This is a genomic window from Flavobacterium shii (assembly GCF_025847235.1).
Taxonomy (GTDB): Bacteria; Bacteroidota; Bacteroidia; order Flavobacteriales; family Flavobacteriaceae; genus Flavobacterium; species Flavobacterium shii.
Genome location: NZ_JAOZEW010000030.1, coordinates 1 through 57,671 on the forward strand (window position 1 = coordinate 1; position 57,671 = coordinate 57,671).

The following is a 57,671-nucleotide window of genomic DNA, read 5'->3' on the forward strand; positions in this document are numbered from 1 at the left end:
CACAATAAAACTAATTAAAATCACCTTAAGTACTTAAAAACAAACTGACTAACTCCTTAACTTAATGACATTGGGGTCGGGCTTTCGGCTATATCTTTTATTCCGCTATCGCTTCATAAAAGGATAACGCCTCTATCCCTCACGCGAACTTGGTTATATTGGGATTATAATTAATAAGTTGTTAAAAAAAATCAAGGATGCTTTGTATCTTTGCTCTGTAAAAAAAAAACAAATATCCAAAGGTTGTAAAATATTGTAAAAAGAGAAAAATATTTAAGAATTACATAACAATCTTTAAAAGTACAAATACTAAATTAGCTTAATAATATATGGACGAAAATAAAGATGTAGCCGAAGGGGATTTAGTTCTTAATGCGGAAATTCATAATAAAAGTGCAGATGCGTACGGTAATCTTGTTAGAGGGCTTACTTCTGAAGAATTAGCTCAGACAGGCACACAAAAATTAATTTTAAATGATCTTTCAAAAGCTGAAGCTAAAATTAAAGAATTGGAGCCATTTCGTGAAAAATATCAAAACGTATTAAATGAAAAATGTATTTTAGATGAGAAACTATCAAAAACTAAAAGAGCCGAAATTTTATATTCTTTCTGTATTACTTCTGGTGGTATAATAGTTGGTCTTGCAAAAATATTTCTTGAAAAGGATAACACTTTGGCGATAATTATGCTAATTATTGGGGTAGTACTTATAATAGGTGGTGTTTTGTTTAAAATTACTTATAAAAAATGAAATTAGATATAAAAAGTGTAAAGGATAGAGGAACTAATAGTGAAAGGTTAGTTATCCAAGTGTTGGAAGATTGTGATATTGGTGATTATATTTCATTTGTTACTAAAAGGATTGATGATAAAATTTCGATAGTGATTGAAAATCCATTTTGGTTTCCAGATAAAAAAGTAGAAAAAGGGGACTTAATTGTTCTTTATACAAAAAGTGGGAATACCAGTTTTAAAGTGAATAAAGACGAAAGTAAAACTCATTTTTTTTATCGAAATATGGATAACCCAGTTTTTATTGAAGATAAATATGCTCTTTTACTTGAAGCAAAGAACTGGCAAATTGAAAGTAATTCTTAGATAAAAGTTAATATATATCCCGATAGCGCGGATTTGTAATCCGTGCCCGTAACAATAATCAAATCCATAAAAAAAACCGAAGCAATCAAACTTCGGTTTTTCTATAAATATATTTTCGTGAAAATTATTTTTCGCTTAGTAATTTTTCTAAAAGAGCAGGTTTTCTTTTTCAGCTTGAATTAATAGTCGTACGTTTGTATCGACTAAATATTTAAAGAACTTTCAATAAAACTTATTAAAAGTTAACATAAGCGAACCCTCGCCAAGGTGATGGAGCAGGAAACTGCCCTAAATCTATCTTTGGATATTTAGTCACACCTACAGCGGGGGTTTCGTGCGTTTAATATTTTCGATATGACTAAAGAAAATCACAAACTATCTCATCATAATGATGATGTTATGCCATCCGTGGCAAAATTCCTTTCGGCACTTTGGATGGAAGGAGAATTTAAGAATCAACCTGAATATTTATCTGAAATTTTCGAGAATATTCTGGAAACGGAAATGGGTAATAATCTCGACCTGAGAACCAAAATGATTAGTTGCATAAAAACTAGTAAAATGCTAGCAAAAGCACTAGAACCATTTTCAGATGTACAAATCGAAAAAGCTTGCATTAAAATCATGAACGCTTAATATATTTGACAGGTGAATCAATTTTGTTTAATTGATTCACCTGTTTTATTTTTACGGATGTATGTATTAATAAATCCAATTAGATTAAAATCAATCATATAATTATGACAATAGAAAAAGCAAATATAACCGACCACGAAATCTTAACAGAAATAACCAAAAAGTCAAAAGCATATTGGGGATATTCTGCAGAACAGATTTTGCAATGGGATAAAAATCTAACAATTACCCAAGAGTATATTAAAGATAATTATGTGTTTAAGTTACTAAGCGAAGATTTAACCATTGGTTATTATTCCTATTTTATTGAAGAAAAACAGAATGTAATACTGGACAACTTATTTGTAAGGCCAGAATATATTGGAAAAGGATTCGGGAAATACTTAATGGACGATTTTTTAAACAGGATTAGAGAAAGTAAATTCGAAAAAATAACACTTGATTCAGAACCAAATGCAGAAGCATTTTATTCGAAAGTCGGATTTGTAAAAGTTGGCGAATTCGAAACTTCAATAAAAAACAGATTCATGCCAATTATGGAAATGAAACTAAAAGAAAACACGAAATAAATAGGATTAACCTGTTTTAATGTAATTAATTTTAACACATAGAAGCATAGGTTTTTGTATTTTCAAAAAAGGCGCTTCGCTTGTTTAAAATACACAAAGCTTGCTATGTGAAAGAAATGTATTTCTTTTTTGTGCTCTTTTTTACACATATAAATCTATGTTTCTATGTGTTAAATGAAATTTTATGACCTGAGCAAAGCAAATAGGTAAAGTTATCACACTCAAGGGGCGTGTTAAATTATTAATACATACATTAGAATATATAAAATAAGGCAGTAAGAAATGAATAAGTCAGGTTTTGAATTAATTACTATTAAAGAAGTTAAAATAGAATATCCTTTTTTGATAGAGCGAGAAGGTTTTGATTATTTTGAAGAATGGGAAGATCAGGATTTCTTTCTTGTTGCACGGCAAGAGGTAAATTATGATGGTAATTTCTATTTAGACCTTTATGAGGATAAAGAGAAAAAATGGCTTAGTAATCTATTAAACTTGTCATTAAAAGAAATTGATGCCATAAGAATCGAAGGCATTTTAATAAACGGGGATTTTTCTACAAGTGGGACAATCATAAATGCCGAAGGAGATTATGGTCCTTATGTTTATATAAACGGTAATGTTACTTGTCAGAGTTTATTATTAGGAGGTTCTTATACCGAAATAATAGGAAATGTTAAGGCAACAGAAGTTGTAATGACCTCTTATAATCACGGTAATTTTAAATGTACAGGACTTATAGAAGCGCCCGTTTTTATAGTCGAAGACCATTATACAACATTTGCGGAGCGTAAAAATGATTTGTTTTATTATAATGATAGAGCAGACGATTTTGATGCCGAAAACGAATGTCAATACGATGAAGTTTCTGGCGAAGATATTATCTCAACCGAATTACAAAAACATCTTGATAATCCGTTAATAGAAACTTTCGAAGAATTAAAAAGAGAACTAGAATTTAGAGAATTGATTTTAAAACAAAATAATCCTCCTGCAAAAACGTATGAATATTGGCGCGGTCGTGTTTTATCAAATTATAGAGATCTTAAATTGGTCCCGAAAGAATTTAAAACCGAGGAACTTTGTAATCAGGCATTAAATATTTCCTATCATGCTTTGTCATTTATCGATGAGAACTTAATAACGTATGAATTCTGCGATACATTAGTTGGCAAAGATGGTTTTGCAATTCAAGTTATTCCGGATGAATTTATGACAAAAGAACTTTGTTTTAAAGCCGCTGAAAAAGGAACAATGTTAAGATTAATTCCAGAAGAATATTATTCTGAAGAATTGATTCTGTTAGTTTTCAAGAAAGGAAAACATCAACCAGATATTAATGATGTTCCTTCGGAGTTTATTACCGAAAGTTTGCTCAAAGAATATGTAAAAATAAGCAAAGGATTATGGTTTGATAAGGCTTGTAAAGAAAATGGAATTGATAAATTATCTATTCTAAAACAAGTAATAGATTCAGGAATAGAATATTTAGATACTGTTTTCGGGAATCATTTTAGTAAAGAAATAGTCGATTATGCTTTTTCTGTTTATGGCGGTAAAAACAAAGAGGAATGGAATAAATATGTTCAAAAATACAAGGTTAAATTTGAGCGTTTAGAGTTGAATAATTATTTAAAAGAATGACAAATGGGGAAATTAAATGAACTGAAAACGCTTATTGAAAATTATGAAGAAAGGAAGATTGGTTTGTCTGAAATAATTTCCTTAATCAAAGATTTGACACAGAAAGACGTGACGCAATACGATTTAGATAATTATAGTGCTTCACAAGATTTAGAAAGTTTTTGTAAAGTTTTATTAATTGAGTCAATTAAAGATTGGGAAAATATTGATGATAAGATGGCATTGATTCTCATAAATGAAATTGTGAATAATGAAATTGATGATTCTGTTATTTTAAGAAATTCGAAGGCTTTGGAAAAAAGATATGGAAAGCCGCAAGGAACAATTTATAGTATGATTTTTTATGATGGACTAGATGATGATGAAATTCTTATTGAATTAAAAAAAGATACTATAATTAGACTTTAGCCTGATCGTGAGAATTTGCAATCTGTTCTTTCAAAAATAGAATTATGGAATAAAAAATAGAAAAGTAGAGAGACAAGATTTCGAACTCAAATAATTTAATAAATTGCAGTAAATAATAATTCAAATAAAATAGATTGAAAAAACATTTAAAATATCTGATTTATCTCTTTCTGGCTTTTGTCGTGATTGCAGGTGACGGTGCTTTAGATTTTCAATCAAAATCAGTCGATTATTATCAATCTTCACTAATTAATGTAAGCAGAGAATTAAATTTTAAAGACTCTGGTTTATATGTTTTCAATCAAGTAAAATCTCAAGGGAAGACTTTCTTTCCAATTCCTTTAAGATATGTAGAATTTACAGTTGTTTTTAGCTTTCAAATTAAGATTGTTCTGAAGGTGCAAAAGTTTCTTTATCAGAGACTAAGTTTATTTGTGGCTCAGTCTGTTTTTGTAAATGAAATAATTACTTCCAATACTCCTTATTAAAAGTTTATACAACGCTTAGGAAATCTTTTCTAGGTATTTATGCTATTCAAGCATAATGATGATAAAACAATGTCTAATCATTTATCATTTGCAAAATGTATAAACGTAATAATAAAATACGCTTAGAGCAATCTAGGCGACCAATACTTTGGCTAAAAAGAAAAGCTATCCTAATTATAACCGCATTCATGCTCGGAATGGCAAACGGAATGAATGTACACGATGAAGTTCTTAAAGGGAATCAAAATTATACAGAACAACATAAAAAAGATTGATTAAGTAATTAAAGCGTGAGAAAGAAAAATCATTTTAATCCATTCAATCTGTGGCAAAAATTAACAGTTGCAAAGTCTTTGCGAGGAACGAAGCAATCCCATTTTGCGCATTACTTTGCTTCCTTTTGTTAGTGTGGTTGCTTCGTTCCTCGCAATGACAGGATTGGAATTAATAAAAAAAACCGAAGCTTAAAAGACTTCGGTTTTTAAATAATTTAATTAACCCATTTGTAATATCTCGCCCCGATTAAATTAGGGATTTCTTTTTCGATTCTATCTAAAACCCATTCATTTTTAGGAGTTCGGATGCTTTGTTTTTGTTCTTTTTTATGAAGTTTTTCATAAGTTTCAAAATCAATTTCGGTGCTTTTTTCTAAAGTCTCAAAAAGTTTGGTTTCAGTAAGAGCCGATTTCCATTCTGGTTGAATTGTTCCTTCAAAAACTTTCGATTTTGAACCACTTCCGTAAGCTAGAAAACCGAATTTAGTTTCGGCAACTTCTTGTTTTGTATTATAAAAATGAGCCAAAGTTGATAATAATCCCATAAAAATAGATCCTGTATAAAGGTTTCCTATTAAGGAAGAAGCTAACTCAGCAGGTTGTAATTTATCGGTAACAAAGGTTCTGTATTCTTCGGATTTGCTTATTTCCTTTAATTTATTTTGGTATTCAGCTTCAGATTCATCTCCCGAAATAATTTTAGAATCGCTGTCCAGAGCATAAATTTCAGATAACATTCTTCGCCCTTGAAAGGAATATGGTAAATGCATGATAATGCATTTCCAGGAATTGTAAACAGTCTCTGAAGTGTTTTTTAATTTCTTAAACGAAAAATAAGCACTACGGGTACGATCCATATAACATTGGTTCGAGTATTGTCCGTCGAAAACTGGTTGATCTTTATGGATTTCTATTTCGGCTTCGAGATTGTCAAACCAAGATTCATTGGTTGCATTTCCTGTTATAGATTCTTTAGAAATTGTTCGGTATGGTTTAAAAAAGTCAAAAACACCTTTAGTACTTGTTGCCCAATTGTTTTCGAAAGCAATAATTCTAGGGTTTGAGGTTACAAGCATTGCAAGAGCTCCAGCGCCTTGAGTATATTCTCCGGTTGAATTTAAGTCATATTTTGCAAAATCGGTAGTAACAACAATCGCTTTTTTGGTTGGATTCAGTTTTACAAAATCAATACAATTCTGTAAAGCATCAACTCCACCAATACAAGCAAATGTAAAATCGACAACATCACACTCGTTCAAAGTGTCTTCGCCAAATTTTTGTTCCATTAAAGCAATCAAGAATGAGCTGATAGGTTTAGAGCTATCAATAGCACTTTCGGTTCCTACATAAATCCGACCAATTTCGCTTAAATCAATGGTGTTTTCTTCTATTAATTTGGTTAAAGCATTTGCTCCAAAAACTACGGTATCTTGATAAGTGTCTGGAAGCGTCATTTTGATTAAACCCAAGCCTTTTTCTAGTTTTTCGGGTTCTATGTTTCTGGCAGTTGCCAATGTTTTTATAGGTAAGTGTATTTTGGCTACATCAAATGTAATAGCATCAATTCCTGTTTTCATTCTGGTTTTTTTGAGCCGATAAAGGTAAAATTAAGCTGTCAAACTTCACTTATTTTAAAAGGATAAAATTCGGTTTTGGGATACTTTTGAGGATAATAAATTAAAATGTTGAAAAAAATAGCAATTTGGTAATTATATAAAAAGTAGGATTTTGTTAAAACAACCTTAGGAAAAAATCTATTTTATTGTTTTTAAATAATTTGCAATAAAATCATTTAAAACTCTTTAAAATCATTATAAATAACAACGAAATGGTTGTAGTTCATGTCTATTTGAGTTATTTTTGTCTAATTTTCTAAAACAAACTACTTAAACACTTATGGCACAATCTGCACTATTGAATGCTTCCATCTTAAAGAAAGTGGCTATGGCTCTTTCGGGAATATTCTTAATCACGTTTTTAGCGCTGCATGTTTCCTTAAATTTCATTTCTATTATTAGTGAAGATGTTTTTAACGAAGCTTCTCACTTTATGGGATACAATCCGCTGATTCAATATGTAATGCAACCAGTTTTGGCAATCGGAGTAATTTTCCATTTTGTAATGGGATTTGTATTGACATTGCAAAACAGCGCTGCAAGACCAATTGCTTATGCAAAATACAACGGAGCTGCAAATGCTTCTTGGAGTTCTAGAAATATGATTATTTCTGGATTGGTTATTTTAGCATTCTTAGGATTGCATTTTTATGATTTTTGGTTTCCTGAAGTTGCCTACAAATACATTGCAGGTACAGCACCAGATGCTACGAGATATTATGGAGAGTTAGTTCATAAATTTCATGACCCAATTCGTACAGGGTTATATTGCATTTCTTTTGTGTTATTAGGATTTCACTTATGGCACGGATTCAGTTCTTCTCTTCAATCTATGGGAATGAACAATAAGTACTCAAGATCTTTAAGTAGATTCGGTTATGGATTTGCGGTAGTAGTACCAGCACTTTTCGTTATAATCGCATTATTTCATCATTTCAATAATTAATATAAATTATAATGGCATTAGATTCAAAAATTCCACACGGCCCAATATCGGACAAATGGACAGATTATAAAGATCATATTAATTTAGTAAACCCTGCTAACAAACGTAATTTAGATATTATCATTGTTGGTACAGGTTTGGCTGGAGGTTCAGCTGCGGCTACTTTAGCTGAGCAGGGATATAACGTAAAAGCTTTTTGTTTTCAGGATTCACCAAGACGTGCGCACTCTATTGCGGCACAAGGTGGTATCAATGCAGCAAAAAACTATAAAGGTGATGGTGACTCAGTTTACAGATTGTTTTATGATACTGTAAAAGGTGGTGACTACCGTGCGCGTGAAGCAAACGTTCACCGTTTGGCTGAAGTTTCGGCTAATATTATTGACCAATGTGTGGCTCAAGGGGTTCCATTGGCAAGAGAGTACGGTGGTCTTTTAGATAACCGTTCTTTTGGAGGAACTTTGGTTTCTCGTACTTTTTATGCACAAGGACAAACAGGACAACAATTATTGTTAGGAGCTTATTCTGCAATGAACCGTCAGATTGGTCGTGGAAAAATAAAAATGTACAACCGTCACGAAATGCTAGATATAGTTATCGTAAACGGAAAAGCGAGAGGAATTATCGCTCGTAACTTAGTTACTGGAGAAATAGAAAGACATTCTGCTCACGCAGTAGTAGTAGGTTCTGGAGGATACGGAAACGTGTTTTTCTTGTCGACTAACGCTATGGGAAGTAACGCAACAGCAGCTTGGAAAATACATAAAAAAGGAGCGTTTTTTGCAAATCCTTGTTATACACAAATTCACCCAACTTGTATTCCGGTTTCAGGAGATCACCAGTCTAAATTGACTTTGATGTCTGAGTCGTTACGTAATGATGGTCGTATTTGGGTTCCTGCAAAACAAGAAGATGCTAAAGCAATCCGTGAAGGAAAGAAAAAAGCAACTGATTTATCTGAGGCTGAAAGAGATTATTTCTTAGAAAGAAGATATCCTGCTTTTGGTAATTTAGTACCTCGTGACGTAGCGTCTCGTGCTGCAAAAGAAAGATGTGATGCTGGTTTTGGTGTTAACAAAACTGGAGAAGCTGTTTACTTAGATTTCGCAGCAGCAATTAAACGTTACGGAACTGAAGAAGCTTTTGTAAAAGGTTTAGATGCTAATGATGCTACATTGGTAACTAAATTAGGAGCTGAAATCGTGAAAAGTAAATACGGAAACTTATTCCAAATGTATTACAAAATCGTCGATGAAGATCCTTATACTACACCAATGATGATTTACCCAGCGGTTCACTACACAATGGGTGGAACTTGGGTTGATTATAACTTAATGACTACAATTCCTGGATGTTTCTCAATCGGGGAGTCTAACTTCTCTGATCACGGTGCAAACAGACTTGGAGCTTCTGCTTTAATGCAAGGTTTAGCTGATGGATATTTCGTATTACCTTATACTATTGGAGATTATCTTGCTCCGGATATTAAAATGGGAGAAATTTCTACAGATTTACCAGAATTCGTAGCAGCAGAAAAAGAAGTAAAAGATCAAATCGATAGATTTATCAATAATAAAGGAACTCATTCTGTAGATTATTTCCATAAGAAATTAGGAAAAATCATGTGGGATAAAGTTGGTATGGCTCGTAATGCTAAAGGTTTATCTGAGGCTATTGTTGAGATTGCTGCTTTACGTGAGGAGTTTTATAAAGATGTAAAAGTGCCAGGAAGCGCTAACGAATTTAATCAGGAATTAGAGAAAGCGACACGTGTTGCCGATTTCTTAGAATTAGGAGAATTGTTTGCGAAAGATGCTTTACACCGTAACGAATCTTGTGGTGGTCACTTCCGTGAGGAGTACCAAACAGAAGAAGGAGAAGCACTTCGTGACGATGAGAATTTTGCATACGTTGCAGCTTGGGAATACAAAGGAAAACCAAGTGATGCCGTATTGCACAAAGAACCTCTAGTTTATGAAAACATTAAATTAGTACAGCGTAGTTACAAATAGCAATTAGTCTAAAGATAAAAGTCTTAAAGCCAAATGACTAAATGTTAGCTGACTTTCGACTTTCGACTTTATGACCTTCAAACTAAAACAGTATGAAACTTACATTAAAAATATGGCGTCAGAAAAACGCCCAAGATAAAGGGGGAATTGTTGATTACCCAATCGACGGAATCGAACCAGATATGTCTTTCCTTGAAATGCTTGATGTTCTTAACGAACAATTAATCAACAAAGGAGAAGAGCCAGTAGCATTTGATCACGATTGTCGTGAAGGAATCTGTGGTATGTGTTCATTATTCATCAATGGAGAAGCACACGGACCAGATAGAGGAGTAACTACTTGTCAGTTACACATGCGTATGTTTAAAGATGGTGATACGATTTTTATCGAGCCATTTAGAGCAAAAGCTTTCCCAGTAATTAAAGATTTAGTTGTTGATAGAAGTTCTTTTGATAGAATTCAACATGCAGGAGGATTTGTTTCTGTAAATACTTCAGGTAATACAATTGATGCAAATACAATTCCGATTAACAAACACGATGCAGATAAGTCTTTTGATGCTGCTGCTTGTATTGGTTGTGGAGCTTGTGTTGCAACTTGTAAAAACTCATCGGCAATGTTATTCGTTGCTGCAAAAGTATCTCAATATGCTTTATTACCTCAAGGTAAGATAGAAGCTGTTGATCGTGTTTTAAACATGGTACACCAGATGGATCACGAAGGTTTTGGTAACTGTACTAACACTGGAGCTTGTGAAGTAGAATGTCCTAAAGGAATTTCTCTTGAAAATATAGCACGTATGAACCGTGAGTATTTATCTGCAAGTTTAAAAGGATAAAAATAAAATACAATTTAGTTTTTATAAAAAACGCATTCGCCGCGGCGAATGCGTTTTTTTTTGTTTCTTGGTGTCTTGTTATTATGTTTTATTGAGGTCTGATTATGAATTGCCTCCTGCTTTAGCTGGAGGTTGAAGTATTGATAATGAAAGATGGCTTTAGCCAAAATGTTATATTATTTCGGCTAAAGCCATCCTTTTTTTCTTTTTATTCCTCCAGCTAAAGCACAATGTCATTAAGTTAAGCCTTTTTGAGCTAATTATGGTTAATTGTTTTCTCGCAAAGGCGCAAAAGCGCAAAGATTTTAGACGTAAACTTGGCGACTTTGCGTGAGATTTATTCGGTACAGTATTGTAGTTTTTTTTTCTTAACTTAATGACATTGAGCTAAAGCAGGAGGCAATTGAAAATAAGAGTAGAGGAATTAGACTTTTAGAAATCTTTATAATTTGTTACTTCAAAGATTTGAGATAATAAGCGTAATTCATGTTTAATACTATCATTTTTTGCTTTGTTAATTTTTGAGGCAGTTTTATTCGTAATATAATTGAGAGGCGCTTATTTCTTGCTTTTCTTTACCTTCTTGTCGGATAAAGCATTGAAGTGTTGAACTTCCTGCGGCATCAAAATAACTGATGTTTATCTTGTGAAATCCTTTTTCGAGTTTTGCTGCTCCGAAGGCTTCATTAATCCAATGTCTTTCATCGTTATCAACAATAAGCTGATTATCTATAAATAATTTGGCCCCATCATCTACAATAGTAGAAAGCTCGTATTGTGCGGTTTCGGGAATATAGATATAGCCTTCAAATTTTAAACCCATATATAGGTTCTCTTTTGATTTGTATCTTTTCATTTCGATTACGCCTTCGTGAATTCCAGATTTTGTAAATTTTATAGTATCGAGTTCCAGTGTTTGTTGAACGAGTTTATTGGTGTAGGAATATTTCAAGCCATTTTTAGTAGGCTTAATAGCCAAAGCTGGTTGAGTTTCAGAATTTTTAACGGAAATTGTAGTAATAGAACTTCTTCTTCCGCTAGGGCTTATTTGGACTACTTTTATATTTCTAAATTCTCCTTTCGGAATATAAACCGTAACAGGTTTTGTGTATTTGCTGGCTGTTTCATCTGGATTATAACCGTCGATAGTATAAAAAATTTGTCCGTTTTTAATTGTTGGTTGCATCTCTAATATATATTTAGAAGCTACAATTGCGGTATCCTGAATCCCAAATGGAGTAGGAACTTTATAAAGTCTTTTTTGTGATTCTAATTTTTCTATATGATGCGGAAATCTTTTCAGCATTAAATTCGGATAATTTTTATTCTTCGTTTCTGTCCAAGCTATTTCTGCAAATGGAAACAATCTAGGGTAAAGCATATAATTTAGCTTTGCTGGACTAGTTACATATTCTGACCAAATATTTGCCTGAACTCCGTGAATGTATTTTTGTTGTTCTATTGTTAAGCTATCTACAGGAGTAGGGTTGTAGTTATATACTTCGTGAACGGTGGTTAATCGACCGACAGATAATGGTTCTTGCAAAGAATAGCCTTGATTATGATCAAAATACACATAATCTTCAGGAGTCATTACCACTTTGTGTTTATCTCTGGCAGCAGCAATTCCGCCAGATTCTCCACGCCATGACATAACCGCAGCATTAGGAGCAAGACCACCTTCTAGAATTTCGTCCCATCCAAAAATCTGCCTTCCGTTTGCATTTAGAAACTTTTCCATGCGTTTGATAAAATAACTTTGTAGTTCATGTTCGTTTTTTAAGCCAAGGTCTTTTATTCTTTTTTGACAATTTGGACATTTCTCCCATCGTGATTTTGGACATTCGTCTCCGCCAATATGTATGTATTCACTAGGAAAAAGTGTCATTACTTCTTTTAAAACATCTTCTAAGAAAATAAAAGTTTCTTCTTTGCCTGCGCAAAAAACATCTTCGAAAACGCCCCAAGATTCAATTACTTTTAAGTCTGTAGACGGAAAGCAAGCTAAGTTTGGGTAAGCGGCTACAGCGGCAGATGCGTGTCCTGGCATTTCGATTTCGGGAATAACGTTTACAAAATGCTCTTCGGCAAACTTTACGACATCTTTTATCTCTTCTTGTGTATAGTATCCTCCGTACGGAATGTTATCAAAAAATCTAGGGAATCTTTCGAATTTGTTACCTACAAGTGTTTGTGCTCTTTTGGATCCGATTTCGGTAAGCTTAGGGTATTTTTTTATTTCGATTCTCCAGCCTTGATCATCGGTTAAATGCCAATGAAAATTATTTAGTTTGTAATAAGACATTTGTGCAATGAAATCTTTAATTACATCTGCCGAGAAAAAGTGTCGACACACATCGAGATGTAATCCTCTATATGGGTATCTAGGCTGGTCGATAATTTCGACGCATGGTAATTTAATCTGTGAACTTACAGTTAGGTTATTTGGTAAAAGCTGTAGTAAACTTTGTACTGCGTAAAATAGCCCTTGTTCTTGACCAGTAACAAAAATACCTTTTTTGGTGATATTTATTTTGTAAGCTTCTTTATCTTCTTTTGCGGAAGCGGGTTCTGTTGTAAATTGAACCAAAATGCCTGCTTTCTTTTTAGGAGTGTTTTTGTTTATAACAGATTCAAAAAGCTGAGCTGTTTTGAGTTCTTTGAGAGTGTATTTGTTATTCTTGAAAACAATTTTTATTTGTCCTTTTATGGCGATACTATCACCTGTTGCTTTGTGAAAATTTGGTGCGGGAATTATAGTTGTATTGTTTAAATATTCTTGGGCATTCCCTAATGAATAGCACAATATTAAAATAAATAGGAGGATTTTTTTCATGTTAGTTTTTTTGGTTGGTTAAAAGCAAATTTAAAGTTTATAGTGATCTAAATTTGTTGTTTTGCAAAAAAATTGCACTGTGTATTTTTGTGTTTAATGTGTTGTAAATGATAATATTGTGTTATTTGTGCGCGAGTTTTTTATTCCGGCTAGCAATATTATTGCATTAATTGTTTACATTTGTTATAATAAAAAGAAGCCGCATGAATGATAATGAATTGGTAAATTACACTAAGGAAGAAAGAAAAGCTCATATTTTAAAAGAGATTAATTTACATACCCGAGTGAGTTTTGACACACTTTCAAACCAGTTATTTGTTTCAGAAGATACCATAAGAAGAGATATAAATGAGTTGGAATCTGAATCATTATTGATAAAAGTTAAGGGAGGTGCAATGACAAAAGCCTACCACCATTCTTCGGTAACACAGACCTATGCAGGTGAATCTAAACAAATAATTGCTAAAAAAACTGTTGGATTACTTCATGATGGAATGGTTTTATTACTTGGTGGTGGAACTACAATTAGAGAATTTATCCGATTAATTCCCAATGATTTAAATCTTACCGTTTTTACTGTTACCGTTTTGTCTGCTGTAGAACTTTTGGACAAACCCAATGTTAAAGTTATAATGATTGGAGGTAGTATTTCGCCTTACAGTCAAATGTGTGTGAGTGGAGATGTTTATCATCAGTTAGCAAATATTAAAGTTGATTTATTAATTCTAGGAACAAATGCATTAGATATTGCAGGAGGTTTTTCAGATTCTGACTGGGACACCGTCCAGGTAAAAAAGGCTATGATACAAGCTTCTCAAAAAACGGCAATCCTTACAATATCTGAAAAATTAGATACTGTTTTAAAGATGAAAATCGCCAACTTATCCGAAGTAGATTTTGTTATAACTGAGGTTAATCCTAATCATGAAAAATTACAATCGTATAAGCAGGCGGTTCCGAGTTTAACTTTCGTTTAATCCCAATTCTTCATTAAGAAGTTTATCCAGTTTTGATGAAAGATGTTTTTTAAATCATCTTCGGAGTATCCGTGAGTTCTAAAAATGAAAACTAATTTTTGCAAATCGGCTATGGTATTTAAATCATATGGTGTTTGTTCTGTTCCAAAAGCGCCATCGAGATCCGAACCTATGCCTACATGATTTGCATTTCCTGCTAGTTGACAAATGTGATCCATGTGTTTGAAAACCGTTTCCAGATTACATTGTGTATCAAATGGGGTAGAAACGCCTCTTTGCCAATTGGAAACTAACATCCAGGCATCTAAGGCGCCTCCTATTATCGCACCCCTATTGATAAGTTCTTTAATTTGTTCATCGCTATATTGTCGGTTATGATTTACCAGACTTCGGCAATTGTTATGGCTTGCCCAAATAGGACCATTATAATGGTCTAATGCTTGCCAAAAAGCATCATCGCATAAATGTGTTGCATCCAGAATTATATTTAAGCGTTCCATTTCTTTAAGGAGTTCAATTCCGTTTACTCCCATTTTTCCGGTAGAATCGGTTCCGTTGGCATAACGACCAGGTCCATAATGTGCAGGTCCAATAGCTCTTAATCCATAGTTGTATGCTTTTTCGACATAGGATATATCAATTATTGAGTCGGCACCTTCGAGACTTAAAATATAACCAATAGGTTTCTTATCGTTTGGAGTGCCATCATTCCATAATTCAATTTGTTTTTGAAGCGATTTTTTGTCTGTAATTGCAAACATTTCTCCTTCTTCTTCCATGCATTTGTACCAAGAGAGCTGTGCTTGTGTTTGTGACCAGGCTTGTTGTGGTGAGTTCCACCCGGGAATTATACTGTCGGGTTTAACAAATCTTGCTATTTGAGTTGCTACAACAATGCCTATGTTTCCTTTTCTTAAATCGGGAAATGAAACAGTTGCTTTTTCTCTGTCGGGTTTGTCATTCATTCCTTTTTCTAAATGGCGCAGGGTTCTTACGTCATTCCTTAAATCTCTATTCCATTCCATAGCATTCATGCTTAGGTCCAGATGTGCATCGAATATGAACATAGTGTTGCAGTGTTTATTTTTAAATACTTATTTTTTTATTACGAGCCAGAACAGTCCATTCATCATAAATATCTCGCTGGGAGTTTACGATTTGAACGGTTTCGTATAAAGCGCAGGTTGGGCAAATATGATAAGGGATCGCATAAATAGTTTCTCCTAATTTGTATTTTCTGTTTCCTTTGTTTTCAAGAACCAAATGTTCTTCGGAATGTGATATTGGTATTAATTTATCATCATTTAAAATGGTTAAACGTTTGTCTAATGGATTTTCTGAAGCTACAGATTTGTATCCAATATCGATACATAAGGTGTTTTCTGTAGGTTTGGAAATAATTGTTCCCACTAATACTGCTGCGGGTTTAAAATTCTGCTCAGGTAAATTAGTTTGATAATTAATGTCCCAGAATACAAATGTACCTGGGCTAGATTCTACATTTTCTTGAGTGGCATAAAACGGAAATGTATTGGAGCCACCAGCAATAATTTTTAGTTCATGACCTAACTTTTGCTTAAGCGTAGAAAGTTTATTGGTTATATGATTAAATGTATCCGATGCTTCTTGGGTTCTTTGCTCAATAGTGCCTTTTAAATGACCATCGTAAATGTGTAATCCTAAAAAGTTAATGTTAGGTAACTGGGTTATGCTAATAACAAGATCTTCCCAATTGCTTTTAAAATCTACACCCGTTCTATCCATTCCGGCATTTATGTCAAGATAGATATTTAGAGTTAGGTTGTAGTTTTTGCCTAGCTCAGATAATTCATTTGCCGTATCGATGTTGTCGACAATAGTTGAGAAATTAGGGCTAGAATATTTATGTAGTAACGTAATCCAGCGTTTTTGTTTTAATCCTGTGGGTTGGTAGGCTAGTAGTATATCTGAAACATTATGAATGGCACACAATTCGACCTCGGCAATAGTGGCGCATTTTACTTTGTTTATCTTATATGTTTTATATAAATCCAGAATCTCTCCTAACTTATGTGTTTTTATATGTGGCCTTAATCTTTGAGTATTACCGTTTACAGATTCAATTAAGTGTTCGATATTGTATCGAATACGATCGACATAAAGCGCCAAAAAAGGTGTGTCTGTAAGTGTCTTAGGGTTTATTTTCCACCAATTATTTTCCATGACTTTATTTTCTTGATTTTTCGACTACAGCAATTAAATTTTTAAATGCTTGAAATGATGTTTCATAATCTAACTGAGATAAGATTTCTTGTGAAAAAAAATGAGATCCAATCCCCACGCAAACGACTCCTACTTTAAACCATGATTTTAAATTACTCTCTTCTAATGTTACGCCTCCTGTTGGCATTAATTTTAAATTAGGAAATGGAGCTTTTATGGATTTTACATAACCTGGTCCGCCTATTTTATCGGCGGGGAAAAGTTTTACTATTTCGGCTCCTAGATTATTTGCATGAAGAACTTCGTTTAATGTAGCGGCTCCTGGAATCCAGTATAGGCTGTTTTTAAAGCAATAATTCCCTATCTCGGGATCGGTATGTGGGCATATAATGCAATCTGCGCCTAGTTTATGATAAGCTTCGGCATCATTTACGGTTAAAACCGATCCAACGGCCAGTTTTAGGTTCAGATTATTTGTGTTTCTATAGCTAACCATTTGCCTAAAAACTTCTTTTGCATCATTAGAACGTGCTGCAAATTCAATAATCTTAATTCCTGAATCTGAGGCAGATTTTAGTATGATTTCAGCAGTTTTAATCCCAATCTGTGTAACTAAAGGAAGCACTCCTTGCGTTTTTAAAATATTATACATGTTGTTAGCTCTGTTTTATCTGTTAATTCTGTTGCTTGAGCCATTTTTAATAAAGTGACTTATTTCTTCTGAAGTACTGATGGCAAAATCACCGGGAATACTTTGTTTTATTATTCCGCAGGCGGTTGCCCAATCGATGGTTTCTTGTCCAGATAAATTGTTTGTCAGGCTGTAAAGCAATCCTGCAGTAAATGCATCTCCAGACCCTATTTGGTCGGTTACTAAGTGTATTAGGTATTCTTTGGATTCGTAAAAATTGCCTTCATGCAATAACATGCCTGAGTACAAATGGGTTTGTCCTTCTGATTTTCTGAAACTCATAGCCAGTGTTTTTAAAAATGGCATTTTCTCTTTTAGCAATTCGTACGTTTTTAGAAACCGATCGGAATCGGAATCATTTTTATCAGATTTAATACCAAAATATATTTCGACAGAATCTAAGTCGGCAACAGTAAGTGTACTATAATAAAGCAATTCGGGCATGATCTCAGAAGGTTTTTTGCCGTATTGCCATAATTTAGTACGAAAGTTAAAGTCGGATGATATTGTTATGCCTTTACGATGGGCAGATAGTATTGCTTTTTTGCATACTAAACCGGCTTCGTTTGAAACTCCTGGGCTAATGCCTGACCAATGAAAATGGGTTGCGTCTTCCAGTACTTCATCCCAATTAATTTCATTTTCATCAATTGTTGCAAATGCCGAATTACTACGATCATAAATTACTTGCGATTGTCTGATTTGGTTACCAGATTCGATAAAATATAAACCTATTCTATCTCCTCCATAAATACAATCTGTGGTATCTACTTTGTATTTATGGAGCTCGTTTAATGCAAGTTGAGATAAATCATTTTTAGGTAAACGTGTTATGTAATTGGTATTTATGCCTAATTGCGAAAGTAATACACAAACATTTGCTTCGGCGCCTCCTATATGAACCTGCATTTCTTTGGCTTGTGTAAATCGGCTGCCATTAGGTACACCCATCCGTAATAAAAGTTCGCCAAATGTTGCAATTTTTGTTTGTGGAATTTTCGATTTCATTTTTTCTAAAAAGTATTTAAAATTTGATTGTCAAGAAGCCATTTTTCATCTCATCGGAAGAAAAATATTTTTTTGATATGTATCTATTGTTTTAATATAATTCAAAAATAGCTTCTACCTCAACAGGTATACTATCAGGTAATGAACCCATTCCTACTGCGCTTCTTACTCCGATCCCGCTTTCTTGTCCCCATACTTCGGCAAATAATTCACTACATCCATTAATTATGTATGGGTGTCTTAAAAAATCCGAACTGCAATTGACCATGCCAAGTACTTTTATGACTCTTTTTACGGCGTTCAGACTATCAAAATTAGTGACAATAGTCGATAACATAGTTAGTCCTACTTGTCTTGCTGCCAGTTTTCCTTCTTCAATATCCATGTCTTCCCCAATTCGTCCTATGATTAGTGATTTATCGTCTCTTACAGGGCCATGTCCAGATAAATATAGGTATTTTCCATCTATTAAAAATGGTTTGTATATTCCAAGAGGCATTGGCGCTGGGGGTAATGTTAAGCCGAGCGCTTCGAATTTTTCTTGTGGCAATAAGTTCATAATATTTAGTGTATAAAAGTGTTTAATATAAAAATAAAAATAATTCCAAGGACAGATACCAATGATTCCATTACTGTCCATGATTTAATTGTGTCTTTCATGCTGGTGCCAAAATATTCTTTGAACATCCAGAAGCCTGGGTCGTTTACATGAGAACACATTAGGCTACCGGCTCCTATAGATAATACTAGTAGGTTGGCATCAAGTCCGTCTAGTTGTAACAAAGGCAACAGAACGCTGGCGGTCATTAAGCCGGCAGCAGTTGCAGAGCCAATACAAATACGTATTAATGCGGCTATTAACCAAGCAAGCAAGTAGGGATGGATGTCTATTTTTATTAAACAATCAACGATAGTATGGCTAACGCCGCTCACCATCATTACTTCTTTTAGACTTCCGGCTCCACCGATTATAAGTATTATCAAGACAACGTCTTTAATCGCAACTCCATACTCGTCCATGATGGTTTTCATGTTTTTACCTATTTTAATGCCCAATGTATAGGTGCAAATTATTAATGAGATTAGCATTATAATACTTGGCTCTCCTAGCGTTTGACATATCACAGCTACTTGCTCATTTTTCCAGATTAATGGTAGTAAAGAAGTAATCGTTAAACCAAAAACAGGAAATAGAGAGGATGTTATGCTAGTAAAAAAACTAGGTTTTGATGCTAGATTTATAGGTTCTTCTGTTGGAACAATGGTATTTTTATCATCGGATTTAATATTTTTAAGTGTGTTCGAAAAGAGTAAACCTGCAATAAGAATAGTGGGAATAGAAACAATGATTCCGTAGGTTAAAACCAATCCAATATCAGCATTTAGTATATTGCTCAACGCCATAGGTGATGGGTGTGGAGGCAAGAAACCATGTGCAACCGAAAGTGATGCGAGCATCGGGATGGCTATATAAACCTTAGGGAGTTTAAACTGGTTGGCGACAGAAAATATTAAGGGTATCAGGAGTATAAAGCCAACGCTGTAAAACAACGGAATCCCAACAATAAACCCTGTAATCATTAAGCCCAGACGCACGTATTTTTCTCCCGTCCAGCTCATGACAGTTTTTGCAATCACAGATGCAGCTCCGGATGAAACTGTTAATTTGCCAATGCATGTACCAAAAATGATGATTAGTGTTATCGATCCAAGCATGTCGCCTAAACCTTTTTGAACAGTTCCTGTTAATGTTGTTATAGGCAGGCCCAATGCGAAGCCTGCCAATAAAGATGTTATGATAAAGGCAATAAATGGGTTAATCTTAAACCATGTTATTTGTAGCACTAAAAAAATAATGCATGCCGAGAGAATTAAAATACTCATTTATTTACTGTATTGTTATTGTTTATCCCACCACATTCTTGTTGTAAAAGTGTCGCTGCCCTGACGTTTTATGGCTTCAGCTAAATTAGCAGAATTAACTGAATATTCGGCAGTTGGGTACTTAAAGCGTCTTGGTATTGTGCCGTTTGTCACGTTTCCGGGAAAGTTCACGGGAGTTAATATTGGGTAGCCGGTTCTTCTCCAGTTTGCATAAACTTCTTGCTCATCTACATATAAAGCAATCCAGAATTGGGTATGTATCTGATTCATTTTTTGATCAAATGTGCCGCCTGCTAAATATGGATTTGCGGTTAAATATGGGGTTGCATCTGTTATAGCATAAGAAACGCCGTAAATTCCTGCGTTTAGGAAAGAGGCTTTTACAGCTTTTTCATATAAACTCTGATCGCTTTCTCCTGTGTACCATCCTCTGATTGCTGCTTCGGTCAGATATAAATTAGTCTCGGCATTGCTAATTATAATAAGAGGGGAATCAACTTTAAGAACAGTATTTTGGTTCGGTTCAGAGTAAGTCGCTTGCTCAATTGGAGTTGGTGCTATTTTTGTTCCGTTCGGGAAGCCTTTTTGTACAGCTGGACTTGTGTTCTGAACCGTGCCTTGCCAAACACCGGCATATATACTAATCCTAGGATCATTAGTTGCTTTTAATACATCGATAAAGGTTTTGCTAAGTTTTCCGCCTTCACTATTTTTTTGACCATAAGATGATTTTCCGTAATCAAGACTTATTGGATCCAAAGCCGAAGGATTACGATTTATATCGTTTGGACCATCGGTATATTTCATTATGGCGTTATCGCCAGTATTAAGGATTACTCCACCGGCAATTGCTTTGTTTACCCAAGTTTTAGAAAGTGCTGGGTCAACTTTGGATAATCTCATTCCTAAACGAAGCATTAATGAATAGGAAAATTTCTTCCATTTATTAATATCTCCGTTGTATATTAAATCGGCTCCTCCAAAACTAGGTTTATTTGCATCCAATGCTACTGCGGATTCATCCAGTTCTTTTAGTAAATCTTTATATATAAATTCCTGACTATCGTATTTAGGTAAAAAAAGCAGTTCCGAATTCCCTTTTGCGGCTTCAGAGTATGGAACGTCTCCATATAAATCTGTAATGCGGTGAAAGAGATAAGCTCTCCAGATTCTGGCAATATTTAATCTGTTGCTATCATTCGGATTATTCTTTAATGTATTTATTACAATAGTTACTTCGTTTATTGAATTTGGATATATTCGTGCAAAAAAGGCTGAGTAATATACTTCATTATCAAGGTATTTATCTCCGGCTCCCGATGCTTCTTTGTAAGTTGAATAATGCTGCATCATTTGACCACATTCCAGGATTGAAGTGAAAAAATAATTATTGTTTAAGCCGTCAAGCTGAGATCTGCTGAATATAAAATTTGGAGTAGGTTTATCTACTGCATTTGGATTTGTATTGGTTTCCTCAAAATCTTTGGTGCAGCCAGACATACTTAATAAAAGGATACCTGCTATATATAGGGTTGTTATCTTTTTCATGTTTTTTAATTTTATATTTTAACATTTAAACTTAAACCAAAGCTTCTGGTTCTTGGCACACCAAATTGTTCTATACCTTGAGCATTACCAGCGCTAAAAACTGATTCAGGATCTACGTTTGGAGTCTTCTTGTAAAGAATGAATAAGTTTCGCGAAACAAATGAAATAGATGCTCCTTGGATTTTGGATAATCCTTTTATTCTGTTAATAGGCAATTGGTATCCTATGATTACTTGTCTCAATTTTACAAAACTTGCATCATAAACAAAATCCGATGTTATGTTTTTTAATCCATCATAATAGGTTCTTAAGTTTTCAGGTGCAATAACCATGTCTACAGTTCCTCCGTTTTTATCGACTCCTTTTATTGGTAAACCGTTTTCACGTCCTTCCAGAGTAAGTTTGGTTAATCCCATGCGTGTACCATATAAGTCGGTACCAGAGTATAAGCTGCCTCCAAACTTGGCATCTATTAAGAAGCTGAATGTTATTGCTTTGCATCTAAATTCATTACTTAGTCCCACTCCCCATGGATGTACTCCCTGGCCTAATTCTTCAAGAGGTCCTCTTTCTATGGTTGCCGAGCCTCCACTTACATTATAAACAGTATTTCCATTTGCGTCTTTAAGAGGTTTGTATCCTTTTATTATGCTATAAGGTCTGCCAACATCGCTTGTAATAGTTGCGTAATTATTGACCGATGATGCCATTGTTATCGAAGATAATTCATCGGTTAGTGTTTCAACAGTGTTTTTGTTATAAGATCCGTTGAAGGTTGCGTCCCATGAGAAATTTTCTGTACTCATAATTTTTCCATTAATTAATAGTTCAACACCCTCATTTCTCATTTTTCCAATATTTAACAGCGAAGTACTTGCTCCGGAAGCATTAGAGATAGTCGTTTCTACAATGTCATTGGTGGTGGCGCGATTGTACCAAGCAAAATCAATATTCATGCGATTGTTGAAAAAACCTAAGTCTGTACCTACTTCAAATGTTGTCGAAGTTAAAGGGCTTAATGTAGGACTCGGTACTCTTGAGCTAGTTGGAGCTTGTAATTGTTGACCATTATGCCCGCCTTGAGTCATAGAGTATGAAGGATTTAATGCGTACGGATCCGGAGTTGCTCCACCTACTTGTGCCCACGAACCTCTTAATTTTGCAAATGAAATCCAGCTTGGCATTGTCAATACATCCGAAACGATTAAGCTAGATCCAATAGAAGGGTAGAAAACGGTATTGTTCTCTTTGGAAAGGGTAGAGAACCAGTCCTGACGTCCGGTGAAATTTAAAAAGAATACATTCTTATAGTCTAAATCTAATGCGCCGTAAACAGAGTTGGTTTTTGTTTTTCCATACGGATATGTGTAGCTTACAGTTTTTAGGTTTGTTAGAGAGTAGAAATCGTCCAGAACAAATCCTGTTCCGTCCACTCTTACTTCATTTCTTACTGTAGTTCTTGAGTTAACTCCTATAAATGAGCTTAACGAAATTCCTCTGTAGATGTTTTTCTTGGTGTAATTAAGGATTGCTTCGGAGTTGAGATTAGATAATATCATTTTTGAACCCTGAGCATATCCATCTGGAGTGTTTAGAGATGTTTTAGGGATGTATCCAAAGAATTCATAGTTTGTGTAATCTTGACCAATACGTCCTTGTAAAAATAAATCACGAGTGAAATTTAGTTTTACGTTTGCCATCCCTACAAAACGGTTTTTGGTATCGCTGTTTTTGATTCTATTCACAACAAATTGAGGATTCGTAGCAACAGGAACAGGGTTCCATGCTACTTCCTTTCCGTTTTCATCGTATCCAGGTGCTAAGGTTCTTATGTCTACAGTATTTGCAATTAAATAGGTTCCCCAGTTTGGATTTGCTTCAGCATCTGATACAGTTGGTCTGTTATTTGATTTTTCCAGATTGTATTGTGTTACTACATCAAACTTTAACCAATCGGTTAAGTTTACATTACTTGCTAAATTGATTGTTTTGCGATTAAAAGTTGAGTTAGGTACAATACTCTCGCTATCCATGTTTGAAAACGAAAGACGGCCACTTGCTTTGTCGTTACCTCCGGATAATGCGATTGAGTTTATGTATGTGGTTCCCGGTCTGTAAAAGTTTTTAATATTATTTTTTTGTGGGCTATAGGGTCTTTTTACTCCGTCAAATTGAACTACATCTGTTCCATCCATTTTAGCTCCCCAAGACCAGCGTCCTGTAGCTATAGCTTCATTTTGTGTTAAGGGTTTTTTACCTGCATCTCCAGCTCCGTATTCATATTGCCAATCTGGGATAACTGCGGGCGTTTCTAGTGTAAATGAAGTATTGTAATCTATTCCGATGCCTTTTTGTGCGCCACCTCTTTTAGTTTGAATTAAAATTACTCCATTGGCTGCGTTAGCACCATATAAAGCTGCGGCAGTTCCTCCTTTAAGTACTGTTATAGACTTAATGTCGTCTGGGTTTATTAATGCAGTTCCATCTCCTCTGTCAACATTTATTTTTGGAGAACCGGGAGCATTATTGGTAACTGGCAGGTTAAGTTGCGTGTTGTCTATTGGTAAATCATTTACAACATACATGGGCTGATTGTTCCCGTTTAAAGAACCGTTTCCTCGTATTACAACTCTGGTTGAGCCGTTTGGACCTGTTGCTGTACTGCTAACATTTACTCCAGCAATCTTACCAACTAAAGCATTTGATATATTGGCTTCTTTTGCCTTGTTAAAATCAGATCCTTTTAGTTCTGTTACGGCATATGTTAGAGATTTGCTCACTTTTTTAACCCCTAAGGCAGTAACGAAAACTTGATCTAAAACATTTTCGGATGGTTTTAATTTTATAAATAATTCATTTGTACCGGTTATTTTAAATTCGATTGTAGTGTAGCCCATATAGTTAACAACAATAAAATTTTCGTTTTCGGGTACGTTTAATTTAAAGTTTCCATTTTCATCCGTAATTGTTGCTATTCTGTTATTGCTTTTTGTATATATAGTTGCTCCGGCAATTGGCATTCCGTCATCTTGACCTACTACTTTACCGGTAATCTCGATTTGATTGGTGCTTTGTTCGAAAACATGCTTTTTTATTGCAAGTTCGTGAGCATTTATTGAAAATGCCATTCCCCCAATAAATGCTAGAGTTAATAGTTTTGTTTTCATAATTTTCTGGTTTTCATTGTTTTAGTATTTTTTGGTTTTTGATTAGTTTTCAAATATATATAATTTATCTTCACACTTAGCAATATTTTTGCAAATATATTGCAATAATTTTGCAATATATTTTTGTATAATGTTTTTTTCTTCCAAAAAGTGTAATATTTATTGGGTATGAGCACTTTTAGGATTCAAGTTTTTGAAAATGATGGAGGAGTAGAATTTTTTATTTTAAAAAGAGTATTTTTACAATATGAAAATTGCATTAATCCAAACGACACTTCATTGGGAAGATCCCAAGGAAAACCGAAAATTCTTCGAGCAAAAAATCAATGAAATTCCAGATGAGGTTCATTTAATTGTTCTTTCGGAAATGTTTTCTACAGGGTTTACTATGAATCCTTCTCATGTGGCTGAAACAATGCAAGGGGAAACTGTTTTGTGGATTCAGTCTTTAGCTAAAGCTAAAAAAACAGCGATTACCGGAAGTTTGGTAATTGAAGAAAACGGAAATTTTTATAACCGATTATTATTTGTTTTTCCTTCAGGTGAAATACAGCATTATGATAAGCGTCATTTGTTTACCCTTGCAGGTGAAGATAAAGTGTACGCAAAAGGAACTCAGAAATTAATTGTAGATTATTTAGGTTGGAAAATTTGTCCGCTTATTTGTTATGATCTTAGATTTCCTGTTTTTTCCAGAAATACCGAATCATACGATTTGTTGTTGTATGTTGCCAATTGGCCAAAAATCCGTACAAATGCATGGGATACATTGTTAAAAGCGCGAGCTATCGAAAACGTGTGTTATTCTATTGGTGTAAATAGAGTTGGTTTGGATTATCATCAATTCGAGCACATTGGGCATTCGCAAGTTGTTGATTTTCTTGGGGAATATTTAATTGAACCACAAGAAGGAGAAGGTGTTTTTATCGTTGAACTAGATAAAGAAAAAATGCTTGAAACAAGAAAAAAACTTGATTTTCTAAATGATAGAGATCAGTTTATAATAACAGATTTGTAGTTCTTGTTAGTCTTAGATATTATATTACTACCCGTAATTCATGTAAATTACGGATAGTAATATTTTTTTTGTGATAAAATGCTACGCTAATTAATTTTTAGGAATTAGTCAACATCCCACCAAACTTTGGATAACCAATTGTTATTGTTGTATTTTGCGCTTGCAGCCAGGAAATTTTCTTTGTTGCTGGTTGATTCTTCTACAGGATAAGGCATTCTTTTTGGGATAACTCCACCTGTACTAGAGTTATTATTTGTTATCGGGACAAGAATAGGAAAGTTTGTTCGTCTGTAATTGCTGTAAGCTTCCATTCCGTTAAGAAATAAGGTAAGCCATTGTTGTGTTGCTATTTCTTCTATTTCTTTTCCAGGTGTAAGAGTCTTTGTGGCTACAAAAGCTGTAACTGCATTATTGTCAATTATGCTTGCGTCTTTAAAAATAGACCACTGTCTGATTCCTGCTTCAATCCCCTTTTTGTAATAATCTTGTGTGTCTCCGGTATATAGACCTTTAAAAGAAGCTTCGGCGAGCAGTAACATCATTTCTGAGTAGGTAAGATGTAAGTAAGGTGCGCTATTTTCGTACAAATAAGGCTGTAGGGTTGATAGATCTGCATCTGCACCTGGACCTGGATGATTTGATCTGGTGTTATTTGGATTTAATCCTACGTAGTTTCCAGTTGCATTTGGTAAAAACCATATTTTTTTTCTAGGATCATTCTCTAATGCACTTATTAAGGTATTGGTTGGACGCTCCTGAACTGAACCAGGTCCTTTTAATGCATGAGACATTCCGTTTCCATTGTTTAAGGCACCAGTTGTTTCACGAGGAGAGGAATCATGTTTCATGTAGCAGTTGTCTTCATTGCTGATAAATATTCCATTAGTAACTGCTTTTTGAATTTGTTCTTTTGCCAATACAGCATCTACTTTGGATATTCTCATTGCACAACGCAATCTAAGAGAGTTGATCATTTTTTTCCATTTGACTACGTCGCCTGCATAAAAAAGGTCCCCTTTTATTGGGTCAGTTCCAGATTGCATTTGTGCTTGAGCTTCGTCCAAAAGTTTAAAAAAGTTTGTATAAATGTCTTTTTGATTATCGTATTTAGGATAGAAAATCTTTTGGTAATAACCTAAGCCTGCTTCAGAATATGGAACATCTCCATATAAATCGGTTAAACGTTGGAATACCATTACTTTTAAGACTTTTGCAACAGCATTTTGATTGCTGTATTCTGCTTTCCCATTTGTTTTTTCGAGAACATCTACTAGATTACGTACAATTCCTCCTCCGTAATTAGAAGTCCAAAGTGCTGATTGGTACTCGGCATTTGCGGCATAAAAAGAACCAAAAGTAGTTGTGGGCCAAGAACCAGCCAGATGCTGTATTAAGCCTTCACCATATATAAGATTGGCCCTCCATTGCTCAAACCATGCGCCAGATAATCCTGCTTCTACTCCGGTTATTTGTATTGCGGGGTCTATGCTTACAAAAGCTTCTGGGTTTGTATTCGTATCACTAAATAGTTCGTCGTCGGCACAATTAATTGTGGTAAGTAGTAAAATTGCACCTAAAGCATATTTTGGCAATTGTATTATGTGTTTTTTCATTTTGATGAAATTAGATTGTTAGAAAGATAATTGTAAGTTAAAACCATATGATCTTCTGTATGGTAAAGATCCGTATTCAAAACCTTGTCCGTTGCCACTTGTATAAGTTGATTCTGGGTCTATGTTTGGTACTTTGGAATAAATGGTCCACAAATTTCTCGCAATAACAGAGAATTTAAATCTGTCGAATCCTGTGCCTTTTAGCCATTTTTTTGGAAACTCATAGCCTAAAGATGCTTCTCTTAATTTTACATATGAAGCATCGTAAATGAATGGTTCTGCAGTGGTAGTCTCTCCGTATAAACTTCTCCAATAGTTTTGGGGATTAACTGGTGTAGTGTTGTTTTCGTATCCAGTTATAGAGCCACTTCCGTCTCTTATTTCTTTAACACCTTGTACTATGAGTCCAGCTGTGGGAGTTAATTTTTCTATGTCGCCAGGTGTTTTTCCAGCGGCTAGTTGTTCGGCAACCCATCCATTATATTCTTCCCTTCCTTCTAATGTTTCATTTGATAATCCAGTACTGCCAGCGTAGGCATTGGTCATGGAATACATTTTGCCTCCAAATTTCATATCCATATTGGCACTTAAGCTAATTCCTTTGTATGAAAATTCATTGGTAATCCCGCCAATCCAATCTGGTGCTACTCGACCTAAACTTTCAAATGTTTGTGTTAGTACAGGAAGTCCATTTGTGCCTATGATAACTTTCCCATCAGGGGATCTTTCAAATTTTCTACCATAAATTTCGGTTGAACTTTCTCCTACTTTAGCTACAATTTGAGCTCCTGCCCATCTTGCATTAGATACTACTTGTGTATCGGTATCTCCTGTTAATTCTAATAAAGTATTTTTGTTTTTAGCAAAGTTGAAAGTTAGATCCCAATTAAAACCATTTTCGTTTCTAAAGATTCCAGCTTTTACTAGGGCTTCAATGCCTTTGTTTTCTACAGTTCCGGCATTAGCATTAGCTCCAGTATAACCAGATGTTTGTGAGGTGTTTAGTATGATTAACTGGTCTTTTGTTTTTGTGTAGTAATAAGAAAGGTCTATTTCTAAACGATTTTTAAAGAATCCTAAATCGGCTCCTACTTCATAACTGGTTGTAAATTCTGGTTTTAGTGTATTGTTAGGTACGATATTGGTGTTTACCGATCCAATAGGGTTTCCTAATAAGGGTTTTGCTTGTATATTGTAAGTTAGGGCTGTAGCGTACGGTGTTTCTAATGCTTTTGCAGTTCCTGCCCATGAAGCCCTTATTTTTCCAAAGGTTAATACATCACTGTTTATATTTAAACCATCGGTAAAAATGAAACTTGAAGAAACTGATGGGTAGAAAAATGAATAATTGTTGTTGTAATCAGAGCTAGCAGCAGAGGCTAATGTTGAGTTCCAGTCATTACGACCTGTAAAGTCTAAAAATAAATAATTTTTGTAATTAGCTCTTAAATAGGTGTATAATGAGCGTACAAGTATTTCGTCATTTGTTTTTGGATTTAAAACACTTGAAAGGAAATTGGATTGCTTGTTTTCGCCTTTAATAATCATGTCGGTAAGAGTGCTGCCTGTGACGATTCTTTGAGAAACACGCTGATTGGCACCTACTCCTAAAGATATATTAAAATCGCCTATTGATTTTTGAGCATTTAATATAGCTTCGGTATTGTATTCCTGAAATGTAATGTCGTTATTAACTAAAGAACCTTTTTCTCTTCCTGGCCATGTGGTTCCAGCATTTACAAAGTCGAATCCTTTAAAATTAAATCTGTCAATTCCTGCTCTTCCCGTTGCGCTTAACCAACTTGTAAAAGCATAGGTTGCGCTGAAATTACCTATTATTCTGTTTTTTTTAGTTTCGTTTTTATTTTCATTTATTACGAAATAAGGGTTTAATCGATAACCATTTGAGTTCCAGAGGCGGTAGTTTCCGTTTTCGTCTTCGTAATTTTTTAACCAAGCCTGGTCAATGTTAGGGGCCAATGCAGCTACGGATAACCCAAGGTTGCTGGAGTCATCTCCTAAAGCAGGTCTGTTATTGGTGTCTTCTACAATGTAGCTAAATTTAGCATCGATTGTTAGCTTTTTCATCTGAGAATTTACACCCAATGAGAATGTATTTCTCTTTAAATCGCTTTTTGGTATAACATCTGTTGCGTTTAGATTGGAATAACTTACCCGATAAGTGGTATTCTCGCCACCTCCCGAAATACTTAAGCTGTTGTTTATAGTAACACCGGTTCTAAAAAAATCTTTTATGTTGTTTTTTACATTTTGATACGGTTTGTAAGAGCCATCAAAAATTCTTACCATAACATCTGGAGATCCAAATTTTGGTCCCCAAGCACTTGTTGTGTTATTTTGAATACTGTTAAGATCATTGGGGTTTGGAAGTTGTCCGTCTGATCCTGTACCGTATTGTGTTTGGAAATCTTTGTATTTTGTGCTAACCTGATCAAATGTGGTTGTGCTGTTCCATTCGGCTTTCAAAGAGTTTCTTTTTCCTTTTTTTGTTGTAATTACAATTACTCCATTGGCGCCACGTTCTCCATAAAGCGCACTGGCAGCTCCGCCTTTTAAAACAGAAATATTTTCAATATCATCCATGTTTATGCTGGATAATCCGTCTCCATTATCTAATCCATCGGCATATACTCCAGCTTTAGGGTCTGTAATTCCTGCTAATCCTGTATTTCCTAAAGTAACTCCATCTACTATGTATAGAGGTTGGTTATCTCCGCTTACTGATCTGTTTCCTCTTATTACAATACGTGAGCTACCGCCTATACCTGCAGCTGTTTGAGAAACGTTTACTCCAGCAACTTTTCCGTATAGTGATTGAGCAATACTAACTGTTGGATTATCGGCTAATTCTTTTCCTTTTATATCTTGAAAAGAATAACCAAGTTCCTTTCTTTCTCTTTTTATTCCTAAAGCTGTTACTACTACGCCAGAAAGGGCGGTTGCGGCAGCCTCATTTAATTGTATGTTGATTGTTTTGGAATCTCCTACAACAACATTTTTTGTTTCTAGTCCTAGAAATGAAATAATCAACGTTTTTCCTTTTTGTACTTCTACAGAAAACTTACCGTCAAAGTCGGTAGTTACACCTCTTTTTTCATCTTTTATGGCTATTGAAGCTCCGGGTAGTGATATGCCATTAGAATCGGTAACGGTTCCTTTGACTGTATTTACTTGCGCAAGGGTTATTTGCGCAGTGAAAAAAAATATAATCATTAAAATAGTTTGTTTCATTATAGTGGTTTTAGTTAGTGTATTGTAAATTGTTGGTTTGCTTGTTTTGTAATTCTGCTAGAGGTCTCAATTGGTTTGTTTGACTTTTAATGATTTACGTAAGCAAAGAGTGAGATTATTTTACTGTTAATTTGCTTTAAATTATAGTTTTGGTAATTCTTACTCAGGAAAATATTTTTTGTTAGGAGTTTTCAAAATGCTGCTTTTTTATTGCAAAATATTTGCGATTTTCTTTAATGCTATTTTTGCCAGAGAGGCTTGAAAATGGTGGTTTTTTCTTCATAATTTAATGTTTTATAGGTTGTTGTGGTTATAATTAACAGCCAAATATATATAATTTATTTTCATGTTTAGCAATATTTACGCATGATAATGCAATATTTTTGCAATATTTTTTCTATTTGTGTTTTTTTATTCTAAAAGTTATGGTATTTGTTAAATTTATGTTTGAGGGGCAATAAGTTCTACAAGCTTAAAATTAGGATGGAGTGATTTGTGTAGAAAAAAACGCAAGGTGGAATTTTATTGATTCAGTTCGCTTTTATTAGGCAAGTCAGAATCATTTTAGGGGAATAATCAAGTGTGATTATTAAAGAGAAAATTTAAAAATGATTTTCAAGATGGATATTGTTGAGGTTTTTTGTAAGTTTATTTCGGGTAAAGGAAAAGCTATTTTATAGAGTTTTTTGTTTATTTTAGACGTTGGTTATTGGTTTGATATAAATAAGGCGGCAACCGAAAAGCTAAAATAGAGTAGGTAAAATTTAATTATTTAGTGTTATTATGAAATTTAATTTAGACTCAGTAGAATTCTTAAGTAAAGATGAAATGAAAATGATTGGTGGAGGTAATTATATAACGATTAGATGCAAAGGTGGGGGTGGTGCATCTACATCTGGTTCAACGATGAGTCAGGCGAAGGCGTATGCAGCTAGCTTGTGTAGTGGTGAATATATTATTATTGAAGTAGGAGTGGAAGCTCCTTATGAAGCTCCTATTTTTATTGGTGAGTAGGGAATACAAAAAAGCCTCCAAAATTATAAATTTGAAGGCTTTTTCGAAAGTTTCTAGGGTAATGATGTAAAATGTTTCTTGGGTTAAGCGGGATAGACTGTTAGCTGTTAAAATATAGAAAATAAGATTTTTATATTTTAAACAGAGAATTATTTTTTCTTTTTCTTTTCTTCTTTTTTCTTCTTTTCGGTATCTATTCTTTCAATTTCGGGATTGTACGGGATGCTTAAATCAAATGTATGGGTAGAATCCCAATTGGCTCGAACATCATTTATTTCTTTTTGATAATAATTTACTTCTTCGGCGTATCTTTTTTCTAAGTAATTACCTGGATCATATTGCTTATTTTTATTATCGTCATAAATCACGCGAACAGTAAATACATCTGGCTCTAAAAGATTGAACTCAAACGTAGTTTTGCCTTCAGAATAGTCATTGGCTAAGATAATATCACCTTTTTTATTAGTTAATTCAACAATTATTGGAAAGCGTTTTACATTTTGTAAATTAAGAGTTAGATTGCCATAATCTACGGGGGTTTTGGTTGTTAATGTATATTTTAATGTGTCGTTCGTCTTTTCGTAAAAATCGGTTAATGCTCCAGGCAAAAGAATAAATGAATACTTCTCTGAAGGTTCTTTTTTAAAGTCGAAGAATAAATGTTGGTTAAAATCGTCATACTCAGTTTTGAAAGAAACCGCAACAGAATCTTTATTGATTAATTTTATTTTGGAATCATCAATGCGAACCAGTGGAGTTGCACTTTCTAATGTAAAACGATCTCGAAAATGTAATGTTCCACTTTGCAATGCAGTAATACGTAAAGTATCTTTCTTTTGGTCTTTTATTTTAAAAGTAAAATTCTTTTTATAGGCATCTTTACTAATTTCTATTGATAGTGAATCTGCTTTTAAAGGTTTGTACCATACTTGTAATGAATCTTTTTTAGGGAATTGCGTAACAATAGTAGGAAGAATTTCGCCGTTGTTTTTTAAAATGATTTTTGGTCTCGAGTTTTTAAAATTTTGTTTCCCATCATATCCTACAACCAAACGATTTCCAGAAACTTGAGTAGGTTTGTATGCTTTTAGAGGAAGTACTTCCTTGAATAATTCGAGTTCGTAAATGGTGTCATTAGGTATTGTAATGGGGTGTTTTATGAATCCTATTTTGTCGTCTTTTGGGTTGAATTTATTGTTATTGCCTTTGTCTTTCATGGCAACCAGAAGATATTTTCCTGCTTTTAAATTTTCAAGTTTAAATGTTTTTAAACTATCCAGTGTATTGGTAATATATCGTGGGTATTCTTTATAAATTACAGAATCTTTAAAAGTATCATTCATTTCATAAAGCATTACAGATACAAATGAATCAGCTTGCTTGTCGTGCGCATCTTTTATTTTTCCGCCAAGCGAAAGAGAATCGATGTAACTTCCGGTAGAAAAAACATATTTAAACTGGTTGTATGGATTTCCTTCGTTGTTGTCGGTAATACTCTGTCCAAAATTAAAACTATAGGTCGTGTTGGGTTGTAAAGTGTCGTTTATTTTTATGGTAATGTATTTACTCGCTGTAGTAGGTGTTATGAGCGGTTCATGCTTCATAGGTGGCGAGATAATCAATTGCTTATTTGCATTTTTGATTTTTACATATTCGTCAAACGTCAATTTTATTGTGTTTCCTTTAAAATCGGTGCTAAAATTTTTAGGAAAACTGGATAGTAAAACGGGAGGAATGGTATCTTTTAATCCGCCGGTAATGCTTCCGCGTTTGGCACAACTTACCATAGATAAGACTAATAAAAAGAAAAAATATTTTAAGATGCTTTTCAACATAATGGGTTTCGAGTTTAATCCCACAAAATAACAATTATATTTGCTTTAATCGAAATTTTTTATCGAATTATTAGGAGTTTTTACTTTGTTGAATATTACTACTAAGGGGACTTTTTTAGTTGGTAGTGTAAAAATTAGGAGGAATTTTAAAAGCAAAAAGAAATGTATTCCTACATTTGTGTCAAATTAAATCTGGGTTGTAATATTGTGAAATTGCGTGTTTTTTTTGGTATTTTGTTTTTTTTGTTAATTGCTTGCAATAAACAAGAAAAGCCTGTTGTTGCGTTTTATTATTGGAAAACAGTTTTTAAATTATCAAACAAAGAGAAAGAAGTCTTAAAGCAAAACAATGTTCATAAAATTTACATTCGATATTTTGATCTAGATCTGAATCCTAAAAGTGGAGAACCCTTTCCTGTAAGCCCAATTCATTTTGAAACCAAAAGCAATGATTTGGCAATTGTTCCTGTTGTATATATCAAAAATAAAGTGATGTTGAAAAGAGGGATTGATATTGATAATTTGGCTCAAAAAACATTTGATTTTGTAGAATTGGTAAACAAAAAAAATGGAATTTCTTGTAAGGAAATCCAAATCGATTGTGATTGGACATTAGCCAGTAAATCTAATTATCTTAAATTTATAGAGGTCTTTAAGAGAATATCTCATAAAAAACTATCGGCTACGATACGATTACATCAGGTTAAATATTTTGAAAAAACTAAAATACCAAATGTCGATTCAGGTGTCTTAATGTATTATAATATGGGAACGATTGCGCCTGACACTTTAAATTCTATTTATGATAGGAGAATTGCGCAACGTTATATAAAGAGTTTAAGAAAATATCCATTGTCGCTTAATTTTGCATTACCCATTTATTCATGGGCAGTTCATATTCGGAATCAAAAAGTGGTGGGGTTACGTTCGAAACTGAATGTAAGTGAGCTAAAAATCGATAAGAATTTCGAGCAAATTAGTACTGTGTTTTTTAAGGTAAAGCAGTCTAATTATAAAAAGGGTATTTTTTATGAAGAAGGTGATTTGTTGAAAATAGAAGCTGTTTCTTCAGCAGATTTAAAAGGCATGGCTCAGGATTTGGAGGATAATACGGCTCAATATCCTAAAGAAGTTATTTTTTACGACTTAGATGAATTCAATTTAAAAAATTATGAAAAAAATATTTTTAAACAAGTTCTTTCTTGTTTCTAGTGGTGTTTTATTATTTGCTTATGGTGTTATTTATGCATGCGGAGGTGGGGATGATTGGGATTTTTTTGGTTATAACTCTAATTTTACTCCAGAAACATTTACAGATAAATCATATTCTCCACTTTTTTTGTCAGGAGATGTTTTTTATGGAATCGGATTTGATACACAGCATAATTCCAGATTTAATGATAGAATTAAATCTGATTGGAATGAGTATTTAAAAACGAGATTAGATACAGCGACGGTAAATTATTTTTTAATTGGAGATAGTACACCGAGATATTATTCTGATAAAAATAAAATTTCAGAAAGTAAGACGGAAATTACGCAGCTACATACTTTTTTTAAGACCCAAAAAGCGAATGAGACTTCTTTGAAATGGGCAAAGAAGATTAATTTGAAAGATGATAAGACCAAAAGTTTTCTTGAGTTTTTATATTTGGCGCAAAAAATAGAAACCGTTTCTATAGGGGATGATTATTGGAGCTATGATCCTGTTGTGGCGAAAACTTTCGATGATTTGAAAATGATTCAGTCTATCGAAAATGTATACAATACTACATCGGATTCTTTCCTGAAAAACAGATATTGGTTTCTTACAGTTAAGGCTTATTTTTATAGTAATAGTAAGCAAAAAGCAATTGATTTTTTTAATAAAACCGAAAAAAATGTACCTAAAAATGTGTTGTATTATCGTGCGCTTTCTTATATAGCAGGGATTAATTATCAACAGAAAAATTATTCTACATCCAATTATTTGTATGCTCAGGTATTTGATAAATGTCCTGAAATGAGGGTTGTTACCGCTTATAGTTTTCATCCTCAAAACGAAACAGATTGGGATAAATCTTTGGCTATGGCAAAAGATAATAAAGAAAAGGCTGCGCTTTGGGCAATTCACGGTTATTATAAAGATGAAAAACAAGCAGTCGGGAAGATTTATGAATTAGATCCCAAAAGTGAGCATTTGAATTATTTGCTTACAAGATTGGTGAATAAACAAGAGCAGGATATTAATAATTCGTTTCAGGTAAAAAGCAATTCAGGAGATTATTCAGATTACAGTGCACCAGTTGTAAGGCAAACAGTTGCTGATAATAAGAAAGAAAACCAAACTAAAATTGATAAGAAAGGATTTGATTTGGTGTCAAAAATAGCTGCTGCTGGAAATACAGAGAAGCCTTATTTGTGGGATATTGCTTTGGGGTATTTGCAGACTTTAAAAGGGGAGTATACAAGTGCAGATAATAATTTTAATAAGGTCGAAAAAACAATGCCAAATACTGAACTGGCAAAGTATCAATTGCGATTACTTCGTTTTGTAAATAATATGAGTAAAATTGATAAACTTACAGATCAAAATGAAAAAACAATTTTAGTCGATTTAAATTGGTTGTACCAAGAACTTCCGAAAACTTATAAAGGACAGGAATTTCGCTATCAAAACGCCTCTAGCTGGAGTAAAAATTATTTGGCAACATTATATAGGGCTAAGTCTAATCCTGTAATGGCGGAATTGTTTGTTAGTAATTCTGATTATTATAGTTATTGGGGAGGGGGAAATGCTTTTTATGATAATGAAAAGAATTTACTGGATATGAAAACATTTTTGGTTAAACCTAATAAAACCGAAATAGAAAAAATAGCATTTGGGATTTATAATCTAAAACTAAAAGATATTAATAATTTTCAGGCTGTTCAAGCGACATTTAAGAATAAAATCCCAGAGGCAATTGTTTTTATGGCGCAAACAGATTCGGTGCAATATTATACTTTTTTAGGAAACCCATTTAATGGAAATATTAAGGATTGTCATGATTGTGATCATACCGCTTATCAAAAAAAGAAATACTCTCAAATGGATTTCTTAACAACGATTAAAGCGATGCAGGATAAATTAGCGAAGAATGAAGATGTTTACACGAATAGCTTATTGCTAGGAAATGCATTTTATAATATTACTCATTTTGGTAATGGAAGAACTTTCTATGAAATAAATATTGTAGGCTATGGATCGAGTCCATACTCGTTTAGGGATTCTATGAGAAAAATGATTACAGATTGTTCGTTGCCTAAAATGTATTACCAAAAGGCATTTGAAGCCGCTACAACCAAGGAGCAAAAAGCAAAATGTACTTATATGTTGGCAAAGTGTGAGCGTAATGAATATTATAATAAAAAATACAGTACTGTTAAAAATTGGTGGACTGCAAATGATGATAAAATTAATTTCTTGGCATGGAATAGCTTTAAGATATTAAAAAATCAGTATTCGGATACGAAGTATTATCAGGATGTAATTGCCGAATGCGGTTATTTTAACACCTATATTAATCAATAGAATTATCTAAAAAAGTCATGATGATCAATAAAATAGAACATATAGGTATTGCGGTAAAAGATTTAGAAGTTTCGAATGTATTGTTTGAAAAATTATTTGGAGTGCCGGCATATAAATCTGAAGAGGTGGAAAGTGAAGGGGTAATGACTTCTTTTTTTCAGAATGGTCCAAATAAAATCGAGCTCCTTGCTGCAACAAATCCAGAGAGTCCGATAGCAAAGTTTTTGGAAAAAAAGGGGGAGGGAATTCATCATATAGCTTTTGATGTAACTGATATTATAGCAGAAGTAGAACGTTTGAAAAAAGAAGGTTTTGTTGTTTTAAACGAAAAACCTAAAAAAGGAGCGGATAATAAACTCGTTGTTTTCTTGCATCCTAAAAGCACAAATGGTGTTTTGGTTGAGTTATGTCAGGAAATTAAAAAATAAAGTAAAATAATTGAGTAAACTAGAAGCTTAAAAATCAGCTAGTTTAAAATTTAACAAAATTAATAATGAGATTTACGTAAAAATCATCCCAAAATATTTGGTGCGATTGAAAAATAGTGGTAATATTGCAACCTCAAAACCGGTCCTATAGCTCAGCTGGTTAGAGCACCTGACTCATAATCAGGTGGTCCCTGGTTCGAGCCCAGGTGGGACCACATTTTAAGTTTAAAAGCCTTTACAGCAATGTAGAGGTTTTTTTTATATGACGTAAACCCAGTATTCATGGGCTTTTGAAGGATCAAGACATAAATCTGGGATCAGGTGCAAAAGTTGGGATTAAGCAAAAAGATTAGATAATCTGAATAAGAAGAAATCCGTTTTTCGGTAAGAGGTTATTTTTTTAAAGGGGTTGAGGTTTTATTTTTAGATTCAGCTCTTAAAGAAAAGCATTTGCTGTGGGTTTGAAAAAAAAAGTTTCTTAATAATTGGTGATTTTGAAGCTCTTAATTTATGGTAGGGTTTAGGGTTATTTCGTTTGATTTTTTTTTAATTATTTTGAAAAAGATGTTGTTGTATAGGATTTTATGCACATAAAGAGTTGATTGTTTTAAGGCTGTTTTTCTTTGATGAAATGTAAAATAATTAAAAATCAGGTGATTATGTGTAAATAGATGGAGGTTAATATTAGGGTTTGTGAAATTTGTTAAGCTTTTTTATTCTTGCTATTGCAACTTTCTCTAAAAGTTATACATTTGTCGGGTGATTTTTTTTAAGATTTTATATTATTAAAAATCAGATTACAAGAACAAATTTTTCGATTTATTGGATTGAATTTCAAAAGGTTTAAAATTTTTATATGAAGATTATTTCAAGTAGGTTTTTAACGATGGTGTTGTTTTTATTAGTTGGAGTTGGCGTTTTTGCACAATCTGGCCCACCTCCTCCGGGAATTCCGCCTCCTCCGGGATTGCCTATTGATGAGAGTCTTCTTTTCTTATTTGTTGCAGGGCTATTATTTGGAATATATATTATATATAGATATACATTAAAAACAAAAACTCCAGTGTAAACTGGAGTTTTTGTTTTTAATGACTGTTTTTTATTTTATTTTTTATTCGTTTTTATATAATCGTGAAACGTATTTTCCGATTACATCAAACTCTAAATTTATTTTAGTTCCAACTGTGAAGTTTTTGAAATTAGTATTTTCAAATGTGTAGGGTATAATTGATACGCCGAATTGGTTTTTCTTGGAGTTTACAACTGTTAGGCTAACTCCATTTACTGTAATAGAACCTTTCTCAATTGTGATGTTGCTTAGTTTTTCGTCATATTCAAAAGTGTAGTTCCAGCTACCATTAGCTTCTTCTATTGTAATGCAATTTCCGGTTTGATCGACGTGACCTTGTACAAGATGGCCGTCAAGACGATCTCCTAGCTTCATTCCTCTTTCTAAATTAATAATATCTCCAACTTTCCATTCAGCTATATTGGTTTTTTGTATGGTTTCTGCTATGGCAGTAACGGTGTAGAGAGAATTGTTAATTGCTACAACTGTTAAGCAAATGCCATTATGGGAGACGCTTTGGTCTATTTTGAGTTCATTTGAGATCGTAGAATCTACAGTTATGTGGATATTATCTCTGTCTTTTTTTATATCGGCAACCTTGCCAAGTGTTTCTATGATTCCTGTAAACATTTCTTATTTTATTTTACTAAATTTGCACATCAAAATTAGTAATAAATAACCTGTGGTCATGATAAAAAATGCAGAAAATATAATCGTCGGAATTTCAATAGGAGATTTAAACGGTATTGGAAGCGAAGTAGTTCTTAAAACATTCGAAGATTCAAGAATGTTAGAGCTGTGTACTCCAGTTATTTTTGCAAATGTGAAAATACTGTCTTTTATAAAAAAGAATTTCACATCGTCAGCGATGTTGCATGGAATTGATAAGTTAGATCAAATTTTACCTGGAAAAATAAATGTTTTTAATCTTTGGAGAGAAGGAATCGATATTAATCTGGGAACTAATGATGATAAAGTAGGGGAATATGCTGTAAAGTCGTTTGTGGCTGCTACAAAAGCTTTAAAAGAAGGAATTGTAGATGTTTTGGTGACTGCGCCTATTAATAAATATAATATTCAGTCGGAAACATTTAAATTTCCGGGACATACCGATTATTTGGATCAGGAATTAGAAGGTAATGCTTTAATGATGATGGTTCAGGATAATTTAAGAGTGGGATTATTGACTGATCATATTCCGTTAAGTGAAGTGACATCACATCTTACGGAAGAATTAATCGAGCGAAAAATTCAGACTATAAAGCAATCTTTAATCCAGGATTTTAGCATCAATAAGCCAAAAATTGCAGTTTTAGGAATTAATCCTCACTGTGGAGATGGAGGCGTGATTGGTAAAGAGGATGATGCGATTTTAAAACCTGCATTGAAGAAAATATTTGATAAAGGGACATTGGTTTTTGGACCTTTTCCTGCAGATGGCTTCTTTGGGAGTAATCAGTATGAGAAATATGATGCTATTGTGGCAACATATCATGATCAGGGATTGATCCCTTTTAAAACATTGTCTTTTGGAAAAGGAGTTAATTATACAGCGGGTTTAAATAAGGTGAGAACTTCGCCGGATCACGGTACTGCTTATGATATTGCAGGAAAAGACATCGCCGATTATAATTCATTTAAGGAGGCAGTTTATTTGGCAATAGACATATTTCGCTCTCGTAATCAATATGAGGAGATTAGCAAAAAACCTCTTAAAATAAAAGAAAAACAGTTATAAACAAAAAAAGGTGAATAAGATTATTAGTTTTACAATAATTTTATATCTTTGCACCCCGATTCAGACTTCTGTGGTTCAGAATATGAATTAGGAAAAATGATGTTGAAATGAGCAAGACAAAAGAATATTTAATTCAGTTCATAGGATTAAAGTTAGGGAAACACCATTTTGAGTATCAAATAAATAATGTGTTCTTTGAGAACTTTGATTATGATGAATTTCAAAATTCGGATATTAAAGTAGAAGTAGTTTTAGAGAAGAAAAGCAGTATGTTGGAGTTGAGCTTCAAACACAAAGGAACTGTAAATGTACCTTGTGATTTAACAAACGAAGATTTTGATTTACCATTAAAGGGTAAAATGACATTGATAGTTCGTTTTGGAGAAGCTTTTAATAACGACAATGAAGAATTGCTTATTCTACCACATGGTGAATTTGAAATAGACATAGCACAATATGTTTATGAGATGATTGCACTTTCGGTACCTCTAAAAAGAATTCATCCAGGAATAAAAGACGGAAGTTTAAAAACGGAAGCCTTGGATAAACTGAATGAGCTGACTATAAAAGAACAAAAAGAAGAGAGTACAAAAGAAGAAGATATTGACCCTCGTTGGGACAAATTAAAGAAACTATTAACGGATAAATAATATAGTAAAATGGCACATCCTAAGAGAAAAATCTCGAAAACAAGAAGAGATAAAAGAAGAACACATTATAAAGCTACTGTAGCTCAAATTGCTACATGTCCTATCACTGGAGAGGCGCATTTATACCACAGAGCTTACTGGCATGAAGGGAAAATGTACTACAGAGGGCAAGTTGTTATAGATAAATCTGTAGCTGTTGCTTAATACATTTTTGTAAATGATATTAGAACTCTCACTATGTGAGAGTTTTTTTTGTTTGTTATAACTTTCTTTATTTAGGAAATTTATGACATTACGTTTAGAATTTTTTTTGTAATTTTCAAGTCTTTTAAAAATTTTTCAAATACCAGTATTTGAGAGGAAATAATAGAATATAATGAATACAATCACAGCCGCAATAACCGCTGTTGGAGCTTATGTTCCAGACTTTGTACTTTCAAACAAAGTCTTAGAAACCATGGTAGATACCAATGATGAATGGATAACTACCCGCACCGGAATAAAAGAAAGAAGAATTCTTAAAGATACTGATAAAGGAACCTCATTCCTTGCTATAAAAGCAGCACAAGATTTAATAGCCAAAGCTAATATTGATCCATTGGAGATTGATATGATAATAATGGCAACCGCTACAGCAGATATGCCAGTAGCATCTACAGGAGTTTATGTTGCTACAGAAATTGGTGCAACAAATGCTTTTGCATACGATTTACAAGCAGCTTGTTCTAGTTTCCTTTACGGAATGTCTACTGCAGCAGCATACATTCAATCGGGAAGATATAAAAAAGTATTACTAATAGGAGCAGATAAAATGTCTTCGATAGTAGATTATACAGACAGATCGACTTGTATTATTTTTGGAGATGGAGCAGGAGCAGTATTATTTGAACCAAATTACGAAGGTTTAGGCTTGCAAGATGAATATTTGCGTAGTGATGGTGTAGGTCGTGATTTCTTAAAAATACCTGCTGGGGGATCTTTAATCCCTACTTCTTTAGAAACGATTAAAGACAATAGACATAATATTATTCAAGACGGAAAAACTGTTTTTAAATATGCAGTTACCAATATGGCAGACGCAAGTGAATTAATTCTTAAAAGAAATAATTTAACTAATGAAGATGTAAGTTGGTTAGTACCGCACCAGGCAAATAAACGTATTATTGATGCTACTGCAAGCAGAATGAATCTAGAAGATTCAAAAGTATTAATGAATATCGAAAGATATGGTAATACTACATCGGCTACATTACCATTGGTACTTAGCGATTTTGAACATTTATTCAAAAAAGGAGATAACATTATTTTTGCCGCTTTTGGAGGTGGGTTCACTTGGGGATCTATTTACTTAAAATGGGCATACGATAAAAAATAAATTTAAACTAAAAACGAACAATTATGGATTTAAAAGAAATTCAAAACCTAATCAAATTTGTAGCAAATTCGGGAGTTGCTGAAGTAAAGTTGGAGATGGATGATGTTAAAATCACCATTAGAACCACTTTAGAGGGGAATGTAACAGAAACCACGTATGTTCAACAATTACCTGCTCAGGCAGCATTACAACAAGCTGTTCCTCAACAAACAGTTCCAGTAGTAACAACTACAGAGACGCCTGCTGCTGTAGAGGATTCAAAATTTATCACTATAAAATCGCCAATTATTGGAACTTTTTATAGAAAACCTTCACCAGACAAACCAGCTTTTGCTGAGGTGGGTACTACAATTGCAAAAGGAGATGTTCTTTGTGTAATTGAAGCAATGAAATTATTCAATGAAATTGAATCTGAGGTTTCTGGGAAAATAGTTAAAATTTTAGTAGACGATATGTCTCCGGTAGAATTTGACCAACCATTATTTTTAGTTGATCCATCATAAAAATTTAGATTTTAGATTTTAGATTTTAGAAATTTTCTACAATCTAATGATCAAACTATCTAATTATCTAATTATCTAATTTTAAAAAGATGTTTAAAAAAATATTAATTGCGAATAGAGGGGAAATTGCACTTCGTGTAATTCGTACATGTAAGGAGATGGGGATTAAGACTGTTGCAGTTTACTCAACAGCCGACGCAGAAAGTTTGCATGTTAAATTTGCAGATGAAGCAGTTTGTATAGGCCCTCCTCCGAGTAACTTATCGTATTTGAAAATGTCAAATATCATTGCTGCTGCCGAAATTACGAACGCAGATGCAATACATCCAGGATACGGATTTCTTTCTGAAAATTCTAAATTTTCTAAAATATGTCAGGAACACGGAATCAAATTTATTGGTGCTAGTCCTGAAATGATTGATAGAATGGGAGATAAAGCTTCTGCAAAAGCTACAATGAAAGAAGCAGGAGTTCCTTGTGTACCAGGTTCGGAAGGTTTATTAGAATCATTTGAACAAACACAAAAATTAGCCGAAGAATTTGGTTATCCAGTAATGCTTAAAGCTACTGCTGGAGGTGGTGGAAAAGGAATGAGAGCAGTATGGAAAGCCGATGAACTTCAAAAAGCTTGGGATAGTGCTCGTCAGGAATCATTAGCTGCTTTTGGTAATGATGGAATGTATCTTGAGAAATTAATCGAAGAACCTCGTCATATCGAAATCCAGATTGTTGGTGATGCTTATGGTAAAGCATGTCATCTTTCTGAGAGAGATTGTTCTGTACAACGTCGTCATCAAAAACTGACAGAGGAAACTCCTTCGCCATTTATGACAGATGAACTACGTACAAAAATGGGAGAAGCTGCTGTAAAAGCTGCTGAATTCATTAAGTATGAAGGTGCTGGAACAGTAGAGTTTTTGGTTGATAAACACAGAAACTTCTATTTCATGGAAATGAATACACGTATTCAGGTAGAGCACCCTATTACAGAACAAGTTATTGATTATGACTTGATCCGTGAGCAAATTATGGTTGCTGCAGGAATTCCAATTTCTGGAAAAAATTATTTACCAGAACTGCATGCTATCGAATGTCGTATTAATGCCGAAGATCCTTATAATGATTTTCGTCCTTCACCAGGAAAAATTACTACATTACATATGCCAGGAGGTCACGGGGTGCGTTTAGATACACACGTGTATTCAGGGTATAGTATTCCGCCAAATTATGATTCGATGATTGCTAAATTAATTACTACTGCACAATCTCGTGAAGAAGCAATTAGCAAGATGAGAAGAGCTTTGGACGAATTTGTAATAGAAGGAGTAAAAACTACAATTCCGTTTCATAGACAATTAATGGATGATCCACGTTATATTGCAGGAGATTATACAACTGCATTTATGGATACATTCAAAATGAAAGATCCGGAATAGATTATTACTATATATTCTAAAAGCCTCACAGAAATGTGAGGCTTTTTTTGTTTTATAATGATTTGTGTGTACTTTTTACACACTTTATATCCCTTTTACACACTTTGTTGTTAGGTGTAATTTAATTGTTTTTTATTTAATGCGCTATAAATCAATTAATTGACTAAATTTGAAGTTCTTTAAATTTTGCGGCATAATAATTTCTTTATCTGAAGTGTAAAAACAATACAAACAATTTAAAATCTATTATTATGAAAAAGTTAATCTTATCAGCCGCAATCGTATTAGGAAGTTTTTCTTCATTTGCAACAACTTTACCAGCTTCAGTTTTAGATGTTAAAGTTACATCAGTTCAAGAAGAGTACACTGAAGTGAAAATTGAAGAATTACCAGCTGCTATCACAGACGCTTTGAAAAAAGCATACCCAGATGCAGTACTTAATAAAGCCTATGTAAGTGCAAATAAAGAATACAAACTAGATGTTACTGTAGGTGACAAAGTAGGAAATCTTTTTGCCGATGCTACAGGAAATTGGATTAAAAAATAATTCAATCTAGAAACTATAAACCAAAAATAGAATAAAAACATTAAAAATATATCATTATGAAAAAGTTAATCTTATCAGCCGCAATCGTATTAGGAAGTTTTTCTTCATTTGCAACAACTTTACCAACTCAAGTTTTAGATGTTAAAGTTGCATCAGTTCAAGAAGAGTACACTGAAGTGAAAATCGAAGAATTACCAGCTGCTATCACAGACGCTTTGAAAAAAGCATATCCAGATGCAGTACTTAATAAAGCCTATGTAAGTGCAAATAAAGAATACAAACTAGATGTTACTGTAGGTGACAAAGTAGGGAATCTTTTTGCAGATGCAACAGGAAATTGGATTAAAAAATAATTCAGTTTAGAGATCCAAATAAATATAAATACATATAAAAATATATCATTATGAAAAAGTTAATTTTATCAGCCGCAATTGTATTAGGAAGTTTATCTTCATTTGCAATAACTTTACCAACTCAAGTTTTAGATGCTAAAACGGTATCAGTTCAAGATGAGTACACAGAAGTAAAAATAGAAGAAGTACCAGCAACTATTACTGCTGCTTTGAAAAAAGCATATCCAGATGCAGTACTTAATAAAGCATCTGTTAATGCGAATAAAGAATATAAACTTGATGTTACTGTAGGTGACAAAGTAGGAAGTCTTTTTGCAGATGCGACAGGAAACTGGATCAAAAAATAATTAAATTTAGAAGTTTAAAATAAGTTATAACATTAAAAAATTATCATTATGAAAAAGTTAATCTTATCAGCAGCGATCGTATTAGGAAGTTTATCAGTTAGTGCTGCAACTGCAGTAATTACAGAATCTTCGGTAAAAGTAATGAGTATTCAGGATGAATACACAGAAGTTGGCGCAGATGCACTTCCTGCAGCAGTAAAAGGTACTGTCGAAAAATCTTTCCCGGGTGCAAAACTAGAGAAAGCTTATAAAAACGAAAAAAACGAGTACAAATTAGAAATTGCACACGGAGAGAAAAAATTTACTATTTTCTCTGATGCAGCAGGAAATCTGATTAAAAAATAATTGCTCTTAAAGCAAATAAATTAAAACATATATCATTATGAAAAAGTTAATCTTATCGGCAGCAGTTATTCTGGGGAGTTTGTCAATTTATGCAGCAACCTTAACAACTACAGAGCCAGTTACTAAAATTGTAACAGTGCAAGACGGCTACACTGAAGTAAGTGCAGATACTGTACCTGCAGCAGTAAAAACAGCTTTGCAGAAGGCTTATCCGGATGCGAAACTTGATAAGGCATATGTAAATGAAAAGAAAGAGTATAAATTAGAAATTTCGGTTGGAGACCAAAAGGCTACTGTCTATTCAGATGTCAATGGCAACTGGATAAAAATATAATTTAGGTAGATTTAGTTTAAGTTTTTTAAAAAGAGATTGCGAGAGCAATCTCTTTTTTTTGCAAAATTTTAGGAGAATACAATTATATTAGTATTATTTTAGCATGAAAAGTTCAAACACTAATGCCAAAGATTTTATTAATAGAAGATGATATTTCGTTTTGTAAACTGTTAGAAAAATTTCTAATAAAAAAAAACTATACAGTTGCGACAGCATATTCTGCAGCCGAAGCACGTGGTATAATTAAAAACGAATCTTTTGATCTTATTATTACAGATCTAAGATTACCCGACTCGGATGGGATTGGATTAATGTCTGAATTTAAAAAAGCATATCCTGAAATTCCAGTTATTTTAATGACAGGGTATTCAGATGTAAATACTGCGGTGAAAGCTATAAAAAATGGCGCTGCAGATTATATTTCGAAACCATTTAATCCCGAAGAGGTCTTACTTGTTATTTCGAATGCTTTACAAAATAATTCGGTTATTCCAGAAAATGAGCAAAAGGTAAAGCATCCAAAAAAATCGGAGGAACTTGAGTTTGTAAAAGGAATTTCAAAAGCTTCAAAAAAGTTAGCAGAACATATCCAACTTGTTAGCCCTACTAATATGTCGGTTTTAATAATCGGGGAAAGTGGTACAGGAAAAGAAATAATTGCAAAGAGCATTCATGAACAAAGTCCTCGAAAAGGCAATAACTTTATTGCTGTCGATTGCGGAGCTATACCAAAAGAACTGGCAGCAAGTGAATTTTTCGGGCATTTAAAAGGTTCTTTTACCGGAGCAATTACAGATAAAATAGGTTATTTTGAAGCGGCTAATGGAGGGACTATATTTCTGGATGAAATAGGAAATCTTTCGTATGAAAATCAAATCCAGCTTTTAAGAGCATTACAAGAGCGGAAAATAAAACCTGTTGGTAGCAATAAAGAAATTGATGTTGATATTCGTATCGTAACTGCTACCAATGAAGATTTGCGAGAAGCAGTAAAAAAAGGAGATTTCCGTGAAGATTTATACCATAGAATCAATGAGTTTTCTATTCACTCTCCTTCTTTAATTGATAGAGAGGAAGATTTAATGGTTTTTGCAGACTTTTTTCTTGAGAAGGCCAATGAGCAGTTGAATAAAAATATTATTGGTTTCTCTGATGAAGTAGTTTCAATTTTTCAAAAATACAGATGGCCTGGAAACTTAAGAGAGCTCCAAAATTGTATTAAGCGAGCAACACTTTTATCGCAAGGTGATTTTATTGAAAGTACAGTATTGCCAGTAGAGTTTTTTCAGATTCAAAAACAGGTTCCAAATGATTTATCATTGTCTGAAAATGAAAAAGAAGCGATTATCCACGCCTTGTCAAAAGCTAAAAACAATAAATCGGAAGCTGCAAAAATGCTGAAAATTACCCGTAAGACATTATACAATAAATTAAAGTTATACGATATAGAATAGGCTAAGCTATTTCTTTTTCCAGAAGAAGTAATAATGAATTTATTTCTGTTTTTAATGTGTTGAAAGTTGTTTGTAAATGGCTATTAGAATAATTATTTTGTTCTAAATCATCTAAAATTTTACTGATTTTTGAAGCTTGAATTTGCTTGAACATAGGTGATATTCTATGAGCAATAGCACTAACTTCGCTATAATTATTCTCTTCAACATTCTTTTCGAGAATTATTAAGTTTTCTTTTGTTGTTTCTACAAATGTCTTTAATATATCTTGTAACGCTCTATTATCATTGGTTAAAAATGATTTTAAGGAATCCAGAGAATAACCTTTTTCCGAATCGGAAGAATGAGTTTTAGTATCTTCATGATTAATTTTAGCGGAATCATCAAAGAGTATGAGTATTGTTTGAAGTAATGCTTTTGGTGAATATGGTTTTTTTACAACAGTAGTAAACCCTGCATTTGTATAAACATCCAAAGCTAAATCGGCTCTTCCTGTTAGTGCAATTATAGGTTGATTTTTATATTGAGAGTCAACCAAATTCTTGAGTTTTTCTATAAACAAAAAGCCATCAATTTCGGGCATTTGAATATCAGTTATAATAAAATCAAATGGGGTATTTTGAATTGTTTTTAAAGCCTTGTTAGCATTATTAAAAGCCAAAACGGTATAATTATGCTGTTTCAAGACTTCGGAAGTCAGACCTAATAAATTGTTATCATCATCGATAACAATCGCAGTTTTAGGTGTAACAATAGGAGAAATTGAATTCTTTTTATTTTCAGGTTCTATTTCGGGTTCTAAACGGGTATCAAAAATTAATGGAAGCTGGATTTCAAAAGTACTTCCTTTCCCAAAAACACTTTTTAAATGTAGATCACCTCCCAAGAGAGTTGCTATTTTTTTAGAAATTGCGAGCCCCAGACCTGTCCCACCATATTTTTTTTCTATGTTTTCATTGGCTTGAGCAAATTCTTCAAATACTAATTCTTGGCTCTTTTTTTCAATCCCAATACCTGAGTCTTCTATTTTTATAAAAGCAAATCCGCCATTATGATTAATGGTCGCGTCGATTTTTATAAAACCTTTTTCTGTAAATTTATAGGCATTCCCAATGATATTACTTAAAATTTGTTTCAGTCGAAATGGGTCTCCAATTATTTTTGTAGCAAACTTTTCGTCTGTATTAATAATGAGTTTAATGTCTTTATGTTTGTAAACTGATTGGATATTCTTTGCAACTTCGGTTATGATTTCTGGAAGCGAAAAAGGTTTCTTTTCGAATGTAATTTTTCCAGCTTCTATTTGAGAAAAATCAAGTAAATCCTGAACTAATTGTGAAATGTATTCCGTCGAGTTTTTTATGTTCTTTGTAAAGTAGAATTGCTTGGTATTTAAGTCGGAATTACCCAAAAGTTCGGTATAACCTACAATTGTACTTAAAGGTGTTTTTAAATCATGACTAACGGTAGAAATGAGTTGTTCGCGACTTTTTAAAAGATTCTTTGTTTTGAAATTGGCAATCTCCAGTTGTTTCTTATAGAGCTGTGTTTTGGAGAAATCACTTGCAATAAGGATCGAAAAAAAGATAGTAAGAAGTAATCCTACTATGGCAGCACCAGTTACAATCTGATTGATTTTCTTTAGAGATTTTTCTTTATCATTATTGTATTTTATAGAGTTTATGATGATTTCACGTTCTATAATTCGCAATACTTTTCGGAGTTGCTCAGAAATTAAAATTTCATTTTTAAGCAATTTGTTTTCCTGATAATTTAAGGACTCTTTCTTTTTTTCGGTTTCTCTTTTTACAGAACTTAATAATTTTTTGGATGTAGATAAAATCGAGTCAGATGCTTTTTTGCTTAATGTGTTTGTGCTGTCATCCGGAATATTCTGATTGAGGTAATCAACGTATTTTTGGAGTACATTACGTTGATAACTCCCTAATTGAGACGGATTTTTGGTAAAATCTTCAAGTTGTAATTTACGTAATGAGAATTCAAGTTTTGTCAATTCATCAATAGCGTTGTTTACCGTGACTTCATCGCTGGCCTTGCTTTTGATGTTTTTTAATTGCCGAATATTTTTTGTTTTCTCTGATAATAAATAATTTACACTATCCAGTAAAACGATTTGAGATTGTGTAGTAACCATTTTTTTTAAAGAATCAATTCGGATTCGTAGAGAATTAGATTCTTTTATGTAGTGTTGAAAGTCGGATTCGGAGTTGGACTGAATTGTTTTTCGAGCAAGACTTTCTGTTTTATACACAGTTGAAAAAAGCTGACTAACTTTTAAGATTTTTGTTTTCTCAAAAGCTATTTTATGTTCAATTTTAGAATAAATAACATTTTCCGAATATAAAACCCACCCCACACTAATTACAAGCGAAGCTAGAGCGATGTAACTTATGAAAACTTTAAGCGGAATGTAACTATTCTTACTCTCCATAGATTATTATTGTAGGGATTTGGATTTTTTTATATTATCGCAATTTATTTAATTTTTTCTGATTAAGGTCTATAAAACAGCGCCAATATGTTATATGATTTTCATTGGAAGTTATAAAAAAGCCACAGAATCATATGTGATATCTGTGGCTTTTATATGAAATTATTTTTTCTTCAGCGTAATTTAATTAAAGTGTTTCGCTTAACCATTTAAAGAATTCACCTTGCCAAACTTGGGCATTTTGAGGTTTTAAAACCCAGTGATTTTCTTCAGGGAAATATAATAATCTACTTTTTATTCCGCGTAATTGAGCAGCTTGAAATGCTTCCTGACCTTGTCCAATTGGCACACGGAAATCTTTTCCTCCTTGAATAATCAGGATTGGTTTATTCCATTTATCAACATGATTTATTGGGTTGAAAATAGTGTATGTTTTTTGAGCAATTGCATTGTCTTTTTCCCAGTATGGGCCACCAAAGTCCCAGTTGTTAAAGAAAACTTCTTCGGTTGTGCCAAACATACTTTGTGTATTGAAAACACCGTCATGTGCGATGAAAGTTTTAAAACGATTGTTATGAATTCCTGCTAAATAGAAAACAGAGTAACCACCATAACTTGCTCCAACGCATCCTAGACGAGATTTATCAACATAGTTTTCTTTCGAAACATCATCAATCGCCGATAGGTAATCGTCCATAACTTGTCCGCCCCAATCTTTACTAATTTGCTCATTCCATTCTACTCCGTGACCAGGCATCCCGCGACGGTTTGGCGCAACAACAACATAACCTTTTGCAGCCATTAATTGAAAATTCCAACGGAAAGAATACGCTTGAGTTAAAGCAGATTGTGGTCCGCCTTGGCAATATAAAAGAGTTGGATATTTTTTTGAAGCATCAAAATTAGGAGGTAAGATTACCCAAACCAACATTTTTTTACCATCTGTTGTAGTAACATAACGTTTTTCGATTTTGCTTAAAGCTAAAGAATCGTAAGTTGTAGTGTTCACATTTGATAATTGCTTCCAGGTATTTTTCTTTAAATTGAAAGAAAAAATCTCATTTGCATGATTCATATCTGATCTTGTAACAATGATATTATCATCTACAAAACCTACTAAATCATTTACATCAAAAGCACCGTTTGTAAGCTGACGTACATTTACAGAGATTTTTGTCAATCCAGGGAAGTTTACTTCAAATAATTGTTTTGTACCATCAATTGGAGCTACAAAATATACTTTTTTACCGTCTTTACTCCATGTAAAATTATCTACAGTTCCATCCCAATTGGCAGTTAGATTCATTTTCATACCTTTAAAATCAACAATGATGTCGTTTTTATCAGCTTCATAACCATCGCGTTTCATTTGTAACCAAGTTAGGTTTCCAGTAGGTGAAAATTGAGGTGCCATATCATAACCTAAGTTTCCTTCGGTTCTGTTTGTAGTTTTTCCAGTCTCAAGATTGTATTCGTAGATATCAGTATTTGTAGAAATTGCATATTGAGTTCCGGCTTTTTTCTTGCTTACATATAAAATACTTTTGCTGTCTGGTGACCAGATATAATCTTCGTCTCCACCAAAAGGTTTTTGCGGACTGTCGAAAGTCTCTCCTTTTAAAAGATCGATACCAACAGATCCTTCTTTATTTTCTTTGTAAAAAACATGATTAAATTTACCTTCATTCCAAGTATCCCAATGACGATAATCCAAACCATCGTAGATTTGAGCTTCTGATTTGTCTAAACTTGGGTAAAAATCTTTTCCTAATACTTTCTCGATTTTTACTTCTTCGTTGTACACTAAAAATTTTCCGTCTGGTGAAATGTTTTTATCGGCAAAAACAGTTTTTATATCCGTGATTTCGGTTGCATTACCACCATTTACAGGTAATGTATAATATTTGGATTGCGAATTATTTTCAGCAATTGAAGGTGTGGTAACCTTATAAACAACATTTTTTCCGTCCTTAGAAAGTCCAAGTGCAGAAACTCTCCCTAATTTCCATAACAATTCTGGTGACATTACATTCTGCGCCATAGTGCTTAAACTCATCATTATTAAGGTTGTAAATACTACTTTTTTCATAATTTGATTTAAAATTTTAAGATTTTAAAAGTACAAAATATATTTCAGCAACTTGGTTATAATGCAATTAGGATTCTCTTAAATTAATGATAAATGTTAACCAATGATAAAGCGAGGTGAAATGGTTTTATCTAAAAAGTTTAATCATGTAAGTAATATAAGTTCATTTAAGTTTTATTTGTTTAAAGTGATGTTTATATGGGTTTAAATTTTTTATACGGTTTAAAAAAAACACTATTTTTATAAAAAATATCAATCATGGAGTTGAGTTATTGGGAACTTAAAAATTGGTTTACGAATGTTGATTTTACTATTGTTGGTAGTGGAATAGTAGGTTTACATGCGGGATTACGCCTGCGCGAAAAGTTTCCAAAAGCCAAAATTCTGATACTAGAAAAAGGAATGTTACCGCAGGGAGCCAGTACAAAAAATGCAGGTTTTGCTTGTTTTGGAAGCCTTTCGGAAATCATAGATGATTTAAAAAATCATACCGAAGAGGATGTAATCAAACTTATAGAAAAGCGATGGATAGGATTGCAATTATTGCGTAAACGCTTGGGTGATTCCGCAATTAATTTTAAGCCTTATGGAGGATATGAATTGTTTTTGAAAGAAGATGAAAATGGATATAATGAATGTTTGAGTAAATTGCCGTTTATAAACGAAATTCTTAAACCAATATTTAAAACAGATGTCTTTGCTAATGAGATTGATCGTTTTGAGTTTAAAGGAATTCATGAGTATTTAGTTTTTAATCCTTTTGAAGGACAAATTGATACGGGAAATATGATGCAGACATTATTAAAAGAAGCAATTGGAGCTGGTATTTTAATTTTGAACCAACAAATAGTAACTTCATATTTGGATAAAGGAGATAGAGTTGAAGTAGCATTGGGAGATTTTTCGTTTACTACAAAAAAGATTCTTTTTGGAACCAATGGATTTGCAAATAAACTTACTAATGGAGCTGTAAAACCTGCCAGAGCACAGGTTTTAATTACAGAACCTATTCCTGATTTAGATATTAAAGGGACTTTTCATCTAGACAGAGGGTATTATTATTTCCGAAATGTAGGTGACAGAATCTTATTGGGAGGTGGTCGGAATCTTGATTTTGAAACTGAAACTACAACCGAATTTGGGCAAACAGAAATAATACAAAATAAATTGGAAGATTTGCTGAAAAATGTAATTTTACCAAATCAAAAAGTAGCTATTGCACACCGATGGAGTGGGATAATGGGTATAGGAAATAGTAAGAATCCAATTGTAACACAACTATCCGAAAACGTATATTGTGGTGTTCGATTAGGAGGAATGGGAGTCGCAATAGGCGGTTTAATAGGAACAGAATTAGCAGATTTAATATAATGGCGACTAAAAAAGCAGCACCAAAAAAAACAACACCAAGTAAAGCAAAACCTTCAGCAAAAAAGAACAATCGTTCATTTGGAAGTAAGGTAATCCGGTTTCTTTGTAAACTATTATTGTGGTTCTTTGGAATTTCAATATTTTTTGTTGTGCTCTTTAAGTATGTACCAGTTCCTTTTACTCCCTTAATGGTGATTCGGGGTATCGAGAATAAAATGTCGGGTAAAGAAAACTTTTTTAGCCATGATTGGGAGCCTTTAGAGAATATATCGGTTAATTTACAAAAGGCAGTTATTGCAAGCGAGGATGGTACGTTCTTGAAACATAATGGTTTTGATTTTAAAGCATTGCAAAAAGCATATAAGAGTAATGAGCGTGGTCGAAAAATAAGGGGAGGTAGTACAATCTCACAGCAAACAGCCAAAAACGTTTTCTTATGGCAAGGCAAGAGTTATTTCCGGAAAGGACTAGAAGCATATTTTACGGTTTTAATCGAATTAGTCTGGGGGAAAGAACGTATTATGGAGGTATATCTTAATAGTATCGAAATGGGCGATGGTGTTTATGGAGCCGAGGCCGCAGCGCAACATTGGTACCGCAAGAGTGCATCGGAACTTACACCAATTCAGGCAGCTGGAATTGCTGCTATATTGCCAAATCCTCTTAAGTTTAAAGCAACAGGTTCTTCGAGTTATATAAATAAAAGAAAAAACAAAATTGTAAAAGTAATGCGTAGCGTAGGTAAAATTAATTACAAATGATCCCAAAAAAAACTCTTAGCATTATTCTAATCCTGATTGTCACTTCTGTTTTTGCACAAAGTAAAACCAGTGAGATAGGATTTATTACCGATAATGATTTATACACATCATCCAAAAATGATATGTATTATACCAACGGTTTAGAGCTTTTTTATCGATTCTTATCAAAGAACGAGAATACAAAAATAAATAAGAAAATTACAGAATTTCGCATTGGACAATATATCTATAATCCAAGATTTATTAATGAAATGGCAGTTTATAGAAACGATCGTCCTTTTACAGGATATCTTTTTGCCGAAGCAGGGCGAAGTTTTTTTTATCAAAGTGAATCGGTTTTAAAAACAGATTTCCAATTGGGTTATATGGGACCGAATGCCTTTGGTAAAGAAACTCAGGAAAGTTTTCACCACGTTATAGGCTATAAAAATGTATTTGGTTGGGAAAATCAGCTTACCAATGCTTTTGCCGTGCAAGTACATGTTATGTATTCCAAGAAATTATTCCCAACAAAACATAATAATTTTATTGATCTTCATTTTCAGTCCGAAGCAAATCTTGGGACTGTTTTTACGGGAGTTTCTACAGGATTTCTAACCCGAATTGGGTTTAAGAAATTACTCCCAATTTATGATTCTAATTTGCATGATGCTTCAGTAAGTTTTGAACCGCAATACAATATTCGGGAGTTTTACTTTTATGCCATGCCAAGTGTTAATTACCAGTTTTACGATGCTACTATTCAAGGCAGCATGTTTAACAATACAAGTCCGGTAACTTTTGATTTAGAACCGCTTCGTTTTAATGCGGAGTTTGGTTTAAAATACCGCCACAACAACTTCAATATGTCTTATTCTTTTATTTACCGTGGCAGAGAATTGAAAGATCCAGGTATCGATACCAATTCAGGTTATTTCTTTGGATCGATTCGATTTGGATATTTGCTGAAGTAGTTTTTTTAACTTCCTATACTGTTTCGTGATCGGGACTGAGATATTAATATTTTATAGTTGGATTTGAATTATTAATTAATTTCGTAAGATACGGACTTCAAATATGTCGGATTGTTGTCCGGGATCAAGTAATTTATATGTATTATTGTAATAGAAAGAAGTAATAACTTACAATAACACATTATTTATTATGTTTAGAAACTTTGACACCTTTGATAATTTTAAGAAAGATGAAGATCTTGGGCAGTATTCTTCCTATGCAGCTTATAACAGGGATTTATTGCGATTAGTCGATTTTTATGGACGAACTCCATTTGATTGGTACAGAAATAAAAAAACAGGAGAACTAATTTGGCTTGACGGAAGTGCAAAAATTGACCACTATTCTAATCTAGGACATACCTGGGGGAAAACCTTTAGTAATAACAGCAGATTATTATTGGATGGAGAGACCAAACTAATAACATATAACGGAGAAGTTCTTTACAATTTTAAGAAAAAGAAATCATCATTTTTTAGTGGAGGATTTGCATTCTCAGATGGAGGAAACTACCAAGACCCAAGCTCATTGCGCAGAGGCGGAAGAGATGTTACATGGATTGATTTTGGAGGCGCATTTGAAGCGCTTGTTGCTATATTGGGATTTGAAGTAAAAGGCAGTACTTCCAGAGGAAAAGGGACTAATGGGGGAAAACCAACAATAGAAAACAAAGCAGATGATTTTATGACTGCAACAGATCATGGTGCGAATGCAATAAAATCTGGGAAATCTGCAAAAGAAGAAGTAGATAAGAAAAGAGACGAAGCCACTTCATCAGAAGATAGCAAATTTGTGAGAACTAACTTTGATGAAAAAACTGGAAATAGTACATGGATAAGACAAGATATTTATGAAAAAAATAAAAAATAAAGCAAATGAATAAAAAACATATATTAATTATCGTAACAATATTAATAATGATGTCGGTTGGGTACATTTTTTTTTATTGTACAAATGAAACAATTTATACTTTAAAGGATTATAATATAAAAACGGGAGCAACCGACGTTTCAGAATATATTATTAGAAAAGGTGATACCATTTTCGAAGGTAAATTTACACGATACAATGAAAAAGGAATAAAAATAGCAGAAGGTCAATTTATAGATAATGAGCCAAATGGTATTTGTTCTTACTACTATGACAATGGAAAAATTAAATCAGTTCATTTCAGAAAGAACAGTAAGATTAATTTAGAAAGTACTTTTTATGACACTAGTGGATTAATAAATAAATATGTGGTATATGATTATTTAGGTAATCATTTCTTTATAATTTATTTTGATGAAAAGGGAGCAACAAAGTACGATGGTTACTTTCAAATAGAAACCTATCAATATAAATTTAGTCACAAAAATCAATTTAACATTAAGCATGAAGAACATTTAGAAGTTGGTGATGTATTAAAATACAGTTACATCATTGCTAATATTCCTAATACAAAGCGAAGTTTTAAAATAGAGAATTTATCAGTTGATAATTCTATAGTAAAACGAACCCTAAAGCATATAGAACCATGTCAATTGGATGTAGAAGAAATACTTACCAAGAAAGGAAAAAATACAATAAGAAGTATTGTTCAATACAAATTTAATGATAAAGTCACACCTGTTTTTAATGACACACTTTCTTTTGATGTAAATGTGCATTAACGTCAGCTAATACTCAGATTTCTTAGGAATCACAACAAAAAAGAAATAATGAAAAAAATATATATAATAGTAGTACTCTCTGTGATACTTGGTTTTATAGTCTTGTTTTTTTACTTTAAGGATGAAAAAGTATATACTTTAAAAGAATACAGTCCATCAGGAAAATTATTAGTAACGAGTGAATATGTTATTAGAAATGGTGATACAATTTTTCATGGAAAATTTATAAATTATAATGAAAAAGGAATTAAAATTAACGAAGGTCAATTTGTTGATAATGAGCCAAATGGTAAATGTTTCTATTATTATGAAAATGGCAAAATAGAATCGGTTTATTACAGAAAAGATAGTAAAGTTAATTTAGAAAGTACTTATTACAACCAAAATGGTTTAATTGATTAAGTGCATTATGTGTGATAGTCTTGGGAATACTCATTTTATTATTAAGTTTGATAACAGAGTAGTTAAAAGATACGAAGGTTATTCAATTTTGCCAATGGGTCTCGCTCTACGAAGTCTCCCGACTTCGTAGCGACAATGATAGGCAAATATAGTTTTGGTAAAAAATAAAAGAAAAATAAATTGGAGCAGGTACTTTGCCACAGCAGGATTTACATAAACACGTATAAACACCTAATAGATTATA

Annotated in this window: 52 protein-coding genes and 1 tRNA gene; 37 read left to right on the plus strand and 16 right to left on the minus strand. The window is 33.2% G+C overall.

The window, feature by feature from the left end; genetic code table 11:
- Window positions 1–329: 329 nt before the first annotated feature.
- The 8 genes from OIU83_RS21305 to OIU83_RS21340 all read left to right on the plus strand — a co-directional run bounded on the left by OIU83_RS21305 (window position 330) and on the right by OIU83_RS21340 (window position 5,116).
- Window positions 330–752, plus strand: a complete 423-nt coding sequence (locus OIU83_RS21305) for a hypothetical protein (RefSeq protein WP_264208288.1) — start codon at window positions 330–332, stop codon at window positions 750–752.
- Window positions 749–1,099, plus strand: a complete 351-nt coding sequence (locus OIU83_RS21310) for a hypothetical protein (RefSeq protein ID WP_264208289.1) — start codon at window positions 749–751, stop codon at window positions 1,097–1,099. The genes OIU83_RS21305 and OIU83_RS21310 overlap by 4 nt, the downstream gene beginning before the upstream one ends.
- Window positions 1,100–1,453: 354 nt before the next feature.
- A complete protein-coding gene (locus OIU83_RS21315; RefSeq protein ID WP_264208290.1) occupies window positions 1,454–1,735 on the plus strand; it encodes a hypothetical protein in 282 nt (93 codons plus the stop codon).
- 104 nt (window positions 1,736–1,839) lie between these two features.
- Complete coding sequence (locus OIU83_RS21320) at window positions 1,840–2,304, plus strand: GNAT family N-acetyltransferase (protein ID WP_264208291.1); 465 nt, start codon at window positions 1,840–1,842, stop codon at window positions 2,302–2,304.
- Window positions 2,305–2,586: 282 nt separating this feature from the next.
- Window positions 2,587–3,945, plus strand: coding sequence for a polymer-forming cytoskeletal protein (locus OIU83_RS21325; RefSeq protein WP_264208292.1), 1,359 nt, complete (start codon window positions 2,587–2,589; stop codon window positions 3,943–3,945).
- A gap of 3 nt (window positions 3,946–3,948) precedes the next feature.
- The gene (locus OIU83_RS21330) at window positions 3,949–4,353 is read left to right on the plus strand and encodes a hypothetical protein (protein ID WP_264208293.1); all 405 of its coding nucleotides are present in this window, start codon (window positions 3,949–3,951) and stop codon (window positions 4,351–4,353) included.
- Between the two features lie 134 nt (window positions 4,354–4,487).
- Window positions 4,488–4,841 (plus strand): hypothetical protein, encoded by a 354-nt coding sequence (locus tag OIU83_RS21335; RefSeq protein ID WP_264208294.1) that lies wholly within the window; start codon window positions 4,488–4,490, stop codon window positions 4,839–4,841.
- Between the two features lie 95 nt (window positions 4,842–4,936).
- Window positions 4,937–5,116 carry a hypothetical protein gene (locus OIU83_RS21340; protein ID WP_264208295.1) on the plus strand — a complete coding sequence of 60 codons (180 nt, stop codon included), beginning with the start codon at window positions 4,937–4,939 and terminating at the stop codon, window positions 5,114–5,116.
- A gap of 215 nt (window positions 5,117–5,331) precedes the next feature.
- Here OIU83_RS21340 and OIU83_RS21345 read toward each other — a convergent pair whose 3' ends face one another.
- Window positions 5,332–6,693 carry a hydroxymethylglutaryl-CoA synthase family protein gene (locus OIU83_RS21345; RefSeq protein WP_264208296.1) on the minus strand — a complete coding sequence of 454 codons (1,362 nt, stop codon included), beginning with the start codon at window positions 6,691–6,693 and terminating at the stop codon, window positions 5,332–5,334.
- A gap of 319 nt (window positions 6,694–7,012) precedes the next feature.
- Here OIU83_RS21345 and OIU83_RS21350 point away from each other — a divergent pair, with 319 nt between their 5' ends.
- From OIU83_RS21350 to OIU83_RS21360, 3 genes are all read left to right on the plus strand, one after another.
- Window positions 7,013–7,678 carry a succinate dehydrogenase cytochrome b subunit gene (locus OIU83_RS21350; protein ID WP_035617555.1) on the plus strand — a complete coding sequence of 222 codons (666 nt, stop codon included), beginning with the start codon at window positions 7,013–7,015 and terminating at the stop codon, window positions 7,676–7,678.
- An 11-nt stretch (window positions 7,679–7,689) separates the two neighbouring features.
- Window positions 7,690–9,690 (plus strand): fumarate reductase/succinate dehydrogenase flavoprotein subunit, encoded by a 2,001-nt coding sequence (locus tag OIU83_RS21355; protein WP_264208297.1) that lies wholly within the window; start codon window positions 7,690–7,692, stop codon window positions 9,688–9,690.
- 92 nt (window positions 9,691–9,782) lie between these two features.
- Window positions 9,783–10,529, plus strand: a complete 747-nt coding sequence (locus OIU83_RS21360) for a succinate dehydrogenase/fumarate reductase iron-sulfur subunit (RefSeq protein ID WP_264208298.1) — start codon at window positions 9,783–9,785, stop codon at window positions 10,527–10,529.
- A 532-nt stretch (window positions 10,530–11,061) separates the two neighbouring features.
- Here OIU83_RS21360 and OIU83_RS21365 read toward each other — a convergent pair.
- Complete coding sequence (locus OIU83_RS21365; RefSeq protein WP_264208299.1) at window positions 11,062–13,365, minus strand: family 20 glycosylhydrolase; 2,304 nt, start codon at window positions 13,363–13,365, stop codon at window positions 11,062–11,064.
- Between the two features lie 203 nt (window positions 13,366–13,568).
- On the opposite strand from OIU83_RS21365, the gene OIU83_RS21370 reads away from it, so the two are divergent.
- Window positions 13,569–14,342 (plus strand): DeoR/GlpR family DNA-binding transcription regulator, encoded by a 774-nt coding sequence (locus OIU83_RS21370; RefSeq protein ID WP_264208300.1) that lies wholly within the window; start codon window positions 13,569–13,571, stop codon window positions 14,340–14,342.
- Here OIU83_RS21370 and OIU83_RS21375 read toward each other — a convergent pair.
- From OIU83_RS21375 to OIU83_RS21410, 8 genes are all read right to left on the minus strand, one after another.
- Entirely contained in the window at window positions 14,339–15,409 is a 1,071-nt protein-coding gene (locus OIU83_RS21375; RefSeq protein WP_264208301.1) for a dipeptidase, read from the minus strand. The two genes, OIU83_RS21370 and OIU83_RS21375, sit on opposite strands and share 4 nt — an antisense overlap.
- Window positions 15,410–15,428: 19 nt before the next feature.
- A complete protein-coding gene (locus OIU83_RS21380) occupies window positions 15,429–16,544 on the minus strand; it encodes a D-TA family PLP-dependent enzyme (RefSeq protein WP_264208302.1) in 1,116 nt (371 codons plus the stop codon).
- 4 nt (window positions 16,545–16,548) lie between these two features.
- The gene (locus OIU83_RS21385) at window positions 16,549–17,196 is read right to left on the minus strand and encodes a bifunctional 4-hydroxy-2-oxoglutarate aldolase/2-dehydro-3-deoxy-phosphogluconate aldolase (protein ID WP_264208303.1); all 648 of its coding nucleotides are present in this window, start codon (window positions 17,194–17,196) and stop codon (window positions 16,549–16,551) included.
- A 15-nt stretch (window positions 17,197–17,211) separates the two neighbouring features.
- Complete coding sequence (locus OIU83_RS21390) at window positions 17,212–18,243, minus strand: sugar kinase (RefSeq protein WP_264208304.1); 1,032 nt, start codon at window positions 18,241–18,243, stop codon at window positions 17,212–17,214.
- A gap of 91 nt (window positions 18,244–18,334) precedes the next feature.
- Window positions 18,335–18,802 (minus strand): RidA family protein, encoded by a 468-nt coding sequence (locus OIU83_RS21395; protein ID WP_264208305.1) that lies wholly within the window; start codon window positions 18,800–18,802, stop codon window positions 18,335–18,337.
- Between the two features lie 5 nt (window positions 18,803–18,807).
- The gene (locus OIU83_RS21400) at window positions 18,808–20,127 is read right to left on the minus strand and encodes a GntP family permease (protein WP_264208306.1); all 1,320 of its coding nucleotides are present in this window, start codon (window positions 20,125–20,127) and stop codon (window positions 18,808–18,810) included.
- 15 nt (window positions 20,128–20,142) lie between these two features.
- The gene (locus tag OIU83_RS21405) at window positions 20,143–21,675 is read right to left on the minus strand and encodes a SusD/RagB family nutrient-binding outer membrane lipoprotein (RefSeq protein ID WP_264208307.1); all 1,533 of its coding nucleotides are present in this window, start codon (window positions 21,673–21,675) and stop codon (window positions 20,143–20,145) included.
- Between the two features lie 11 nt (window positions 21,676–21,686).
- Window positions 21,687–24,842, minus strand: coding sequence for a SusC/RagA family TonB-linked outer membrane protein (locus OIU83_RS21410; protein WP_264208308.1), 3,156 nt, complete (start codon window positions 24,840–24,842; stop codon window positions 21,687–21,689).
- 247 nt (window positions 24,843–25,089) lie between these two features.
- On the opposite strand from OIU83_RS21410, the gene OIU83_RS21415 reads away from it, so the two are divergent.
- A complete protein-coding gene (locus OIU83_RS21415; protein WP_264208309.1) occupies window positions 25,090–25,860 on the plus strand; it encodes a nitrilase family protein in 771 nt (256 codons plus the stop codon).
- Window positions 25,861–25,964: 104 nt separating this feature from the next.
- On the opposite strand, the gene OIU83_RS21420 is transcribed toward OIU83_RS21415, so the two are convergent.
- Window positions 25,965–27,473, minus strand: a complete 1,509-nt coding sequence (locus OIU83_RS21420; RefSeq protein WP_264208310.1) for a SusD/RagB family nutrient-binding outer membrane lipoprotein — start codon at window positions 27,471–27,473, stop codon at window positions 25,965–25,967.
- An 18-nt stretch (window positions 27,474–27,491) separates the two neighbouring features.
- Window positions 27,492–30,725 carry a SusC/RagA family TonB-linked outer membrane protein gene (locus OIU83_RS21425; protein WP_264208311.1) on the minus strand — a complete coding sequence of 1,078 codons (3,234 nt, stop codon included), beginning with the start codon at window positions 30,723–30,725 and terminating at the stop codon, window positions 27,492–27,494.
- 783 nt (window positions 30,726–31,508) lie between these two features.
- On the opposite strand from OIU83_RS21425, the gene OIU83_RS21430 reads away from it, so the two are divergent.
- The gene (locus OIU83_RS21430) at window positions 31,509–31,739 is read left to right on the plus strand and encodes a hypothetical protein (protein ID WP_264208312.1); all 231 of its coding nucleotides are present in this window, start codon (window positions 31,509–31,511) and stop codon (window positions 31,737–31,739) included.
- Window positions 31,740–31,888: 149 nt separating this feature from the next.
- On the opposite strand, the gene OIU83_RS21435 is transcribed toward OIU83_RS21430, so the two are convergent.
- Entirely contained in the window at window positions 31,889–33,574 is a 1,686-nt protein-coding gene (locus tag OIU83_RS21435) for an Ig-like domain-containing protein (RefSeq protein ID WP_264208313.1), read from the minus strand.
- A 162-nt stretch (window positions 33,575–33,736) separates the two neighbouring features.
- Between OIU83_RS21435 and OIU83_RS21440 the strand changes: the two genes are divergently transcribed.
- From OIU83_RS21440 to OIU83_RS21460, 5 genes are all read left to right on the plus strand, one after another.
- Entirely contained in the window at window positions 33,737–34,786 is a 1,050-nt protein-coding gene (locus OIU83_RS21440) for a hypothetical protein (protein ID WP_264208314.1), read from the plus strand.
- Window positions 34,746–37,127: a hypothetical protein gene (locus OIU83_RS21445; protein ID WP_264208315.1), complete on the plus strand. Its 2,382-nt coding sequence runs from the start codon at window positions 34,746–34,748 to the stop codon at window positions 37,125–37,127. Before OIU83_RS21440 ends, OIU83_RS21445 begins: the two co-directional genes overlap by 41 nt.
- Window positions 37,128–37,150: 23 nt before the next feature.
- Window positions 37,151–37,555, plus strand: a complete 405-nt coding sequence (gene mce, locus OIU83_RS21450; RefSeq protein WP_264208342.1) for a methylmalonyl-CoA epimerase — start codon at window positions 37,151–37,153, stop codon at window positions 37,553–37,555.
- A 141-nt stretch (window positions 37,556–37,696) separates the two neighbouring features.
- Window positions 37,697–37,770, plus strand: a tRNA-Ile gene (locus OIU83_RS21455).
- Between the two features lie 641 nt (window positions 37,771–38,411).
- A complete protein-coding gene (locus tag OIU83_RS21460; protein WP_264208316.1) occupies window positions 38,412–38,624 on the plus strand; it encodes a hypothetical protein in 213 nt (70 codons plus the stop codon).
- A 42-nt stretch (window positions 38,625–38,666) separates the two neighbouring features.
- Here the strand turns inward: OIU83_RS21460 and OIU83_RS21465 are convergent, their stop codons facing one another.
- The gene (locus OIU83_RS21465; RefSeq protein WP_264208317.1) at window positions 38,667–39,254 is read right to left on the minus strand and encodes a riboflavin synthase; all 588 of its coding nucleotides are present in this window, start codon (window positions 39,252–39,254) and stop codon (window positions 38,667–38,669) included.
- Window positions 39,255–39,312: 58 nt separating this feature from the next.
- Between OIU83_RS21465 and pdxA the strand changes: the two genes are divergently transcribed.
- The 12 genes from pdxA to OIU83_RS21525 all read left to right on the plus strand — a co-directional run bounded on the left by pdxA (window position 39,313) and on the right by OIU83_RS21525 (window position 47,707).
- Entirely contained in the window at window positions 39,313–40,362 is a 1,050-nt protein-coding gene (gene pdxA / locus OIU83_RS21470) for a 4-hydroxythreonine-4-phosphate dehydrogenase PdxA (protein WP_264208318.1), read from the plus strand.
- Between the two features lie 107 nt (window positions 40,363–40,469).
- A complete protein-coding gene (locus OIU83_RS21475; RefSeq protein ID WP_264208319.1) occupies window positions 40,470–41,012 on the plus strand; it encodes a YceD family protein in 543 nt (180 codons plus the stop codon).
- A 9-nt stretch (window positions 41,013–41,021) separates the two neighbouring features.
- Window positions 41,022–41,216 (plus strand): 50S ribosomal protein L32, encoded by a 195-nt coding sequence (gene rpmF / locus OIU83_RS21480; RefSeq protein WP_007137315.1) that lies wholly within the window; start codon window positions 41,022–41,024, stop codon window positions 41,214–41,216.
- 172 nt (window positions 41,217–41,388) lie between these two features.
- The gene (locus tag OIU83_RS21485) at window positions 41,389–42,387 is read left to right on the plus strand and encodes a beta-ketoacyl-ACP synthase III (RefSeq protein ID WP_264208320.1); all 999 of its coding nucleotides are present in this window, start codon (window positions 41,389–41,391) and stop codon (window positions 42,385–42,387) included.
- 23 nt (window positions 42,388–42,410) lie between these two features.
- Entirely contained in the window at window positions 42,411–42,890 is a 480-nt protein-coding gene (gene accB / locus OIU83_RS21490) for an acetyl-CoA carboxylase biotin carboxyl carrier protein (protein ID WP_264208321.1), read from the plus strand.
- An 89-nt stretch (window positions 42,891–42,979) separates the two neighbouring features.
- On the plus strand, window positions 42,980–44,326 hold the full coding sequence (gene accC / locus OIU83_RS21495) for an acetyl-CoA carboxylase biotin carboxylase subunit (RefSeq protein WP_264208322.1): 1,347 nt from the start codon (window positions 42,980–42,982) through the stop codon (window positions 44,324–44,326).
- Between the two features lie 251 nt (window positions 44,327–44,577).
- Entirely contained in the window at window positions 44,578–44,874 is a 297-nt protein-coding gene (locus OIU83_RS21500; protein WP_264208323.1) for a hypothetical protein, read from the plus strand.
- A 56-nt stretch (window positions 44,875–44,930) separates the two neighbouring features.
- Window positions 44,931–45,227 carry a hypothetical protein gene (locus tag OIU83_RS21505; protein ID WP_264208324.1) on the plus strand — a complete coding sequence of 99 codons (297 nt, stop codon included), beginning with the start codon at window positions 44,931–44,933 and terminating at the stop codon, window positions 45,225–45,227.
- Between the two features lie 50 nt (window positions 45,228–45,277).
- The gene (locus OIU83_RS21510) at window positions 45,278–45,574 is read left to right on the plus strand and encodes a hypothetical protein (RefSeq protein ID WP_264208325.1); all 297 of its coding nucleotides are present in this window, start codon (window positions 45,278–45,280) and stop codon (window positions 45,572–45,574) included.
- 48 nt (window positions 45,575–45,622) lie between these two features.
- Window positions 45,623–45,919: a PepSY-like domain-containing protein gene (locus OIU83_RS21515; RefSeq protein WP_264208326.1), complete on the plus strand. Its 297-nt coding sequence runs from the start codon at window positions 45,623–45,625 to the stop codon at window positions 45,917–45,919.
- A 37-nt stretch (window positions 45,920–45,956) separates the two neighbouring features.
- The gene (locus OIU83_RS21520; protein WP_264208327.1) at window positions 45,957–46,253 is read left to right on the plus strand and encodes a PepSY-like domain-containing protein; all 297 of its coding nucleotides are present in this window, start codon (window positions 45,957–45,959) and stop codon (window positions 46,251–46,253) included.
- 122 nt (window positions 46,254–46,375) lie between these two features.
- Window positions 46,376–47,707, plus strand: a complete 1,332-nt coding sequence (locus OIU83_RS21525; protein ID WP_264208328.1) for a sigma-54-dependent transcriptional regulator — start codon at window positions 46,376–46,378, stop codon at window positions 47,705–47,707.
- Window position 47,708: 1 nt separating this feature from the next.
- On the opposite strand, the gene OIU83_RS21530 is transcribed toward OIU83_RS21525, so the two are convergent.
- Window positions 47,709–50,159 carry a hybrid sensor histidine kinase/response regulator gene (locus tag OIU83_RS21530; RefSeq protein ID WP_264208329.1) on the minus strand — a complete coding sequence of 817 codons (2,451 nt, stop codon included), beginning with the start codon at window positions 50,157–50,159 and terminating at the stop codon, window positions 47,709–47,711.
- Between the two features lie 187 nt (window positions 50,160–50,346).
- A complete protein-coding gene (locus tag OIU83_RS21535; RefSeq protein WP_264208330.1) occupies window positions 50,347–52,248 on the minus strand; it encodes a S9 family peptidase in 1,902 nt (633 codons plus the stop codon).
- Between the two features lie 258 nt (window positions 52,249–52,506).
- Between OIU83_RS21535 and OIU83_RS21540 the strand changes: the two genes are divergently transcribed.
- From OIU83_RS21540 to OIU83_RS21565, 6 genes are all read left to right on the plus strand, one after another.
- Window positions 52,507–53,619 (plus strand): NAD(P)/FAD-dependent oxidoreductase, encoded by a 1,113-nt coding sequence (locus tag OIU83_RS21540; protein ID WP_264208331.1) that lies wholly within the window; start codon window positions 52,507–52,509, stop codon window positions 53,617–53,619.
- Complete coding sequence (mtgA, locus tag OIU83_RS21545) at window positions 53,619–54,380, plus strand: monofunctional biosynthetic peptidoglycan transglycosylase (protein ID WP_264208332.1); 762 nt, start codon at window positions 53,619–53,621, stop codon at window positions 54,378–54,380. The genes OIU83_RS21540 and mtgA overlap by 1 nt, the downstream gene beginning before the upstream one ends.
- Complete coding sequence (locus tag OIU83_RS21550) at window positions 54,377–55,333, plus strand: lipid A deacylase LpxR family protein (RefSeq protein ID WP_264208333.1); 957 nt, start codon at window positions 54,377–54,379, stop codon at window positions 55,331–55,333. Before mtgA ends, OIU83_RS21550 begins: the two co-directional genes overlap by 4 nt.
- Window positions 55,334–55,523: 190 nt before the next feature.
- Window positions 55,524–56,243, plus strand: coding sequence for a hypothetical protein (locus OIU83_RS21555; protein ID WP_264208334.1), 720 nt, complete (start codon window positions 55,524–55,526; stop codon window positions 56,241–56,243).
- 5 nt (window positions 56,244–56,248) lie between these two features.
- Entirely contained in the window at window positions 56,249–57,025 is a 777-nt protein-coding gene (locus tag OIU83_RS21560) for a toxin-antitoxin system YwqK family antitoxin (RefSeq protein WP_264208335.1), read from the plus strand.
- Between the two features lie 48 nt (window positions 57,026–57,073).
- Entirely contained in the window at window positions 57,074–57,427 is a 354-nt protein-coding gene (locus OIU83_RS21565) for a toxin-antitoxin system YwqK family antitoxin (protein WP_264208336.1), read from the plus strand.
- Window positions 57,428–57,671: the final 244 nt, after the last annotated feature.

Bases quoted from the DNA above. Each gene is read 5' to 3' on its own strand.
- OIU83_RS21305 (WP_264208288.1), top strand. From the start codon at position 330: ATGGACGAAAATAAAGATGTAGCCGAAGGGGATTTAGTTCTTAATGCG.
- OIU83_RS21310 (WP_264208289.1), top strand. From the start codon at position 749: ATGAAATTAGATATAAAAAGTGTAAAGGATAGAGGAACTAATAGTGAA.
- OIU83_RS21315 (WP_264208290.1), top strand. From the start codon at position 1,454: ATGACTAAAGAAAATCACAAACTATCTCATCATAATGATGATGTTATG.
- OIU83_RS21320 (WP_264208291.1), top strand. From the start codon at position 1,840: ATGACAATAGAAAAAGCAAATATAACCGACCACGAAATCTTAACAGAA.
- OIU83_RS21325 (WP_264208292.1), top strand. From the start codon at position 2,587: ATGAATAAGTCAGGTTTTGAATTAATTACTATTAAAGAAGTTAAAATA.
- OIU83_RS21330 (WP_264208293.1), top strand. From the start codon at position 3,949: ATGGGGAAATTAAATGAACTGAAAACGCTTATTGAAAATTATGAAGAA.
- OIU83_RS21340 (WP_264208295.1), top strand. From the start codon at position 4,937: ATGTATAAACGTAATAATAAAATACGCTTAGAGCAATCTAGGCGACCA.
- OIU83_RS21345 (WP_264208296.1), bottom strand. From the start codon at position 6,693: ATGAAAACAGGAATTGATGCTATTACATTTGATGTAGCCAAAATACAC.
- OIU83_RS21350 (WP_035617555.1), top strand. From the start codon at position 7,013: ATGGCACAATCTGCACTATTGAATGCTTCCATCTTAAAGAAAGTGGCT.
- OIU83_RS21355 (WP_264208297.1), top strand. From the start codon at position 7,690: ATGGCATTAGATTCAAAAATTCCACACGGCCCAATATCGGACAAATGG.
- OIU83_RS21360 (WP_264208298.1), top strand. From the start codon at position 9,783: ATGAAACTTACATTAAAAATATGGCGTCAGAAAAACGCCCAAGATAAA.
- OIU83_RS21365 (WP_264208299.1), bottom strand. From the start codon at position 13,365: ATGAAAAAAATCCTCCTATTTATTTTAATATTGTGCTATTCATTAGGG.
- OIU83_RS21370 (WP_264208300.1), top strand. From the start codon at position 13,569: ATGAATGATAATGAATTGGTAAATTACACTAAGGAAGAAAGAAAAGCT.
- OIU83_RS21375 (WP_264208301.1), bottom strand. From the start codon at position 15,409: ATGTTCATATTCGATGCACATCTGGACCTAAGCATGAATGCTATGGAA.
- OIU83_RS21380 (WP_264208302.1), bottom strand. From the start codon at position 16,544: ATGGAAAATAATTGGTGGAAAATAAACCCTAAGACACTTACAGACACA.
- OIU83_RS21385 (WP_264208303.1), bottom strand. From the start codon at position 17,196: ATGTATAATATTTTAAAAACGCAAGGAGTGCTTCCTTTAGTTACACAG.
- OIU83_RS21390 (WP_264208304.1), bottom strand. From the start codon at position 18,243: ATGAAATCGAAAATTCCACAAACAAAAATTGCAACATTTGGCGAACTT.
- OIU83_RS21395 (WP_264208305.1), bottom strand. From the start codon at position 18,802: ATGAACTTATTGCCACAAGAAAAATTCGAAGCGCTCGGCTTAACATTA.
- OIU83_RS21400 (WP_264208306.1), bottom strand. From the start codon at position 20,127: ATGAGTATTTTAATTCTCTCGGCATGCATTATTTTTTTAGTGCTACAA.
- OIU83_RS21405 (WP_264208307.1), bottom strand. From the start codon at position 21,675: ATGAAAAAGATAACAACCCTATATATAGCAGGTATCCTTTTATTAAGT.
- OIU83_RS21410 (WP_264208308.1), bottom strand. From the start codon at position 24,842: ATGAAAACAAAACTATTAACTCTAGCATTTATTGGGGGAATGGCATTT.
- OIU83_RS21415 (WP_264208309.1), top strand. From the start codon at position 25,090: ATGAAAATTGCATTAATCCAAACGACACTTCATTGGGAAGATCCCAAG.
- OIU83_RS21420 (WP_264208310.1), bottom strand. From the start codon at position 27,473: ATGAAAAAACACATAATACAATTGCCAAAATATGCTTTAGGTGCAATT.
- OIU83_RS21425 (WP_264208311.1), bottom strand. From the start codon at position 30,725: ATGAAACAAACTATTTTAATGATTATATTTTTTTTCACTGCGCAAATA.
- OIU83_RS21430 (WP_264208312.1), top strand. From the start codon at position 31,509: ATGAAATTTAATTTAGACTCAGTAGAATTCTTAAGTAAAGATGAAATG.
- OIU83_RS21435 (WP_264208313.1), bottom strand. From the start codon at position 33,574: ATGTTGAAAAGCATCTTAAAATATTTTTTCTTTTTATTAGTCTTATCT.
- OIU83_RS21440 (WP_264208314.1), top strand. From the start codon at position 33,737: ATGTATTCCTACATTTGTGTCAAATTAAATCTGGGTTGTAATATTGTG.
- OIU83_RS21445 (WP_264208315.1), top strand. From the start codon at position 34,746: ATGAAAAAAATATTTTTAAACAAGTTCTTTCTTGTTTCTAGTGGTGTT.
- OIU83_RS21460 (WP_264208316.1), top strand. From the start codon at position 38,412: ATGAAGATTATTTCAAGTAGGTTTTTAACGATGGTGTTGTTTTTATTA.
- OIU83_RS21465 (WP_264208317.1), bottom strand. From the start codon at position 39,254: ATGTTTACAGGAATCATAGAAACACTTGGCAAGGTTGCCGATATAAAA.
- pdxA (WP_264208318.1), top strand. From the start codon at position 39,313: ATGATAAAAAATGCAGAAAATATAATCGTCGGAATTTCAATAGGAGAT.
- OIU83_RS21475 (WP_264208319.1), top strand. From the start codon at position 40,470: ATGAGCAAGACAAAAGAATATTTAATTCAGTTCATAGGATTAAAGTTA.
- rpmF (WP_007137315.1), top strand. From the start codon at position 41,022: ATGGCACATCCTAAGAGAAAAATCTCGAAAACAAGAAGAGATAAAAGA.
- OIU83_RS21485 (WP_264208320.1), top strand. From the start codon at position 41,389: ATGAATACAATCACAGCCGCAATAACCGCTGTTGGAGCTTATGTTCCA.
- accB (WP_264208321.1), top strand. From the start codon at position 42,411: ATGGATTTAAAAGAAATTCAAAACCTAATCAAATTTGTAGCAAATTCG.
- accC (WP_264208322.1), top strand. From the start codon at position 42,980: ATGTTTAAAAAAATATTAATTGCGAATAGAGGGGAAATTGCACTTCGT.
- OIU83_RS21500 (WP_264208323.1), top strand. From the start codon at position 44,578: ATGAAAAAGTTAATCTTATCAGCCGCAATCGTATTAGGAAGTTTTTCT.
- OIU83_RS21505 (WP_264208324.1), top strand. From the start codon at position 44,931: ATGAAAAAGTTAATCTTATCAGCCGCAATCGTATTAGGAAGTTTTTCT.
- OIU83_RS21510 (WP_264208325.1), top strand. From the start codon at position 45,278: ATGAAAAAGTTAATTTTATCAGCCGCAATTGTATTAGGAAGTTTATCT.
- OIU83_RS21515 (WP_264208326.1), top strand. From the start codon at position 45,623: ATGAAAAAGTTAATCTTATCAGCAGCGATCGTATTAGGAAGTTTATCA.
- OIU83_RS21520 (WP_264208327.1), top strand. From the start codon at position 45,957: ATGAAAAAGTTAATCTTATCGGCAGCAGTTATTCTGGGGAGTTTGTCA.
- OIU83_RS21525 (WP_264208328.1), top strand. From the start codon at position 46,376: ATGCCAAAGATTTTATTAATAGAAGATGATATTTCGTTTTGTAAACTG.
- OIU83_RS21530 (WP_264208329.1), bottom strand. From the start codon at position 50,159: ATGGAGAGTAAGAATAGTTACATTCCGCTTAAAGTTTTCATAAGTTAC.
- OIU83_RS21535 (WP_264208330.1), bottom strand. From the start codon at position 52,248: ATGAAAAAAGTAGTATTTACAACCTTAATAATGATGAGTTTAAGCACT.
- OIU83_RS21540 (WP_264208331.1), top strand. From the start codon at position 52,507: ATGGAGTTGAGTTATTGGGAACTTAAAAATTGGTTTACGAATGTTGAT.
- mtgA (WP_264208332.1), top strand. From the start codon at position 53,619: ATGGCGACTAAAAAAGCAGCACCAAAAAAAACAACACCAAGTAAAGCA.
- OIU83_RS21550 (WP_264208333.1), top strand. From the start codon at position 54,377: ATGATCCCAAAAAAAACTCTTAGCATTATTCTAATCCTGATTGTCACT.
- OIU83_RS21555 (WP_264208334.1), top strand. From the start codon at position 55,524: ATGTTTAGAAACTTTGACACCTTTGATAATTTTAAGAAAGATGAAGAT.
- OIU83_RS21560 (WP_264208335.1), top strand. From the start codon at position 56,249: ATGAATAAAAAACATATATTAATTATCGTAACAATATTAATAATGATG.
- OIU83_RS21565 (WP_264208336.1), top strand. From the start codon at position 57,074: ATGAAAAAAATATATATAATAGTAGTACTCTCTGTGATACTTGGTTTT.